A 56849-nucleotide genomic window follows, 5' to 3' on the forward strand; every position below is an offset into this window, starting at 1 on the left:
CGGCCCAGGCCCGACCCGCCTGCTGCGGGCGCCGGGACGGTCCCTATCCTCGCCTCATGACGGCCACCATCACCGCGCTCTCCGCCGCCGGACTCCGTGCCCACCGGGACGAACTCGCCGCCCTGCTGATCGCCGTGGTCGACGGCGGCTCGTCGCTCGGCTTCCTCGCCGGGCTCGACCACCGGGGCGCCGCCGCCTGGTGGGAGTCGCTGCTGCCCGCCGTCGAGGACGGCTCCCTCGCGCTGTGGGTCTCCCGCACCGGCGGCGACGGCCGGATCGACGGCACCGTCAGCTGGTACCGGGAGACCAAGGCGAACGGCCGCCACCGCGCCGAGCTGCGCAAACTCATGGTCCACCCGGCCGCCCGCGGCCGGGGCACCGCCCGCGCCCTGCTCGCCGAGGCCGAGTCGGCCGCCGCCCGTGCCGGGGTCGTGCTGCTGTTCCTGGACACCGAGACCGGCAGCGGAGCCGAGCGCGTCTACCGCTCGGCCGGCTGGACGCAAGCCGGCACCATCCCCGACTACGCCTCCGATCCGGCGGGCCGCCTCCACCCGACGACCCTCTTCTACAAGCAGCTCCAAGGCGCCCACGGGTGACCTCGCCCGCCGCGCGGCGTTAGACCCGTAGCCGCCGGCCACCGAGCGAGGGAGACCGTATGTCCGCAGCATCGCCCGCCGCACCACTGACCCGCCGCGCGGTTCTGCGTACGGCCTTCACCGCGGCCGTGCTCGCCGGCACGGCCGCGGCCCTGGCCCCCGTACTGCGCGCCCGGCGCCCCCGGCAGACCCTCACCCCGGCGCCGCTCGCCGAGGAGGAGACCTACCGCGGCCGGCACATCGCCGTCGACGTCGCCGGGGTCCGCATCGACGGCCGCCCCCTGCACGTCATGCGCCGCGCCGACGGCAGCTACCTCAGCGGGATCAACCACTTCCAGTCCTACACCACGCCACTGGAACTGGCCCGGGCCGCCGTCGACGAGCTGGGCACCGCCCAGCTCGCCTTCGCCGCCCCGCACCACGGCTGACAGACCCACGGGAACGGGAGGACCCCCGCGTTGCACGTCCGGCAGAACCAGAAGAACCTCACCAGCGCCCAGAAGAAGCGGTTCACCGCCGCGGTGCTGGAGCTCAAGCGCAGCGGCGCCTACGACGCGCTCGTGCGCACCCACGACAAGTACTTCGTGCCCGACCGCGACCGCAAGCTGCGCGTCGGACACATGTCCCCGTCCTTCTTCCCGTGGCACCGGCGCTATCTGCTGGAGTTCGAGCGGCAGTTGCAGGGGATCGACCCCGGCGTGAGCGTCCCCTACTGGGACTGGACCACCGACACCAGCCCGGTCTCCTCGCTCTGGGCGGACGACTTCCTCGGCGGCACCGGCCGGGCGAGCGACCGCAAGGTGATGACCGGGCCGTTCGCCTACGACAAGGGCAACTGGACGGTGACCGTGGGCATCACCGAGTCCGCCTTCCTCACCCGCAACCTCGGCCGGCCGCAGAACCCGATCACGCTGCCCACCGCGGCCGAACTCCAGTGGGCGATCGACGACCCGACCTACGACGTCCCGCCCTGGGACTCCACGGCCTCCGCGGGCGGATTCCGCAACAAGCTGGAGGGCTGGTCGGCCCCCAGGAGCGAGCGCTGGCGCAACCACAACAAGGTGCACCAGTGGATCGGCGGCCACATGACCGGCGGTACGGCGCCCAACGACCCGGCGTTCTGGCTGCACCACGCCTTCGTCGACCTGATCTGGGACCGCTGGCAGCAGAAACACCCCGGCTCCGGCTACCTGCCCGCCGCCCCGCTCGCCGTCGGCGACCTCCAGCGGGGCCGGGTGATCGCCCTCGACGAGCCGATGCCGCCGTGGAACATCACCCCGCGCGAGATGTCCGGCCACCAGGGCCTGTACCGCTACGAATGACGCGGCACGCGCCCCGTGCGCACGCACGCGCACGGGAAAGGGCCCCCGCCGGTCGGCGGGGGCCCTTCCGTCGATCAGCCGATCAGCAGATCAGGCGATCAGTGGCCGTAGTCGCCACCCTCGGTGTGGTGGTCGGCGCCACCGCCGGAGGCGTTGACGCAGGTGTTGCCGAACGCCGGGTTCAGCAGGGCGATCACGTTCACGGTGTTGCCGCAGACGTTGACCGGGACGTGCACCGGAACCTGGAGCAGGTTGCCCGACAGGACACCGGGGGAGCCGACCGCCGCACCGTGCGCTCCGGCATCGGCGACAGCCAGACCCGCACCGGCGACCACGGCGCTGCCGGTGACAGCGGTGATGGCGAATGCCTTCGCGATACGCGACATCAAGATCTCCTCATGAGATATGTGGGGCGCCACAGGACCTGTGGCATTTGACATGGCATACAACGCGGGGGAGGCCAAGGGGTCACGGCCCGTGCGCCTACCCGGTGACGGAAAACCGGACGGAGGCGAAGTACGGCCGCACCTGGCCGACCTCTCCGGGCCGCAGGACCCGCAGGGCGCGGCCGGAGCACCGGGGGCCCTCGTAGAGGGTCGCCGCGCTCCGGGTCCCGTTGGTGACCGCCCGGGCGCCGCCGCCCTCCGCCTCGACGCACCCCCTCGGCGCGGTGACGCCGTGGACCCGGTCGTCCTGGCCCACGTACTGGAAGTCCGGGCCGGCGGCCAGGGCCGGACCGGACAGGAAGGTGGCCCCCGCGAGCAGCACGACGACGGGCACGGCATGGTGGATAGGCACGAATCGCATGCCCGTCCAACCGGGCCGGGCCCGGACCCGGTCACGCCTTGTCACCCGTTGGACGGCTGTGCGACGGTGCGACGGCGACCGGCACCGTCATCGCAGGAGGACGAGATGAGCGCAGAGGACGCCGCCGACGGCCGCCGTCCGAGGGTCCGGACGGCGGCCGGGGTCGTCGAGGGCCGGACCGGTCCCGGGGGTACCGCCGTGTTCCTGGGCATCCCGTACGCGGCCCCGCCCGTCGGGGACCTGCGCTTCGCGGCGCCCGCGCCCCCGGACGCCTGGGACGGCGTACGGGATGCCGCCGCCTACGGGCCGACCGCGCCCAAGGTGCCCTACCCGGAGACCTTCGCCGCCCTGCTCCCCGACCCGGTGATCCCCGGGGACGACTGCCTGAACGTGAACGTGTGGACCCCCGACCCGGCCCCCGGGGCCGGGCTGCCCGTCATGGTCTGGATCCACGGCGGGGCCCACACCCGCGGCTCCTCGGCGGTCCCCGTGTACGACGGCTCCGCCTTCGCACGCGACGGCGTCGTGCTCGTCTCCTTCAACTTCCGCCTCGGCGTCCTCGGCTACGGACTCTTCCCCGACGCCCCCGCCAACCGCGGTCTGCTGGACCAGATCGCCGCCCTCACCTGGGTCCGCGACAACATCGGGGCCTTCGGCGGGGACCCCGGCCGGGTCACCGTCTTCGGCGAGTCCGCCGGGGCCATCAGCATCGGCGCCCTGCTCGCCGCCCCGCGCGCGGCCGGGCTCTTCACCCGGGCCGTCCTGCAGAGCGGTGCCCCCGAGGTCCTGCCGCGCACCAGGGTCCGCGCCATGGTCCGGCGGATGGCCTCGCTCCTCAAGGTCGACGCCACCGCCGCGGCCTTCACCGACACCGCGCTGCCCGACCTGCTGGCCGCCCAGGCGGCCGTCCTGCGCAGATCCGGCCCGCTCATCGCCGGACCCGCCTTCGGCCTCGTCACCGACCCCGGCACCGTCCCGGCCGACCCCCTCGACACCCTCTGCGCCGAGGCCGCCTCCGCGGACGTGCCGCTGCTCCTCGGCTGGACCCGTGACGAGTACCGGCTGTGGCTCGCCCCCACCGGCGGGATGCGGCTGCTGGACCGGCTCGGCCCGCTCGCCGTGGCCCTGGCCCGGGCCCGTTCCGGCAAGGACCGGGCGGCCGTACGGGCGCTGCGCGCCGAGCTGCCCGCGGCGGGCCCCGCCGAACTCGCCGGACAGCTGCTCACCGACCGGCTGCTGCGCGACCCGCTGCGCAGGCTCGCCGGGGCCCGGCGGGCGGCGCCGAGCTTCGTGTACGAGTTCGGCTGGTCCTCGGGCGTTCCGGGCCTGGGCTCCTGCCATGCCCTGGAACTGGGGTTCGTGTTCGACACGCTCTCGGTACCGGAGGCCGCCTGGCTGGCCGGACGGGACACCCCCCAGACACTCGCGGACGAGATGCACGCGGCCTGGGTCCGGTTCGCGGTGACCGGCGATCCGGGCTGGGCGGCCTGGAACGGCGACGGCCCGCCGAAGGTGTTCGGCGGGCCGGAGCTCGAAGGCGCGGGGGAGTCCGTGGTTACTCGACGGGCCCTTCCATGACCTTGCTGATGAACTGGACCGGTCCCTCGCCCATGTTCGGCACATAGGTCTTGGCGTTGTGCTGGCCGCCGGGGATGACCTTCAACTCGGCGTGGATGGGGCCCTTGTTGCCGTAGGTGGCGACGAACTTCTGCACGTCGGGCAGGGTCTTCTTGTTGCTCTCGTTGTCCCCGACCTGGAAGGCGAGGTAGACCTCGGGACCCTTCGTGTCGATGAGGTGCTTCGCCAGCAGTTCCGGGTTGTTCTCGGCCTTCTCCTTGTCGTGGCCCTTCCACAGGGAGGAGTCCGGGACGATGTCGGGGCCGGAGGCGATCACGGCCTTGAACTTGTCCGGGTGCTTCAGCACGGCCTTCAGACCCGCGAAACCGCCGGTGGAGGAACCCATGAAGGCCCAGCCGTCACGGGACTTGACGGTGCGGAAGTTCGCCTTCATCAGGTCCGGGACGTCCTCGGTCAGCCAGGTCCCCATCTTGGGCTGGCCGGGGATGTCGGAGCCGTCCCAGTAGACGCCCTTGTCGTCCGGCCCCGGGTTGAGGACCGGCATGGCCAGGATGAAGGGCTTGCTCTTGCCCTCCGCGTACCACTTGCTGATGCTCTTCTGGAGCCCGAGGTCGGTGCCCATCCAGTAGTTGCTGGGGTAGCCGGCGCCGCCCGGCAGGGCTATCAGGACCGGGAAGCCGCTCTTGGCGAACTTCGGGTCGTTGTACTCCTTGGGGGCCCAGACCCACACCTTGCCCTTGAAGCCGGACTTCTTGCCGTCCAGCGTGGTGACGGCCACGTGCGTGCCGTCGGGCAGGGTCATCGTGTTCTTGAACTCGGCGGCCGGCCCGGTCGGCATGAGCATCTTGGAGTTCGGCGGCGGAGCGTCGTCCTTCTTTCCCCCACCCGCGGGCGACTGCCCGAAGGACACCGCGGAGCCCTTGTCGGTGAACGGGGGTATCTCGTAGTGGTTCAGCACGAGCGCGGCTATGCCGGCGAGCGCGAGCACGGAGGCGCCGGCTATGAGCCATCGGCGTCCCTTGCGGCGGCGCGGAGGCTCCTCGGGGAGGAGGTCCTGCGGCCCGTAGCGCGCCGTCTGTTCGTACGGGTCCTGCGGTGCGTACTGCGCCTGCTGCCCCTGGGGCTGCCGGTGCGGCTGCTGTCCGTACGGCCGGCCGTACTGGTCGCCGTGGGGCGGCTGCGGTATCTGTCCTTCCGGCCGGTACGGCTGGTACTGCTGCCCGTCGGGTGCGTACGACATGTGCGGTGGCTCTCCGGCTGCTGCTGCCCCAGAGGGGCGGGGTGGTGACTGCTGGGTCCTTCCGTTCGAAGGATGAACACAAGCATGTCAGGGTTCCGCATTTTTCCTACTCTTGGGGTGCCCTGGGGAAGGCCATTGCCTGGCGTCCGTACGGCCCGTGGAGTTCACGAACCCGCCCCCGCCCGTGCCTGGCTCTCGTACGGGCCGCTGGGTATGGTGCGCCCGCGCCGCCCCCGGAAACCCACACCGCCCCGGAGTCATCCATGACGCTCCAGCGCCGGATCCTGATCCTGGCCACCGCCGTGGCCCTGCTCGCGGCCGTGGGCGTACTGGCCGTCGTGCGGGCCTCCTCCCGCGCCGCCGAGAAGGACCACGCCCGGGCGGGCGGCCCGCAGGTCACCCCGGGCGCGGTCTCGCTGGCGCCGGGCGACGGCGGACGGCGGATCGTGTTCCGCAACATGGCCTGGGGGCCGCACCGGGACGAGCTCGCCACGGTCGCCGCCGGCGCCCCGGAGGGGGTCCGTACCGCGTCCGGAGTGAGCTGCCTGCGCTTCCACGCGGCCCGGGGCACCGGGATCTGTCTGCAGGCCGACCGGAGCGGGGTCCAGGAGGGCTACCGGGCCGTCGTCCTGGACGCCCGGCTGAAGGAGGTGTCCGCGCACCCCCTGGGCGGCCTCCCCACCCGGGCCAGGGTCTCGCCGGGCGGGCACCTCGCCGCGTGGACCGTCTTCGTCGGCGGGGACTCGTACGCGGGTACGGATTTTTCGACACGGACCTCGGTGCTCGACCTGCGGACCGGCAGGCTCGACGCCTCACTGGAGGACTTCACGATCCTGAAGGACGGCAAGCCGTACCGCAGCGCCGACGTCAACTTCTGGGGGGTCACCTTCGCCGCCGACGAGCGGACCTTCTACGCGACCCTCGCCACGGGCGGCCACACCCACCTGGTCCGCGGTGACCTCGGCTCACGCACCGTGACCACCCTGCGCGAGAACGCCGAGTGTCCGTCGCTGTCACCGGACGGCACCCGGGTGGTCTTCAAGAAGCGCGTGCCGGGTCTGCCGGCCGAGGCGCCGTGGCGGCTGTACGCCCTGGACCTGGCCTCCGGAGCGGAGACCCCGCTCGCCGAGGAGCGCAGCGTGGACGACCAGGTGGTGTGGACCGACGACCGGACCGTCGTCTACGCCCTGCCGGGGGACTTCGGCGCCGATCTGTACGCCGTACCGGCCGACGGGAGCGGCGCCCCCGCCCGGCTCATGGACTCGGCCCTCGCCCCGGCCTTCCTCGGCTGAGGAGGGCAGGAGCGAGGTCCGCGACGAGGGCAGGTGGGGGCGGAGGCGAGGGCAGGACCGTTTTTCCGCTCTTCAGCCCGGCGGAACGGGTCAGGCGGGGATCAGGGTCTTGCGGCGCCGTTTGCGCTGCGCGCCCGCCGACAGCCTCAGCTCGATGATCGACCGCACGGCCGGCCACTCCTCGTCGAGGATCGAGTAGAAGGCCGTACTGCGGACGGCGCCGTCCAGCCCCCGGGAATGGGCCCGGCGGACCCCCTCGCAGGTGAAGCCCAGACGTTCCATGGCGGCCCGCGACCGACCGTTGCGCGCGTCCGCGCGCAGCGAGATACGCCGTACCCCCCAGGTCTCGAAGGCATGGCGGAGCATGAGCAGCTTCGCCTCGGTGTTGATACCGGTTCCCTGGGCGCCCGGGGACAGCCAGGTATTGCCGATCTCGGCGGCATCGGGGATCGCCGTCGCCGGATCGCCGAACGGGACTCCGGGCACGGCGGGCCAGACCAGCGGCCCCTGCCAGTAGTCGAGTTCCAGGAACCGGGTCGAACCGACGACCCGCCCGTCGGTGGCTCTGACCACCGCGAACGGGAGCGATCGACCCGCTGCCTGATCGGCGAGGGCACGTTCGATGTACTCGTGTGACGCCTGCACCCCGTGGGGTACGGGGGTGAAGGCGTAAGTCGTACGATCCTCGGCCCCGGCCACGGCCAGAGCCTCGGTGTGGTGGGGGGCGAGGGGCTCGAGCCGCACGGTGCGGCCCGCAAGGTGTACGGGTACGGGCACGGAGCCTTCGGTCCTTCTGGGCGGTGGGGTGGTTGCACAGTCTGCGTCCATGACGTCGCCCCCCGTGCAAAACACGAGTGAAAGGCAACCGGCTGTCAGGTGAACGCGAGTGGCTCAATGTAGCTCCTTAAAGTCCTCTCATGAACCCCCAATTTGGCAATGGCGCGACACCGTTTTCCGCGGACTTGGGTCCCCGTCCCGGAGCGCCCGTAATCACGATCCACGGACATCCCCACAACCGCACGACGTGGGGCCCCCAGACGGCCGCGCCGATGGCCGCCAATCGGGCCTGACCTGCGAAGACGCAGACGAAGCCGGGTGGCCCAGGGTGAGGCCGCGGACGCGGATCACGCGGACCGCCCCGCCGCTGCGCCACCCCGCCCGGGACATCGAACACATGGCCGTCGGTGGTGTGTCCGTGAGCGGCCGGTCCACGGGGGAGGCACGACTGCGCCACCCGGGTCCCGCACGGCTCCCGGGGGCCGTCGAGGGGAGGTCGGCGGGCACCCCGGACCCGGCCTGTCCCGGACCCCGGGCCGCTGAGATCATTTCGGGTATGGACGACGTACTGCGGCGACTGGCCGCCGTGGGGCCCTTCTTCGCCGTGCCCTGCGGGACCGAGCCGCCCGGCCCCGGCTTCCGGCCGCTCACCGCGCTGTACGGGGACCGGCTCGGGCCGTACGTGGCCGAGGTGGGCCGCCGGATCGGCACCGGACCGGGCCGGGTGGCCGCCTCGACCGCACAGTTCGGGATCGTCTCCCGGCTCTGGTCGCTGGGGCTCGGGTGCGCGGCCCTGGCAGGCCGGGTGCCGGACCTGGCCGCCGACCGGGTGTGGTGGCGGCTGCCGGACGCGGGATCGCTCCAGCTGTGGCTGCCCGAGCCCGGCCCCGGCCTGCCGGCCGAGCTGCTGGGGGAGAACGTCCTGGCGAACCTGGCCGTGCTCGACCAGGGCCTGCGCGAGCGGTACGGGGTCTCGCCGAAGGTCCTGCGGGGGAACGCGGCCTCCGGGCTCGTCGGAGCGCTGCGGGTACTGATCGACCGCGTGCCGGGCGGCGCGGCCGTGGAGCTGGCCGGCGCCCTGCTGGCCGAGGGCGGACCGCTGGCGGGCACCGGCACCTTCGTCCACGAGGAGGGGCTCGGGGTGGCGTTCGTACGGCGCAGCTGCTGCCTCTACTACCAGGTGCCCGGAGGCGGGCTCTGCGGCGACTGCGTCCTGCGGGCCGGGCGCCGCACGGGCTGACGGCCCCGTTCGGAGCAAGGGCGGTGCGCCGTGCCCGCCCGCCACCGGCCCGGCGTGCGGTCCGCAGCATGACCGCTCGTCCACCGCACCGGCCCGCCGTGCGGCCCTGACCGGGCTCGCCGCGGGGGCCGGCGCCCCCGGCGGCCGGCCGCCACGGACACGGGACCCCCTCGCAGACCCGCCGCTTCCGGTCCCTGCGCGCCGCCCAGTACCACGCGCAGGCGCTGTTCTACGTGCTCGGCACCGACCACCCCGGTGACGAGGAGGCGGTCTGCCTGGCCGGGCGGGGAGCCTGGGACACCTTCGCCGGGCTCTGCTCACCGGCCGCCGTCCGCACGAAGGTCCCGTACGGCACGACGCACCTGCCGGTCTGGTTCTTCCGCCCGGACGGCCCGGCCGAACCGCGTCCCACGGTGATCCTCACCAACGGCAGCGACGGCCAGAACTTCGACGTGTTCCACCCGGGCCGGCCGCAGCAGATGGACGACCTGCTGCGCACCCGCCGCGCGTACGTGAACATGACGGAGGCCACCGGGGCGCAGCTGCACTGCTCCCCGATGGCCCCGCAGCAGCACTGCGACGTCGTCTTCGACTGGCTCGCCGACGTGCTCCAGCGCTGACGGAACTCCTGACGGAACTCCTGAGAGACCTTCTAGAAGGTCAGGTTCCAGGCGTCGACCTTGCCGGTGTCGCCGCCGGCGTTGTCGTTGACCCGCAGCTTCCAGGTGCCGTTCGCGACCTCGGAGGAGGCGTTCACGGTGAAGACCTGGTTGATGTTGTCGGTGCTGCCGCCCGCGCGGTTGTGCACGGTGTAGACGGTGCCGTCCGGCGCGACCAGGTCGACCTTGAGGTCACCGATGTAGGTGTGCACGATGTTCACGCCGACCTTGAGGGTGGCCGGGGCGTTGCCGGTGACACCGCTGACGGTGATCGGGCTCTCCACCGTGGTGTTGTCGCCGATGGCGAAGTCACCGGTGTTCTCGAAGTACTTGCCGGGCGGCGGGGTGCTGCCGACGGCCTTCAGCGCGTCGACCTGGCCCTCGCCGAAGAAGCCGTTCTTCGCCGTGGTGCCCTTGCAGCGGCCGTCCGACGGGCAGGCGACGTCGTTCGCCTGGGTGGCCAGCTTGTCGCGCAGCTGCGCCGGGGTGATGCCGGGGTTGGTGCTGGCCAGCAGGGCCGCCACACCGGCGACGTGCGGGGACGCCATCGAGGTGCCGCTCATGGTGCCGTACTTGCCGCCGGGCTGGGTGCTGTAGATGCCGACCGTGTCGCCGCCGGGGGCGGTCACGTCGACCACGTTCAGGCCGTAGTTGGAGTACGAGGCCTTCGCGGTGGTGCCCATCGCCGAGACCGTGACCACGCCCGGGAGCTCGGTCGGGATGTCCAGGCAGGCGTTGGTGATGGTGCGGGTGACCGGCGTCGAGTCGTTGGGGCTCTCGCTGTCGGTCGTCTTGTTGGCCAGGTCGACGTTGGAGTTGCCGGCCGCCGCGACCTGCAGCGAGCCCTTGCCCTCCGCGTACTCCTGGGCGCGCTTGACGCCCTCGATGATCGCGGCCTGGTCGGCGTTGTCCGGGCAGTTGAACTGCCACGGGTCCGTGTAGTAGCTGTTGTTGGTGACCTTGAAGCCGTGGTCACCGGCCCACATGAAGCCGCAGACGGTGTTCTCGGCGAAGAACAGCGAGGTGCCCGGCTCGGCGATGCGCACCGAGGAGATCTTCACGCCGGGGGCCACGCCGATGACGCCCTTGCCGTTCTTGGCGGCCGCGACCGTACCGGCCACGTGCGTACCGTGGGTGCCGACGTCCCGCCAGGCGCCGGTACGGGTGTCCGGCTTGCCGTAGGCACAGGACGCGGAGTCCGCCGCGTTGAAGTTCGGGGCCAGGTCCTGGTGCTGGTCGTCCACACCGGTGTCCAGGATGCCGACCTTGACGGAGGCGGAACCGGTGGTGACGGCCCAGGCCTGGTCGGCCTTGATCTGGGTCATGTCGGCACGGACCGGCTCGCCCGAAGGCGTCGTGGCCTGCGTCGGGTTGGCGGGCAGCGCCGGGTTGTAGGCGTCCGCGGGGACGTCCGAGGTGCGCGTGGCGCCGACCTGCTGGACGCCGCTCACACCGCGCATGGTGGTGGCGAAGGTGCCGGACGCGGAGTGGGCGACGATCACGCCGATCGCGTCGTAGGACTGGAACACCGTGCCGCCGTTGGCGGTGACGGCGTTGCGTACCGCGGTGGTGTCACCGGGAGCGGTGATCACGAGGTAGGCGCGGGTACCGGCAACCCAGGTCGCACTCTGGGAAGCAGGGGCCGCAGCCTTGGGGGCCGCCGCGGGGGCGGGGGCCGGGGAACCGGAGGGAGAGACGGGGGCGGTGCCGGCGAGCGCGGCGGGGGCCCCGAAAGCGAGTGCCGCGCCGAGCGTGGCGGCCAGCACGAGGGTACGCCGAGGTCTGCTGGATATGTGGGGTATCAATGCGTCCTCCGAAGACCCGGTGGTCAGGCCGGGTCGAACGAAACAAGTGGTGGACGCAAGATGTCATGCACACAGCCTGTTACGGAAGTACCTTTCGCAGCCCGGGGGTTCGGATATCGGTAGCCGAATACCGACTATGGGCACAAGTGCGGAGAATGCGGCGGGCCGGCCGGGCTGGGCACCGTGGGGGCGAGCCCTGCCCGGCCGGCCCGCAGGGGGCGTACCGGCTAGACCGGTACGCCGTCCTTGGGGCTGCCCGAGGGCTGCGGCATGGAATTCGGGGCTCCGGAGGACCCGGTGGACGCGGACGACCCGGAAGTCTCAGGGGACCCGGAGGGCTCGGAGGACGGTGCGGACCCGTCCTGCTGCTGCGCGCCGTGTCCGTCGTCCACCAGCGTGCTCTCGTCGAACGGCAGCCGTCCCGCGAGGACTTCGCCGGCCCGCGCGTGGTCGAACTCCTTCGTCCACGTCCCGATGAGCACCGTGGCGACCGCGTTCCCGGCGAAGTTCGTCAGCGCGCGGGCCTCGCTCATGAACCGGTCGATGCCCACGATCAGGCCGACGCCGTCCACCAGCTCCGGCCGGTGCGACTGCAGTCCGCCGGCGAGGGTGGCCAGACCCGCGCCGGTCACCCCGGCCGCACCCTTCGAGGCGATGATCATGAACAGCAGGAGCGAGATCTGCTCGCCCAGCGCCAGTGGCTTGCCCATCGCCTCGGCGACGAACAGCGAGGACATCGTCAGATAGATGGCCGTCCCGTCCAGATTGAAGGAGTACCCGGTCGGCACGGTGATCCCGGTGACCGGCCGGGAGACCCCCAGGTGCTCCATCTTCGCGATCAGCCGCGGCAGCGCCGACTCCGAGGAGGAGGTCGAGAGGATCAGCAGGAACTCCCGGCCCAGATAGCGCAGCAGGGCGAAGACGCTGACCCCCGTGCAGACCCGGAGCAGCGTGCCGAGGACCACGAAGACGAACAGCAGACAGGTCGTGTAGAAGCCGATCATGATGACGGCCAGGGACTTCAGCGCGTCGATGCCGGTGGCCCCGACGACCGCCGCGATCGCCCCGAAGGCACCCACCGGAGCCGCCCACATGATCATCGCGAGTACCCGGAAGACCAGCTTCTGGATGTGCCCGATGCCCCGCAGCACCGGCTCGCCCGCCGCGCCCATGGCCTGCAGCGCGAACCCGCACAGCAGCGCCACCAGCAGCGTCTGCAGCACCTCGCCGCCGGTGAAGGCGGACACCAGTGTGGTCGGGATGATCCCGAGCAGGAACTCCGGTGTGCTCTCGGCGCCGCCCGCCTTGGCCTGTGCCTCTCCCGCGCTGCGCACGGCCTCGGTCAGGTGCAGCCCGCTGCCCGGTTCCAGCAGATTGCCGACCAGCAGGCCGATGGCCAGCGCCACCGTGGACATGACCATGAAATAGCCGAGGGCGAGCCCGCCCACGGCGCCCACCTTGGCGGCCTTGCGCACGGAACCGATGCCCAGCACGATCGTGCAGAAGATCACGGGCGAGATCATCATCTTGATGAGGTTGACGAAGCCGGTGCCCAGCGGTTTGAGCTCCACGGCCACGCCGGGGGCGGCGAAGCCGACGGCGATGCCGAGCAGCACCGCGCCGATCACCGCGATGTAGAGATAGTGCGTTCTGTCGCGCCTGGCGGCCACGATGCCTCCCGGTGGTGATTACGTTCGGGGAGACCATCGCCCAGGGCTGTGACCCCGGTCACCCTTGCGTTCATTGAGTTCACGACCCGGGGCACACTGAGCGCCATGTTCCGCTTCCCCCGCCCCCCGCGCAGCCTCGCCGGCCAGCTCTTCGCCATGCAGGTGCTGCTGGTCGCCCTGGTCGTCGCGGGCTGCGCCGTCTTCGCGTACGCCACGGCCAAGGGGCAGGCCGAGGAGGCGGCCCGCCGCCAGGCCGGGGCCGTGGCCCACGCGGTGGCCGACTCGCCTTCCGTACGCGAGGCCGTACGGGGAGCGGCGGGCGGGACCGAGCCGTCCGCCCTGCTCCAGCCCTACGCCGAGCGGGTCCGCGCGGACTCCGGAGTGGCCTTCGTGACGATCATGTCCCCCGAGGGGCGGCGCTGGACCCACCCCGACCCGCGCCGGATCGGCGAGCCCTTCATGGGCAACACCGCCCGCGCGCTGCGCGGCGAGACCTTCAGCGAGACCTACACCGGCACGCTCGGCCCCTCCATCCGTGTGGTCACCCCGCTCCGGGACGAGGGCCGGATCATCGGCCTGGTCAGTGCGGGGATCACCGTCCGCGCCATCAGCGACCGGCTCGCCGCGCAGCTCTCCGCCCTCGCCTGGGTCGCGGGCGGCGCGCTCGCCCTCGGGGGCATGGGCACGTACGTCGTCAACGCGAGGCTGCGCCGTCACACTCATGGCATGAACGCGGCAGAGCTCAGCCGGATGTACGACTACCACCAGGCGGCCCTGCACGGAGTCCGCGAGGGCCTGCTGATGCTCGACGGGCAGCGCCGGATCACCTTGATCAACGACGCCGGACGCGAACTGCTGGGCCTGCCCGGCGAGGTCACCGGCAGCGGGGTGGCCGACCTGGGTCTGCCGGCCCCGCTCACCGGTGCCCTGCTCGCGGACCGGCCCCGGGTGGACGAGGTGCACCTGACCGCGGACCGGGTGCTGGTGGTCAACAGCTCGCCGGTCGCGGGCGGCGGCCGCCGCGGCACCGTGGTCACCCTGCGCGACCACACGGAACTGCAGGCGCTGACCGGCGAGCTGGACCACGAGCGGGGCTTCACGCAGGCGCTGCGCTCCCAGGCCCACGAGGCGGCCAACCGGCTGCACACCGTGGTCTCGCTGATCGAACTCGGCCGCGCGGACGAGGCCGTCGACTTCGCCACCGCCGAGCTGGAACTCGCCCAGGCCCTCACCGACGAGGTGGTCACCGCGGTGGGGGAGCCGGTGCTGGTGGCGCTGCTGCTGGGCAAGGCGGCCCAGGCGCACGAGCGGGGCGTCGAGCTGGTCGTCACCGCCGACAGCCGCCGTCTCGCCGAAGGGGGCGGACTGCCGCCGGCCAGGGACCTGGTCACGGTGCTCGGCAATCTCATCGACAACGCCGTCGACGCGCTCACCGCCGTTCCGGGGGCCCGGATCGCGGTGACGCTGCGGCCCGAGCCGGACGAGCTGCTGCTGCGGGTCGCGGACAACGGACCCGGACTGCCCGAGGGAGTGGACGTGTTCCGCCGGGGCTGGTCGGGCAAGGGTGAGGGCCGCGGCCTCGGCCTCGCGCTGGTCCGGCAGGTGGCCGAGCGCTACGGCGGTGCGGTCGTCGCGGCCCAGGGCCCGGGCGGCGGAGCGGAGTTCACGGTCCGCCTGCCGATCGCGCCCGCGACCGCACCCGTACCGGCACCCGCGCCCGCCGAGGGCCCCGGCGGCGCGCGATGAGCGGGGGCGGGGTGCGCGTACTGATCGTCGAGGACGACCCGGTGGCCGCCGACGCGCACGCGCTCTACATCGGCCGGGTGCCCGGCTTCACCGCCGCAGGCGCCGTCCACTCGCTCGCCGAGGCCACCCGGTTCCTGGAACGCAACCGCGTCGACCTGCTGCTCCTGGACCTCGGCCTGCCCGACGGGCACGGCCTGCGCTTCGCACGCGGGCTGCGCGCCGCCGGACACCCCGTCGACGTGATCGTGGTGACCTCCGCGCGGGATCTGGCCGTGGTCCGCGAGAGCGTCTCCCTCGGCGTGGTCCAGTACGTACTGAAGCCGTTCGCGTTCCCCACCCTGCGCGAACGGCTCCTGCGCTACGCCGAGTTCCGCCAGGCCGCGGGCGAGGCGGCCGGCCAGGACGACGTCGACCGGGCGATGGCCGCCCTGCGGGCACCCCGCCCGGCCGAGCTCCCCAAGGGGCTGAGCGCGCCGACCCTGGACCGGGTCGCCGCCCTGCTGCGGTCGGCGCCCGAGGGGCTGACCGCAGCAGGGGCGGCCGAGGCGGCCGGGATCTCCCGGATCACCGCCCGCCGCTACCTGGAGCACCTGGTGGACACCGGCCGGGCGGACCGCACCCCCCGCTACGGTCAGGTCGGCCGCCCCGAACTGCACTACCGCTGGCTGGCGGCGGCCGGTTCGGTGTCGAAGGTGTAGAACTTCCGGTGGTCCAGCATGTCCGCCGGGGTCACGTTGTTCCAGGGCCGCATGGTGTCGTTCAGGTCGACGACGTTCTGCGTGCCCGCGCCCGGCAGGTAGGTGGACTGGGGGTGCCTGGCCTGCCAGTCGGCCCACAGCTTGTCGATGAAGGCGTGGTGCATCCAGAACACCGGGTCGTTGGGGGAGACCCCGGTGGACATCTGCCCGCCGACCCACACGTGCACGCGGTTGTGCAGGTTGGCGCCGCGCCACCCCTCCAGGTGGTTGCGGAAGCCGTTGGAGGAGCTGTTCCAGGGCGCCATGTCGTAGACCGGCATGGCGAGTACGGCGTCGACCTCGGCCTTGGTCGGCAGCTGGGCGACGGCCGTGCCGAGATCGCGGCGCAGGTAGGCGCGCCCGTCCACCCGGACGTTTATGTTCCACCGGCCCGTCGAGTACGCGAACGGTCCGTCCATGACCTGCCCGTCGCGGGCCCGCCCGGTGCCGCCGAGGAAGTCGGCGGCGAAGAGGGAGGCGCGGGAGGTCCGGTCCACGGTCCAGTCCCAGTACGGGAGCGCCACGCTCGCGTCCACTTTCTGCAGCGCCTCCTCGAACTCCAGGAGGAAGCGCCGGTGCCAGGGCAGGAAGGAGGGGGAGCGGTGGCCGACGCGGTCGCCCGAGTCGGTGTCGCTCATGATGAAGCCGTTGTGGGTGGTGACGAAGCGGTCGTAGCTGCCGTTGCGCTTGAGCTCCAGCAGCGCCGAGGTGAAGGCGCGCTTCTCCTCGGGGGTCAGCGTGGCCTGGTTCTTGCGGACGGTCATGCCGCACCTCCGAAGGGGACGAGGGCGGCGCCCTGGAGATCGCGGACGGCGGCGCGGGCGAGCAGCTTCGGGTCGGCGAAGGTCTCGTAGTGGTTGATGACGCTGATCCAGGTGCCGTCGGCGTTGCGCATGATGTGCAGTTCCCGGCCGTCTATTCGGACGGTGGGCTGGCCGGGGGAGTGGTGGCCGCCGTGGTGGCCGCCTCCGCCTGCGGTGATCTGGATGCGACGGCCCTGGTAGACCTCGTCGACCGTGCCCGGGGTGGTGGGCTCGGCAGGGGTCGCGGCGGCGCTCGTGGCGCCCGCGGCGGCAGCGGTCAGGCCAAGGGCGGTGAGAGCACCGGCAGTTGCCCCCAAGGCCTGACGGCGAGTGATCTTCTTCATGGCCGAAGAGGTATCAGGGCTCGGGAGGGTCGTGGCCTGTATCCGGACATGCGCGGACAAGTTTCCCGTAGAACAAGTTGGATGATCTTCCCGTTCGGCGCGACTTCGGGGGCTCGAACGGGAAGATCTTCAGAGAAGACCCTACTCGGCGGTAATTTCTTCGGAGTGAGGGGGTCCATATGTGCGGGATCACACTGCAGAGTCGGCCGGAAGCAGAGTGTCAGAACCGGTCCCGAGGCGGCGTGAGGTGGCTCCAGGGTGGCTCCGGGACGACTCCGGCCGGAACATCCGGAAGATCCACGGAGGCGCCAGGTCACCCTGCCCGGTAATGCACCCGCTTGTGCCTATAGTCCCGATATGGCTCTTCATGAGACGCAGGACGCACGCGCCCTGGACGGCGACACGGACGTGTTCGCGTCCACGCTGAGTGGCCAGATCCTCCCCAAGTACAGGATTCCCGAGGACCACTCACCCACCGAGGTCGTCTACGAACTGCTCCGCAACGAGCTGCTCCTGGACGGCAACGCGGCTCAGAACCTCGCCACCTTCTGCACCACCTGGTCCGACGAGGGCGTGCACCGCCTGATGAACGTCTGCCTCGACAAGAACATGATCGACAAGGACGAGTACCCGCAGACCGCCGAGATCGAGTCCCGCTGCGTCAACATCCTGGCCGACCTGTGGAACGCCCCCGCCGGCACCACCGCGGCCGGCTGCTCCACCACCGGCTCCAGCGAGGCCGCCATGCTGGGCGGCCTCGCCCTCAAATGGCGCTGGCGCGAGCGCCGCCGCGCCGCGGGCCTGCCCGCCGACCGCCCCAACCTGGTGTGCGGCCCGGTGCAGATCTGCTGGGAGAAGTTCGCCCGCTACTTCGACGTCGAACTGCGCCAGGTCCCCGTCGAGGAGGGCGCCACCGGCCTGCGGGCCCACCAGCTCTCCCGGTACGTCGACGAGAACACCATCGGCGTCGTCGCCATCCTCGGCGTCACCTACACCTGCGACTACGAGCCCGTCGCCGAGATCTCCGCCGAGCTCGACCGGATCCAGGCCGAGCACGGATGGGACGTCCCCATCCACGTGGACGGTGCGAGCGGCGGGTTCGTGGCGCCGTTCCTCCACCCCGACGTGGTGTGGGACTTCCGGCTCCCGCGCGTCGCCTCCGTCAACACCTCCGGCCACAAGTACGGGCTCGCGCCGCTGGGAGTCGGCTGGATCATCTGGCGGACCGCCGACCTGCTCCCCGCCGACCTCGTCTTCACGGTGGACTACCTGGGGGGCGACATGCCGACCTTCGCCCTGAACTTCTCCCGCCCCGGCGGTGAGGTCATCGCCCAGTACTACCTCTTCCTGCGCCTCGGCCGGGCCGGCTACCGCAGTGTGCAGCAGGCCTGCGCCGACACCGCGCAGTACCTGGCCGGCGAGATCGCCGCGATGGGACCCTTCACCCTCCTCTACGACGGCCAGGGCGCCCTGCCCGCCGTCTCCTACAAGCTCAGCGACCCCGACACCGCCGGCTTCACCCTCTACGACCTCTCCGACCGGCTGCGGATGCGCGGCTGGCAGGTGCCCTCGTACCCGCTGCCCGCCGACCGCGACGACACCGTCATCCAGCGCGTCCTCGTCCGGCACGGCGTGACCCGCGACCAGATGGCCCTGCTCGTCACCGACCTGCGCACGGCCGTAGAACACCTGTTGGCCACACCCCCGCCCGTACCGGCCGCCGCGCCGCGGTCCGGCTTCCACCACTGACCCTCCGCGTGTGACGCGGGTCGCACCCCGGACGTGTCACGTTCGCCGGGGGCGCCTTGTCCCATGGGCATGGACGACACCAAGAACGTACTGCTGGCCGGGGCGAGCGGAGTCCTGGGACGCCACATCACCGATGCGCTCACCCGGGCCGGCCACACCGTGATCGGCCTCGGCCGCGGAGCCGGGGCCGACGTGCGGGCCGACCTGATGGACCGCGACGGGCTGCTGCGCGCCGTCGACGGCCTGCGGGCCGACACGGTGGTGCACGCCGCCACCGCCCTGCGCGCCGCTCCCATGCGGCACAAGGACATGTTCGCCACCGACGACCTGCGGGTGACCGGCACCAGGAACCTCATGGAGGCCGCCCGCGTGCTCGGTGCCCGCCGCGTCGTCGCCGAGTCGATGGTCTTCGGCTACGGCTACCGCGACTTCGGCGACCACGTGATCACCGAGGGGACCGACCCGTTCGCCCCGGCCGGCGACCGCGCGGTGGAACGCCACCTCCAGGGCATGCGGGTCAAGGAGGAGCTGGTGCTGGGCACCGACGGGATCGAGGGCATCGCGCTGCGCTTCGGGCTCTTCTACGGCGCCGGAGGCACCGAGACGCTCGTGGAGATGCTGCGCGGGCGCAAGGTGCCCGCGGTGGCCGACCGCGGACGCGTACTGCCCTGGGTCGACCTGGCGGACGCCGGCCGCGCCGTGGCCCTCGCCGTCGAAGGCGGCCGCCCGGGCCGCGCGTACAACATCGTGGACGACACCCCGACGGGATTCGGCGCGCACGTACGCGCGGTCGCCGCGGCGTACGGCACACCGAAGCCGATGACCGTGCCCACCTGGATGATGCGCCCCTTCCCCTACCTCCACCGCATGGTCACGACCAGCATGCACGTGTCCAACGCCCGGGCCAGGGCCGAGCTGGGCTGGGCGCCGGGTCACGCGGGCTGCGCCGAGGGGCTGCGCGCACTCGCCGGAAGCCGGCCCGGCCGACGCCCTTGATCACCGGGGTCCGGGAATGACACCGTGGTGATCATGAGCGAGGATTTCGAGGAACACCGGCGACTGCTGTTCGGCACGGCCTACCGCATGCTGGGCAGCGTCGCCGACGCCGAGGACATCGTGCAGGACGCCTGGCTCGCCTGGCACCGGGCCGACCGCACGGCGGTCGGGAACCCCCGGGCCTACCTGGTGCGCACCGTCACCAACCTGAGCCTCAACCGGCTCAGGTCGGCCCAGGTCAAACGTGAGGCGTACGTCGGGCCCTGGCTCCCCGAACCCCTGCTCACCTCGCCCGACATCGCCGAGGAGGCCGAACTCGCCGACACCGTGTCCATGGCGGTCCTGGTCGTACTGGAGACCCTGACCCCGACCGAGCGGGCGGTCTTCATGCTCCGCGAAGTGTTCGGGTACTCCCACGCCGAGGTCGCGGAGGTCGTCGGCAAGTCGGAGGCGAGCGTGCGCCAGTCCGCGCACCGGGCCCGAGAACACGTCCGGGCGCGCCGCCCCCGCTTCACGGCCAAGGCGGCCGAGCAGCGCGAGATCGTCGAGAAGTTCCGGCAGGCCTGCCTCGGCGGGGACCTCGGCGAGGTGCTCACCGTCCTCGCCCCCGACGTCGTCTCCTGGGCCGACGGCGGCGGCATCGTCACCGCTGCCCGCCGCCCGGTGTACGGAGCCGCCCATGTCGCCCGCTGGTGGCTCGGCGTGCTGGCCAAGGCCGAGGGCGACGGCGCGATGCACCTCGCCGAGATCAACGGCGAGACCGGACTGCTGCTCGTCCACCAGGGCGCGACCATCGGCGCCATGACCTTCGAGGCCGCCGACGGCCGGATCACCGCCCTGCGCGTCACCGTCAACCCGGAGAAGCTGCGGGGCCTGCGGCCCTGAGGCCGAGGCCCCCGGGGGCCGCTTCCTACCGTGCGCCGAAGTTCTGGGTCCACCAGGGACCGCCCGCGCCCTGGTGGATGCCCACGCCGATGTCCTTGAAGGAGCAGTTGAGGATGTTGGCCTTGTGACCCGGGCTCTTCATCCAGGAGTCCATCACGGACTGGGCCGTCTGCTGGCCCCGCGCGATGTTCTCCCCGTACGTCGACCAGCGGTACCCGGCCGCCGTCGTCCGGTCGCCCGGGTCCCTGCCGTCCGGGCTGGTGTGATCGAAGTAGTCCCGGGCCGCCATGTCGTCGGAGTGCCCCTGAGCGGCCGCCCGCAGCTGCGGGTCCTCCTTGAGGGGGCCGCAGCCGGCCGCCGCCCGCTCGCTGTTGACCAGGGCCACGACCTGACCGGCCACCCCCGACGGCGGGGCGGGCGCCGGCTTGGCCGCAGAGGCCTTCGGGCTCGGCGACTTGCTCTTGGACGGCGTCGGGCTCGGGCTCGCCGACGCACTCGGCGAGGCGGAGGCCGACGGGGAGGGCGAGGCGGACGCGGAGGGGGAGGCCGGCTCCGACGGCGGACCGGCCGATTCGGTCGCCGAAAGCGCCGCCAGCGGGCTCGCGGCCGGAGCCGCGCCGTCCTTCGTGCCACCGGAACCGGGCAGCCCGCCGAGGTACACGAGCCCGCCGCCCGCGACGCAGGCGGCGAGCACCGCACCACCGACCACCCGGCGGCGGCCCTGCCGCCGCCTGCGCAGTGCGCCGCGGCCACCGCCGCCCGTGTCGGCCACCGGGGTGAGCTGCGTGGCCGCATCGTCGAAGCCATCGCCGAAGCCGCCGTCGAAACCTTCGGCGAAGGCGACGCTCGCGGGGGCGAAGCCCGCCGCCCCCGCCGACTTCATCCCCGCCAGCAGGGCCGCCGAGACCGGTACCAGGGCCAGACCGGCCAGCAGCCCTTCCGCCGGAACCAGTCCGCTCCACAGACCGGAGCAACGTACGCATTCACGGGCATGGCGGGCTATTCGCTTGCGCCACAGCGCCGAGGGCTGCCCGTCCCAGCCCGCCATCACGGTCCGCAGCTCCTCGCACGCCGGACGGGTGTCCAGCGCGCGCTCCACCACACGGGCCGACTCCAGCTGCGCCTTCATCCGCTGCACCCGGACCGCCGTGTGCTGCGGGGTCAGCTCCAGCGCACCGGCCACCTCGGACCGGGTCAGCTCCCCGGCGCACTCCAGCCACCACAGCGACAGCAGCGCACGGTCCTCGGGCTCCAGCCAGCGGGTGGCCCGGGCCGTCTCGCGGCGCTGCCCGGCGAGCTGGAGGCGGACGACGGTCAGGTCGACGAAGTCGGCGCCGGGGTCGGCGACATCGCTCGCGGCCTCCAGGGTGCTCTCGCCGTAACCACTCTGCCGGGCCTGCCAGTGCGCCCGTACGCGGTTCATCGCGATCGCCACCAGCCAGGACCGGAAGCTCTCCTCCACGCGCAGGCCGCCCAGCCCGTCGAGCGCCCGCAGCATCGTGTCCTGCACCACGTCGTCCACGTCGCAGGAGCCGTTCAGGGCCCGCCCGACGATGTTGTAGACGAGCGGGAGATGGGTGCTGACGAGCTCGTCCTGCGCGCGCAGGTCGCCCGCGCGGGCCGCTGCCACAAGCGCTGCGGTGTGCTCAGTAGTCATGTGATGTTCCCTGTCCGTACCGGCGGTCGATGATGCCCGATACATGGGAGACCGTCGACGGGGGCGTCGATAACAGTTATCCGGAAGAATTTTCCAGAAGAGTTTTCCGGGCCCCTCCACCGGGGTCGCAGCGACGGCGTGTGCGCGTGCCGCGGCATGCGGCCGTCCGGAAGGAGGACCGGTCCTCGCTCCCTCCAGCTTGCGGACGCGGATGACGGTCCGCCCGCTGTGCAGGGCCAGATGGACCGCCCGGCCCGTGGCTGCCCGGGGCGCGCGGACGGTGCGCCGGCTGCCGCCCCGTCCATTGACACGGGCGCTCCCGGCACGGGTAGGGTCTAGACCACGTGGTTCCGCCATGCGGTATGCCGTTCCACCACGTGGAACAGGCACGTGGAGCGAAGGGGAGGGGTCCGTTGCCCGACCACCCGTCAGGTCACCTGTCAGGCCATCCGTCAGAGCGTCCGGCGGGCCGTGCTCCGGAACACCTCTACGCGGTGCTGGCCGCCCAGCGGGTCCTGCCCGTGCTGCGCGACGCCGACGCCGACGAGGCCGTCCGTCACACCGCCGTCCTGCTCGCCGCCGGCTGCCGTGCGGTCGAGCTCACCACCTCCACCCCCGGCTGGGCCGCCGCCGTCACCCGCACCGCCGCGCTGAGCGACCGCCACGGCCGGCCGGCGCTCATCGGGATGGGCACGGTCACCACCACCGCGCAGGCGGAGACGGCCCTCGACGCGGGAGCCGCCTTCCTGGTCTCCCCCTACCCGGCCCCCGAGGTCCGCGCGGTGGCCGTACGCCGCGAAGCCGTCTTCATCGAGGGCGGGTTCACCCCCGGCGAGATCGCCGCCGCCGTCCGGGCCGCCGGGGTGGCCAAGGTGTTCCCGGCGCACGTGGGCGGCCCCGGGTTCGTCCGCTCCCTGCGGGCCGTCCTGCCCGGGGCGGTGATCGTCGCGACCGGCGGGATCCGGCCCGCCGAGGTCGCGGACTGGCTCGCCGCCGGCGCGACGGCCGTCGGGATCGGCGGCGGCCTGCCGTCCGACCCGGGCGAACTGGCCGCCGTGTTCGCCGGGGCCGCCGCGCCGTGCTGCGCACCCTGCGACGCCGCCGCGGGACACTGACCGTGGCCGCGGAGGCAGACACCCGCTACGACGTCCTCGTACTCGGCGAGGTCCTCGTCGAGATCCACGCGGGCACCGCCCTGCGTGAGGCCGCCGACGGAACCCCCGCCCGTATCTCCTACTCCGGGGACGCCCTCAACGCGGCGGCCGCCGCGGCCGCGGCAGGCGCCCGTACGGCCCTGCTCGCCGTCATCGGCGACGACGAACTCGGCGTCCCGCTGCTGAACCGGGCCGCCGGACTCGGCGTGGACGTCTCCCACGTCCGCCGCGCCCCGCACCCCAACGGTGCCTACCTGCTCTGCGCCGACACCGACGGCGACCGCGAGTTCGTCTACTGGCGCACCCGCAGCGCGGGTTCCACCCTCGGGCCCCGCCACATCGCGTCCTGGCACGAGCTGCTGACCCGCTGCGGAGCACTCGTGACCAGCGGCATCACCGGCGCCCTCTCACCGAGCAGCCGCGACGCCGTACTGGCCGCGGCCCGCCTCGTGCACGGGGCCGGCGGTCACCTGACCTACGACCCGAACTTCCGGTCGCGGCTGACCGGCCGGGACGAGGCGCGCGAGCTGCTCGCCCGGATCGCTCCGCTGACCGGGCTGCTCAAGACCTCCTGCCCGGCCGACGCGCAGGCCCTCGTGGGCACCGCCGACCCGCGCACCGCCGCGGCCCGCTGCCGCGCCCTGGGCGCCCGTACGGTCGCGGTCACCGCGGGCGCCGGACGGCTGCTGCTGGACGACGGCACACGGGCGGTGTACCACGCCGTGCCGGGCAATCCCGAGCCCGTGGACGCGACCGGGGCAGGGGACTGTTTCACCGGCACGACCACCGCCCGGCTCGTCCTCGGGGACACCCTCGCGGACGCCGTGGCCTACGGCGCGGCCGCCGCCTCCCTGTCCGTCTCCGGCCGTGGCGGCACCGGGCGCGTCCCCGCCTTCAGCGAGACCGCCGCACTGGCCGCCTCGCACCGGCGGGCCCCGTCGCGTGGAAGCGGGCCCTCGCGGACCGCCGGGGAGTGAGGGCAGGGTGCCGGCGACGGCGGCGACACCGGTCGCCGGCACCGCTCGGGAGGCCACCGCGCGATCCGGACGGGACGGCCTGGTGGCGGGGCAACCGCCGGGCCGGACGGTGTTCCGCGGCCCGGCGGCGCCGGTCTCGGGGGACCCCGGTCGCCGGTCCCGGTCGGCCTCCCCGGTCAGCGGCCGTGCAGGCCCCGGTCAGCGTCCGCGCAGGCCCCGGTCGACGGCCGTCATCAGCTCGCCGTCCGCGGTGTCCGCGTCGAGCGACCAGAACATCGCACCGCCGAGCCCGTGTTCGCGGATGTACCCGGTCTTGGCCCGCAGCACCTGGGGGTCGTCGTACGTCCACAGCGTCGTGCCGTCGAAGAGCCAGGCGTGGCCGCCGCGCCGGTCCCGGTGGAGCGTGTAGGTGCCCGAGTCGGCCAGCTTCTTCAGTGCCTTGTAGTCCTCGTACCCGGCGGCCCACGTGGCCGGTGCCGGGCCCGTGGCGGGCTGCCCCATGCCGTCCCCGCCGCCGCTGACACCGGTCCAGCCCTGGCCGTAGAACGGCATGCCCATCACGAGCTTGTCCGCGGGCGCGCCGCGCCGGAGCCAGGCGTCCACCGTGCCGTCGACGCTGAAGTCGCCCCGAGCGCGGAGCGCGGACTGCTGGGCGGTCCTCGGCTCGCCGGAGACGTGGAAGTCGTAGCCCTGGAGGGTCACGAAATCGAGGTCGCGCATGATCCGGCGGACGTCGAAGCCCGCGTCGATCTTGGCGGGGGCGGTCGGGACGAAGGCGCTCAGCTCGTACCGGGTCTTCTTCTTCTGGCTCCGCGCGTACGCGTCGAGCTGCGTGCGGAACTCCTTCACGAGCGCGGTGAAGTTCTGCTTGTCCTCGGGCCGGTACCTCGTGTCCGTGTCCCCCGCGGAGCCGGGCCACTCCCAGTCGAGGTCGATCCCGTCGAAGACGCCCGCGGCCGCCCCGGCGCCGCCGCGGGCGCCGTCCTGCGGGAGGTTGCCCTTGATGTACAGGTCGATGCAGGACTCGACGAAGGCCTTGCGGGAGGCCGGGGTGAGCGCGGCGTCCGAGAAGTGCGTGGACCAGCTCCAGCCGCCGAGCGAGATCAGCACCTTGAGGCCGGGGTGCCTGGCCTTGAGCTCGCGCAGCTGGTTGAAGTTGCCGGCGAGCGGCTGCTCGCCGGTGTCGGCCACCCCGTCGACGGAGTTCGCGGCGTCGAGCGGGCGCACGTAGTCGGCCCAGGCGTCGGCCTCGCCGGGCACGTTCCCGGTGAAGCACCTGCCCTGCGGACTGATGTTGCCGAAGGCGTAGTTGATGTGGGTGAGCTTGCCGGCGGAGCCGTTCGCCTCCAGGTCCTGGACCTGGAAGTCCCGTCCGTACACACCCCATTGGGTGAAGTAGCCGACCTTCTTGTACGGACGGTCGTGGCCACCGTCGGCCTGCGCGGCGGCGGCGGGCGCGAAGGCGGTCAGCAGGGAGAGGGAGCAGGCGGCGACGGCCAGCCTGCCGAGCATGCTGCGGCGCATGGGCTTCCTTTGCGGATGCGGGGAGCGGGGCGTGTGCGCGTGCGCGGTGCATGCCGGAAACTATTGGTCTGGACCAGGGTGGTCAAGGGGGGCGGCGGAAACCCGCCCCGGGGAGCGGCCGCACGGAGCCGTCGGCCCCGGCCGGGAACGCGCGCCCCGCCGAACCGGGAATTGATTGGATCTCCCGGCCCGTTCGTGCCATGGTTGGTCCCACCGAAGGGGTGTAGCTCAGCTGGTCAGAGCGCCGGTCTCCAAAACCGAAGGCCGCAGGTTCGAATCCTGCCGCCCCTGCAGCACCGACGGCACGCCCGTCGAGAACGCCCGGCCGCGAAGGACTTCTCGCGGCCGGGCGTTGCCGTTTCCCCGGGCGTTCCCGCATGCCCCGTCCGCGGGTGTCACAGGTCCGCCGGACATCGTCTACCGTCCTTCGGATGGGGACAGACGTACGAGGACGCGACGACCGATGGCCGGACCCGGACCGGGGGCCGCAGGCCGGACCGGGCCTGCGGCGGGCCTGGTTCCGGGGACTGAGCCTCAACGCGGCCGCACCGGACGCCATCCTGATCCGTCTGCTGGACCTGGACATGGCCCCGTACGTCCTGGTGCGACGAGACCCCTCACCCGCCGTCGTCGACGCCGCCGTCGACCACCCGGACCGGCGCGTCCGCGGCAGGCTCGCCGAGGTCCCCGCATCGCTGCGGCTCTCCGCCGCCCAGTGGTCGCGGCTGGTGCTCGGCGAAGCCGGCGGTGCCCGGCGCCGGCTGTTCCTGGAGGCCGCGGCCCTGTCCGGGCGGGGGCTGACGCGGGAGGCGTACGAGACGCTGGCGGCGGACCCCTTCGGCCCGGTCCGGGAGGAACTGGCCGGGATGCCGGCCCTGCCCCTCCCGCTGCGCCTCGCCCTGCTGGCGGACCCGCTCCCGCAGGTGCGGGCCGCGGCGTGCGGGGCCGCCTGGCGCGGCCTCGACGACGGGGCCCGGGCCCGGCTGGCGGCCGATCCCGCCCCCGCCGTACGGACCGCCGTCACGCTCGCCCGGCACGAGGAGGCCCCGCTGACGGCCGAGTTCTTCGAAGCCGTCGGGGACCGCCACCTCCTCGGAAGCCACCGGCTGGAGGCGGACCTCGCCCTGCGGCTCTGCACGGACCAGGACCCCCGGCTGCGCCGGATCCTGGCCGGCAACCCCTACCTCGGGCCCGAACCGGTCCGCGTCCTCGCCGCCGACCCGGACGGTGACGTACGGCTCGCCGTGTCCCTGCGGCCCGAACTGACGGAGGAGCGGCGGGCCGCCGTACCGGTGGACATCGACCCCCGGACGATGCGGCGGACGGTCGCGTGGGTGGAGGCACTGCACGAGGACGAGGAAGCCATGCGCCGGCTCGCGGCATCCGCGCACCTCCTGCTGCGCAGCAGCGTCGCGACGGCCCGACGGCTGCCGCCGGACGTCGTGGCGCTGCTGGCCCGGGACGAGGACCGGGTCGTACGGCTCTTCCTCGCCGAGCGGTGCGACGACGCGCCGGCGGACATGCTGCTGGAGGTGTGGCAGTGGTGGAACGGGAGCTACTCCACCCCCGACCGGCCCTACGGCCACCCGAACTTCCCGCGGCGCGACCTGCTCCGCTACGCCGGCGACCCGCATCCGCGGCTGCGGCAGCTCGCCCTGGACGACCCGGACTCCACGGCCGGCCTGGTGGAACGGTTCAGCGGGGACGAGGACGCCGAGGTACGGCTGCGCGCCGCCACCGACCCCCGGCTGTCGCCGGACGCGCTGGTCCGGATGCTCGACGACCCGGACAGCGGGGTGCGCGCGATGGCGGCGCGGCATCCGCGGATGCCCGTCTCCGTCCTCGTCGCACTGCTCGGTGACGAGCGGACGGCGCAGGACGCGGCACGGAACACGGCACTGCCGGTGGCCGTCATGGAGCGGATGACGGCCCCGGGGACATGAGGTAAGCCACCGGACGGGCCGGGGGGCGAGTGGACGTACTCGCCCCCTCCGCGCCGGGTGCCGCTCGGCCGAGGGCTACTCGGAGCCCGGCTCCTGGTAGCCGTACGGGCGGGTGATGATCTCCATCCCGTGGCCGCTCGGGTCCGTGAAGTACACCCCGCGGCCCCCGTCGTTGTGGTTGATCTCGCCGGGGTGCCGCCCGTGCGGGTCGGCGAAGTACGGGACCCCGGCCGACCGGATCTTCTCGAACGCCGCGTCGAACTCCTCCTCGGAGAGGAGGAACGCGTAGTGCTGCACGGTGATCGACTCGGCGGGGACGGTGGCGAAGTCCAGGGTGACGCCGTTCGCGGTCTCGACGGGGACGAAGGGTCCCCACTCGGTCCCGACCTCCAGGTCGAGGACGTGTGCCAGGAAGGTGGCGGACTCCCGGTTGTCACGGGAGTGGACGATCGTGTGGTTCAGCTGGACGGACATGGGTGGATGCCTCCGAAAGGCACTCACGGCGCCTCCATGCCTCACCCGGCCGGTGACCGGCACGCGATGCCGTGATCACGATCCTAGACACGCCCTTCGGGTGAAGTCCACCGTTCGGCACCTGCCCGCACCCGGCCCGGTACCTCAGGAACTCCCGTACACCGCCTTGACGTTGTCCTGCGCCGGGTGGGTCCGGCCGGCCGGACCCGCCGCGAACGCCCGCAGGAGGTTCTCCGTCACCCGGGTGGTCAGCGCCCCCGAACGGGCGTCGAGCCCGTGGTTGCGTCCGCTGCGGCCGTCGCCGGTCGCGTCCAGGGCCTCCACCCAGCGCATCGTGCCGGTCGCGAACACCCCCGCCCCGCTCGCCGCCGTGTAGTAGGCCGTGTCCTGGTGGCTCGGCCGGCCCTCGCACACGACGGGGGAGTGGGCCAGGATCTCGATCGGCCGGGGCGTCGGGAATCCGGTGTCGACCTTGTCGTACTCGACGCCGACCAGGTGCTCGAAGCGGTCGCCCGCCTTCGCGCCGGTGCCCTCGAAGAGCCAGTGCTCCGGGTGGGTGACCACGTACGGGGCGTCCACCGGATAGCCGTCGTAGATCACGCCGAGCAGCGAGCTCTCCGGGTCCGCGCCGGGCGCGGAGCGGAAGTCCACCGTCGCGGGATGGCCGCGCCTGAACCCGGGGTCCTGCTCGTAGGACGACTTGTAGCAGACCAGCGTGCGGTCCGGCCCGAGGTCGGAGGGCTCCAGCCGGATCCGGCGGTAGCAGCAGTTCGCTCCGAGGACCGCGAGGTTGGTACCGGCGTCGCGGGCGGCCGTGACATGGGCCCGCTGCTCCGGCGACCAGTACTCGTCGTGCCCCAGGGAGAGCACCGCCGCCGCCCCCTCCAGCAGCCGCTTCTCCCGTGCCACGTCGGTGGTGGTCGCATAGGCGAGGGGTATGCCCAGCCGCTCGGCCAGCGCGATCAGCGGAGCCTCGTACACCAGGAACAGGCCCGCGCCGTCGTCGTAGTCGTACGGCCGGTCGAAGCTCACGGCGAGGGAGCGGGAGGCGAAGCCGCCGCTCGGGCCGTCGTAGGTGCTGTGGCCGCCCCACCGGTTGTACGCCTGCCAGGTGGCCACCGCGTTGACCACGACGGTGCGGCCGGCGGTCGTCGCGGACCGGACGGTGACCGGAACGAACCGCCGGCCCTCGCCGCCCTGTGCGTCCAGCCGCAGCAGGTAGCTGCCCTCCGGCCAGTCCTTCGTCTCGACCGTGGTGGTACGGGTCCACCGCGTGCGGACCATCCTGGTCCCGGCGTCCACCGTGGGCTCCGGCTGCCGGGCCCCGGGCAGGGCCTCGGAGCGCCACACCAGCCGCGCCCGGGCCCCGCCGTACCAGCCCATCCGGTAGGCGGAGACGGTGAACCGGGGTGCGGTCGTCGACACGTACAGCCCGAAGGACTCGCCGGGCAGGACGCTCACCTTGTCCGCGAACCCCTCGACGGCCCGCGCCGGACCGGCCTTGCCCACCGGCCAGTCCGCATGGCCCGGGCGGGCGTTCTCGGCCTTGACGTCGAGCCCCGGCGCCGCCGCCGGCGGCTTCCCGTCCGGAGCGGGGGACTCCGACGCCGCCGCGGACCGGGGCCCCGAAGCGGATCCGCCCGCGCCGTCGCCGTTCCCGCAGCCGGCCAGGGCGCCGAGCCCCGCGGCGGTGGCCGCCCCCGTCGCGATCGCGAGGAACCGCCGCCTGCCCGCGTCTTCGCCGTCCGCGGGCCCGGCCGAGTACATCTGATGCATGGAAGGCACGTTATGTGATGCTCGGGCCCACGCTTTCACCGGCTGCCGCCCGGAACCGGCCGCGCGCGACGAGGCCCCCGCCGACGGCCCCCGGCGCCGCCCCACGGCCCCTGTAGGGTCGGCAGTCAACCGACCGCGGGGGGATACGAGATGACGTACGCCAGCACACACCGACCGTGCACCGTACGGCAGTTGTGGCAACTGCTCGAACCCGTGCACGCCGTCGTCTACTTCGCCCCCGAGGCCTACGAGGAGGCAGGCGCGCTCGGCTACGCCACCGACGACCGGTGGCCGATGTACTTCGCCTACCGCGCCGCACCGCTGGGCCCGGCCCCGGCGGGGCTCGTCACCTCCCTCTTCTACAGCCTCAGCCCCCGCATGGTGGACCACTACCTCGCCGGGTCCTGGCGCACCGCGGAGCCGGCCCGGGTCCTCGCGGCGCGCGCCGTCGCCGCCGACCGCTCCCTGCACGCCGTGCTCGGCGAGCGCGCCGCCTCCCCGGACCTCGCCGAGGCCGCCCGCCTCGCCCGGCGCGCCGCCGAGGCCGCCGGCACCGGCGGGCGCCCGCTGGCCGCCGCCAACGCCGCCCTGCCCTGGCCGACCGCACCGCACGCCGTGCTCTGGCACGCGGCGACGATCCTGCGCGAGCACCGCGGGGACGGCCACATCGCCGCCCTCCAGGCCCACCACCTCGACCCGGTCGAGTCCCTGGTCCTGCAGTCAGGTGTCGGAGCCGCCCCGGCGGAGTGGTTCGAGAGCCGCCGCTGGTCCGCCGGCGAGTGGGACGCCGCGCGCGAGCGGCTCGCCTCCCGGGGCCTGCTGGCCGAGGACGGCGCGGCCACCGAAGCCGGCTGGGCGCTGCGCACCGCCGTCGAGAAGCTCACCGACGAACTCGCCTCGGAGCCGTGGTCGGCGCTGACCCCGCAGGACGTGGCACGCCTCGCGGACCTGCTCCTCCCGCCGGTCCTCGACATCGTCGGCGCCGGGATCCTGCCGGCCCAGAGCACCCTGGGCATCGGCGTGAAGTACGACTACGAGGACTGATCCGCGCCCGGGGAGCACCTCGGGCACGTGGCGGCGGACGAGAACGCGATCATTGTTCCCGAAACCGGAGCGCACCGGCACCACACCACCGGTGCGCTCCCGGCCCGCCCCCGGCCGCACCACGGTCGTCACCGCCCAGTGAGAGAGTTCCTCCCGTGAAGCGCACGAGCACCCGCCTCGCCGACGGCCGCGAGATCATCTACTACGACACCGGCGACGGCGCCGTCCGCGCCTTCCCCGACACGCGTCCGCTCGACGCGACCGCCACCGCGAGCGGCTCCGAGGTACGGCGCGATCCGCTGCTCGGCGACCGGGTCGTCATCGCCTCCCACCGGCAGGGCCGCACCTATCATCCGCCCGCCGACGCCTGCCCGCTGTGCCCCTCCACGAAGGGACGCGCGAGCGAGATCCCGGCCCCCGACTACGAGGTGGCCGTCTTCGAGAACCGCTTCCCCTCCCTCGCCGGCGACACCGGCCGCTGCGAGGTCATCTGCTTCACCCCCGACCATCGGACCTCCTTCGCCGAGCTGGACGAGGAGCGCGCCGCGCTGGTCCTCGCCGCCTGGAGCGACCGCACCGCCGAACTCTCCGCCCACGAGGGCGTGCGGCAGGTCTACTGCTTCGAGAACCGCGGCACCGAGATCGGCGTCACCCTCGCGCATCCGCACGGCCAGATCTACGCCTTCCCCTTCGTCACCCCGCGCACCACGCGGATGCTCGCCGCGGTCGCGGCCCACCGCGAGCGCACCGGCGGGAACCTCTTCGAGGAGGTCCTGGCCGCCGAGCGCGCCGAAGGCACCCGCGTCGTCCTGGAGACGGAGCACTGGACCGCATTCGTGCCCTACGCGGCGCGCTGGCCGTACGAGGTCCACCTCTACCCGCGCCACCGCGTCCCCGACCTGCCCGCGCTCGGCGCCGCGGCCCGCGCCGAGTTCCCCGGGGTCTACCTGGAGCTGCTGCGCCGGTTCGACCGGCTCTTCGACCGGCCCGGGCCGACCCCGTACATCTCCGCCTGGCACCAGGCCCCGGCGGGCGAGGGCCGGGCCGACTTCGCGCTCCACCTGGAGCTCTTCACGGTCCGCCGGACCGCCGACAAGCTGAAGTACCTGGCCGGGACCGAGTCCGGCATGGAGGCCTACATGAACGACGTCCGGCCCGAGGAAGCGGCCGCGCGGCTGCGGGAGGTGGCGAGCGCGTGAGCGGGTCGGCACAGGACCGTTTCCACCGGCTGTACGGATATCCGCCCGAGGGGGTCTGGGCGGCCCCGGGCCGGGTCAACCTGATCGGCGAACACACCGACTACAACGACGGCTTCGTCCTGCCGTTCGCGCTCCCGCAGCGCACCGAGGTCGCCGCGGCCCGGCGTACCGACCGCACCCTGCGGGTCCATTCGGACGCCGCCCCCTCCGGCGTGGTCACACTCGACCTCTCCGGTCTCGATCCGGCGCGCCCTCCGCAGGGCGCCGCGAGCTGGGCCGCCTACCCCGCCGGGGTCGCCTGGGCCCTGCTGGACGCCGGGCTCCCGGTCGGCGGCGCCGACCTGCACGTACGGTCCGACGTACCGGCCGGCGCCGGCCTGTCCTCCTCCGCCGCCCTGGAGGTGGCCACCGCGCTGGCCCTCACCGACCTGTACGGGATCCCGCTCACCCGCACCGAACTGGCCGCGCTGGCCCGGCGCGCCGAGAACGCGTACGTCGGCGTCCCCTGCGGGATCATGGACCAGACGGCCTCGGCCTGCGCGACCGCGGGACACGCCCTCCACCTGGACACCCGCAGCCTCCGGCAGCGCCACATCCCCTTCGACTGCGCGGCGGCCGGCCTGCGCCTACTGGTCATCGACACCCGGGTCAAACACGCCCTCGCCGACGGGGCCTACAGCCGGCGCCGCGCCTCCTGCCACCGCGCCGCCGGGGCACTGGGCCTGCCGGCCCTGCGCGACCTCCCGTACGAGGAGCTGGAGCAGGCCCTGGACCGCCTGGAGGACCCGGTGGCGCGCAAGCGCGTCCGGCACGTCGTCACCGAGGACCAAAGGGTCCTGCACGTCGGGGAACTGCTGCTCGCGGGACGGCTGCGCGAGACGGGCCCGCTGCTGACGGAAAGCCACCGCTCGCTGCGCGACGACTACGAGGTGTCCTGCCCGGAGCTGGACCTGGCGGTCGCCACGGCGGACGCGGCGGGTGCGTACGGCTCGCGCATGACGGGCGGCGGCTTCGGCGGTTCGGCACTGTCCCTGATCGACGCGGACGCCGAGCGGTCGGTGACGCGGGCGGTGACGGACGCCTTCCGCCGCGCGGACCTCACGCCACCGCGCATCATGACGGCATCCCCCTCACCGGGCGCCACCCGCCTCGTCTAGGCCGTCCCTTCCGGATCCTGCCGGGCCCGCGACGGCCGAGCGCGCACCGGACGCCGCGGGCCCGGCCGGCACGATCCGGAAGGGACGCCTAGACTGCGACCTCCGTTGATCTTGTACGCGTCGAGTCGGAGGACAGAACCGCATGCGCTATCTCCCCCTGGGCAGTTCCGGACTGCAGGTCTCCGCCGTGGGTCTCGGCTGCAACAACTTCGGCGGCCGGCTGGACGCCCAGGCGACCCGTGCCGTCGTCGACGCCGCCCTGGACGCGGGCATCACCCTCCTGGACACCGCCGACATCTACGGCGGCGCCGGCGGCTCCGAGGTCCACCTCGGGCAGGCCCTCAAGGGCCGCCGCGACCAGGTCGTCCTCGCCACCAAGTTCGGCTACGACGGCGTGGACATGAAGTACGGGCCCGCCGCCGGATCGCGCGGCGGCCGCGCCTACGTCCGGCGGGCCGTGGAGGAGTCCCTGCGCCGCCTCGACACCGACCACATCGACCTCTTCCAGCTGCACAGCCCCGACCCGGCCACCCCGATGGCCGAGACCCTGGCCGCGCTCACCGAGCTCGTGGCCGAGGGCAAGGTCCGCTACATCGGCCACTCCAACCTCTCCGGCTGGCAGCTCGCGGAAGCCGCCCACCTCGCCCGCGAGACCGGCTCGGTCCCCTTCGTGTCGGCGCAGAACGAGTGGTCACTGCTGGAGCGTTCGGCCGAGCGCGAGCTGGTCCCGGCCGCCCTCCACTACGGCGTCGGCGTGCTCCCGTACTTCCCGCTCGCCAACGGCCTGCTGACCGGCAAGATCCGCAGGGGTGCGCCCGTACCGGCCGGTTCCCGGCTCGAAGGCCGCGACGCGTACCTGACCGAGGAACGCCTCGACGTCGTCGAAGCGCTGGCCGTGCTCGCCGGGCAGCACGACCGGACCGTCCTCGAACTCGCCATCGGCTGGCTCTCCGCGCAGCCCGGCTGCGCCTCCGTCATCGCGGGAGCCACCTCCGCCGAGCAGGTACGCGCCAACGCGGCCGTCGCCGACCGTCCGCTGGACGCCGAGCTGCTCGCCGCGATCGACGCGATCCCGGGGGCGCGGGGGCCCGAGTGACCGTGCGGACGGGCCCTCCCGTCCGCACCCCCACCGGCGGGTGAACGCGGCCTTCGGCGTGCCGGGCCGCGGCTCGGATACGGCCCACGGCCCACGGCCCGCCGGTCGGGGGACCGGCGGGCCGTGGACCGTCCGTACGGGCTCAGGACACGATGTCCTTGCGGGAGAACCCGCGGAAGGCGAGCGCGAACAGCACCAGCGCGTACGACACCGACACCACCGCCCCCTTGGCCATCCCGCCCCACTCCAGCTGCGGCTGCAGGGCGTCCGCCCATGCGAACTGCCAGTGCGCCGGAAGGAACTCCCGCCACGAGCCGAGCGCCGTCACCGCGTCCAGCACGTTGCCGACGATGGTCAGCCCGACCGCCCCGCCGACCGCGCCCAGCGGCGCGTCCGTCCGCGTCGAAAGCCAGAACGCCAGCCCGGCCGTCACCAGCTGCGACACGAAGACGAAGGCCACCGCCAGCGCCAGCCGCGGCACCGTGTCCCCGGCAGCCAGCGCCCCGCCCGCCGGGAGCTTCAACGGCCCCCACCCGTACGCGGCCGTGCCCACCGCCAGGGCCACCGCCGGCAGCAGCACCATCGCCGCCAGGCTGAACCCCAGCGCCACCACCAGCTTGCTCCACAGCAGCCGTGCCCGGGGCACCGGCGAGGCCAGCAGGTAGCGCAGCGAGGACCAGCTCGCCTCCGAGGCCACGGTGTCCCCGCAGAACAGGGCCACCGGCACCACCAGCAGGAAGCCGGCCGAGACGAACAGGCAGGTCGCCGCGAAGTTCGCGCCCGAGGCGGTGGCCGTGTCGATCAGGGTGATCCGGCCGTTGCCGCCGCCCCGGCTGCCCGGCCCGCCGCCCACCGCGAACGCGATCATCAGGATGAACGGCAGGGCCGCCAGCACCCCGCCCATCACCAGCGTCCGCCGCCGGCGCCACTGCCGCAGCGCCTCCACGCGCAGCGGCAGGGTGTGGCCCGCCCGGTAACCCGGTGCCGTCTCCGGCGCCACCTCCCGCGCCGTCGTCGCCGTACTCACGCCGCACCTCCGATCAGGGTGAGGAACGCGTCCTCCAGTCGCCGGTGCGGTCCCACCGCGCTCACCGGCACCTCCAGCCGTACCAGTTCGGCGATCAGCCCCGCGGCCGTCGCGCCTTCGAGCCGTACGAGGAGCCCGTCATCGGCGGCCACCACGGAACCCACTCCCTCCAGCGCCGCCACCTTCTCGACGCTCACCTCGTCCACCGGCTCCGCCAGCGTCACCAGCAGCGTGTCCCCGCCACCCGTGATCTCGGCGACCTCGCCCGCCGCGACCCGCTGTCCGCGGTCCATGACGACCAGGTGCGTACAGGACTGTTCCACCTCCGACAGCAGGTGACTGGAGACGATGACCGTCCGGCCGCCCGCGGCGTAGCGGATCATCACGTCCCGCATCTCCCGGATCTGCGGCGGGTCCAGACCGTTCGTCGGCTCGTCGAGAATCAGCAGGTCGGGCATGCCGAGCATGGCCTGCGCGATCGCGAGGCGCTGGCGCATGCCCTGCGAGTACGTGCGCACCGCGCGCTCCAGCGCGTCGCCGAGCCCCGCGATCTCCAGGGCCTCGGCCATGTGGGAGTCCTCGGCGGGGCGGCCGGTGGCCTGCCAGTACAGCTCCAGATTGGCGCGACCCGTCAGGTGCGGGAGGAAGCCGGCGCCCTCGACGAACGCGCCGACCCGCGACAGCACCGGCGCCCCGGGCCGTACCGCGTGCCCGAACACCCTGATCTCCCCGGCGTCCGGAGAGATCAGCCCCATCAGCATCCGCAGCGTGGTGGTCTTCCCGGCGCCGTTGGGCCCGAGGAGTCCCAGGACCTGCCCCTTCTCGACGCGGAAGGACAGGTCCTTCACCGCGTACCGGTCCTGAGCCTTCGCATAGCGCTTCGTCAGTCCGGTGATCTCCAGGGGTACGTCGGCCAGTGCCGCGTCCGGCTGCGACGGCCCGGACCGCGGACCTGCGGTCCCCCGGCCGGTCCGCCTCACGCCCAGCAGGGCCGCGGCCAGGGCCGCCGCTCCCAGTGGGAGCCACCAGGTCCAGGCCGGCATGCCGGCCGAGGCGGTCCGTACCCCCGCGGCGACGGGCACGGTCAGCGGACCCTCCACGGCGACGGTGTAGGCGGCCGGCGCCGCCGGGGTCGCGTAGCCGAGGTCCGTCGCGGCGACCACCAGCCGCAGACGGTGCCCGGCCGCCACGGCGTGGTCGACCGCGGGCAGCCGCAGCCGCACCGTCGCACCCTGCTGGGCGTTCTCCACCCGCACCGGGGCGACCAGCTGGCTCGGCAGCACCTGCTGACGGCCGTCGGGTCCCACGTCGTACACCTTGCCGAACAGGACGGCCGAGCCGTCCGCGGCTGTCGACCTCACCTTCAGGGTGAGGGTCGGTGTGCCGGTGACCGTCACGTCCTCGGTCAGCGGGGCCGAATCGAACCGGGCGTTCTGGCCGGGGAAGTCCAGGGAGAGGCCCGCCCCGAAGGCGGCGAGCTGCCCGCCGATGCCCGGCAGCGAGGAGAGGGCGGGAGGCGCGCCGCCCGCCGGATTGGCGAACGTCTGCTCCGGACCCGTCAGGGCGAACTCCCGCGGACCGGATTCCAGCCCGGGGTACCGGTCGCCGGCCGCGCCGCGCAGCGTGACCTCGCCGTCGGTGGAGTCGATCCCCCCGGAGCGGGTGACCCGGAACGCCGGGCCGGTGCCGGCGCCCTCGTCGCCCTTGAGGTAACGGTCGAACCAGGCGGCCACCCGGGCCTCGACCCGGTCGGCTTCGCGCATCCCGCCGTCGTGCCCGCCGGCCGCCCAGTCCACGGAGACGGGCGCCCCGTTCGCCGCGATGGCCTTGGCCATGGCATCGGCCTGGTCCAGCGGGAAGAGGGAGTCGTCCTGGCCCTGGACGATCAGGGTCGGCACCTTGATCCGGTCGCCGACGGCCGACGGACTGCGCTGCTCCAGCAGGGCGCGGGCCTCGGGATCGGGTGTGCCCGCCACCGCGACACGTTCGTACATCGCGCAGAGCTCGGGCTGGAAACGTCCGCAGCCGGGCGCGGCCGAGGCATCCGGCCGCCGCCCCGGCGGGGTCTGCCGCATCCCGTCGGCCGAGCCGCTGGTGAAGAAGATGCCGGACCAGAGCTTCTTGAAGACGCCGTTCGGGAAGAGGGAGTCCGCCAGGTTCCAGTAGGTGATCTGCGGGGCGATGGCGTCCACCCGTGGGTCGTGACCGGCCGCGAGCAGCGAGATCGCGCCGCCGTACGAGGCCCCGGAGACGCCGACGCGCGGATCGCCGTCCGCGTCGAGCCGTACCTCGGGCCGGGCGGCGAGCCAGTCGATGAGCCGGGAGACGTCCTTGACCTCGTACGCGGGGTCGTTCAGGCCGATCCGGCCCTCGGAGCGGCCGAAGCCGCGCGCCGACCAGGTCAGGACCGCGTACCCGTCCCGGGCGAGGCGCTCGGCCTGCTCGCGGACATCGTCCTTGCTGCCGCCGAAACCGTGCCCGAGGAGTACGGCGGGACGTTTGCGGTCACCGTCGCCCGCCGTGAAGTAGGAGGTGTCGATCCCGGCGCCCGGCATGGACAGGACCTGGTCCTCGCGGTGTACCGCGGGCGCGTCGCCGGCCGCGGACGCGGCCGTCCACGTACCGGCACCCGCCACGACGGCGAGCGCGGCGGCCCCGGCCAGCAGGCGGTCGCGTCGGCGCCGGAACATTCGCAGCTTCATACGGGAACCCTAAAGGGCCGCCGGTCGGGCGCCGAGCACCCGCAGGGGGAGCCGTGCCCCTTCTCAAGGACCACGCCGGGCCCCGGGCGTACCGCACCTGCGGTACGCCCGGGGCCCGGCGGGCTGCCGGCGCCGTCACCGGCAGGGTCCACCGGGGCGGTTCGGCACTGGACGCGGGGCTCTAGACGTTCGGCTCTAGACGTTCGGCACGCGGTCCGGATTGTCCTTCTCCGCCTTGGCCGGGTCGGGCTTCGGGGCGGGGGCGGGGGCGGGAACGGGGTTCGGCTGGTGCTCGCAGTAGACCTTGCCCTGGTAGAACTTGCATCCCGGCATGTTCTCCACGTCCCGGACCTTGCCGTTCCGGCCGTGCTGGTTCTTCTCGCCGTGCTGGCCCTTCTGCTCGCCACGGTGGTCCTTGCGGCCCTTGTCCTGATGACCGCCCTTCTCGTGTCCGGCCCGGTGGACGGTGGTCGAGACCGTCTCGGGGACCTGCGGAGCGGCGAAGGCCGTCCCGGGCAGCAGTACGCCTCCGGCGACAAAAGCGCCCGACACGGCGATCATCGCGAAACGCTGCTTGCGGGAGGTGCGGATCATGGGAGTTCTCCAGGGAGTGGCGTGGGGGTCGGGGCGAGAGAAGCGATAGGTCGATATGTCGCTTTTGCCGCTACACACGAGACTGGCGGCCGGTCCTCACGAGAGCGTCCGCCGATTGTCACGGGCGCGTGACAGCGTCCTGCCCCCGACCGGCCCGGGCGTCCGGCGGCCACCGACCTGCGCCGGGCCTGCGGTGGCGGCAGGATGGGCGCATGCTGCTGGCCGAAGTCGCGCGCGTGTCCAAGGAGGTCGCCGAGGCCTCCGCCCGGTCCCGCAAGACCGCCCTGCTCGCCGGGCTCTTCGCCGACGCACCCCCGCAGGAGGCCGCTCTGGTCATCACCTACCTCTCCGGGCGCCTTCCGCAGGGCCGCCCCGGCATCGGCTGGCGCACCCTGGGCCAGGAGACCGAACCGGCGGGCGCGCCCACGCTGACCGTCGTCGACGTCGACACGGCGGTGGGCGAACTGGCCGCCACCCGGGGCGCCGGGTCGGTGGAACGGCGCGGCCGCATCCTCTCCGCCCTGCTGGGCCGGGCCACCGCGGCCGAGCAGGCGTTCCTGCGCAGCCTGCTGTCGGGCGAGGTGCGCCAGGGCGCGCTGGACGCGGTGGCCCTGGAGGCGGTGGCCGCGGCCGCCGGAGTACCGGCCGCCGACCTGCGGCGGGCGGTGATGCTGGACGGCTCGCTGCCCCGGGTGGCGGCGGCCGTGCTGGCCGAGGGCGCCCAGGCACTGCGCACGGTCACGCTGCGCGTGGGGCAGCCCGTCCAGCCGATGCTGGCCGGCACGGCGAAGTCGGTGGCCGAGGCGCTGGCGGCGCTCGGGCCGTGCGCGGTCGAGGAGAAGCTCGACGGGATCCGGGTCCAGGTCCACCGCGAGGGCGACGACGTACGCGTGTACACGCGCTCCCTCGACGAGATCACCGAGCGGCTCCCCGAGGTGGCCGCACTGGCCCGGTCACTGCCCGGGGAGCGTTTCATCCTCGACGGCGAGGTCATCGGACGTGCGCCGGACGGACGGCCGGTCGCCTTCCAGGAGATCGCGAGCCGCGTCGGCTCCCGGGCCGACGTCGAGGCGGCCCGGCGGACGCTCCCGGTCGTCCCCTTCTTCTTCGACCTCCTCGCCGTCGGCGAGGAGGTCCTCCTCGACCTGCCGGTGCGGGAGCGGTACGCGGCCCTCGCCGCGCTCGTCCCCGAGACCGCCCGGGTGCGCCGCCTCGCCGTCGAGGACCCGGAGGAGCAGGGGGCGGAAGCCGAGGAGTTCTGGGCCGAGACCCTGCGCCGCGGCCACGAGGGGGTCATGGTCAAGAAGCTGGACTCGGCCTACGCGGCCGGCCGGCGCGGCAGGAACTGGCTCAAGGTGAAGCCGGTGCACACGCTGGACCTGGTGGTCCTCGCGGCCGAATGGGGGCACGGGCGGCGCACCGGACTGCTGTCGAACCTGCACCTGGGGGCGCGCACCGCGGACGGGACGTACGCCATGCTCGGCAAGACCTTCAAGGGGCTCACCGACGAGATGCTGCGCTGGCAGACCGAGGCCCTGCGCGCGCTCGCCACCTCGGACGACGGCTTCACCGTACGGGTGCGGCCCGAACTGGTGGTGGAGATCGCCTACGACGGCCTGCAGCGCTCCTCGCGCTACCCGGCGGGGGTGGCCCTGCGCTTCGCCCGAGTGCTGCGCCACCGCCCGGACAAGGACGCGGCCGGGGCGGACACCGTGGACACGGTCCTGGCGGCACACGCGGCGTAGGCCGTCTGTGCGTCGTCGGGGTCGCTTATACGTCGTCGGGGTCGCTGTCGTCCTCGCGCAGCATCCGCCAGAGGCGGGTGCGGTGGAGCACGTAGAGGGCCGCGAGCAGGAAGAGCACCTGCAGGCCCACGGCGAGCAGCCAGAAGATGGCACGGCTCTCCAGCTCGTCCGTCAGGTAGGCGAAGTTCATGCCGAAGAAACCCGTCAGGAAGGTCAGCGGCAGGAAGATCGTCGACACCACGGCCAGCCGGTTGATCACGCCGTTCTGGTCGCCCGACACCAGGGAGGAGTAGCTGCCGAAGGCCCGCCGGGCGGTCTCCTGCAGGGACTCGATGTCCGTGAGCACCAGGTTCGCGGTGCGCCGGTACTCGCGGACGAGCTGCCGGCGCTCCTGCTGGAAGCCCCGGTTCATCACCCGGCGCGTGACGGTCTCCTCCGCCACCCGGTGGTAGGGGAGGAGGGTGTGGTGCAGGAGGGCCGCCGTGCGCCGCAGCCGGGCCAGGCGGTAGAGCTGCTCGGGATCGCGCCGGCGGAACATGGCGTCCTCCAGGTCCTCCACCTCCAGCAGGGCCTGGACGGCGGCCCGGCGGTAGGTCTCCATGGCCTCGTCCAGCAGCAGGAACAGCATGGCCACGGAGTCCGTCGGGCTCTCCAGCGGGAACCGCGCGGTGACGTCCCCGATCAGGGGGGCCGGCCCCCGGTGCACCGTGAGGAGGTACCGCTCGGTGACCAGGGCGTGGACGTGGACGACCCGGTCCGCGTCGACCGCGGGCACGACGAACGCGCCGCTGTCCCCGAAGATCTCCGCCCGTGCGGCCTCCTCCTTCCGGCCGAGCCACGCGACGTCCTCGGCCTCCAGGCCGAGCAGCCGGGCCAGCGGGGGCTCGCCGGGGGCGTCCTCCTCGGGCAGTTCCACGTCCACGAACAGGAACCGGGACGTGGCCAGACGCTCGCGCGCCTCCGACACCCGGCCGCGGGCCAGGATGCCCTCCGGCATGGACATCATCGAAACGATCATCGTCCCTCGCCGTGGGTCGGCCGGTGCGGTGCTTCCCAGCCTGTAGCGCCGGGGACCGCGCGCAAGCGCGGTGGCGCATTCGCCCGGCAACGCGCCCCGAACAGGTGAGAGAGGTGCGACACGCGCGGTGTTTTTGCCTCAGAGGTAAGGAGGTTTGCCAGACAGGCAAGATTCTGGCTCAATCGGGGACATGAACCCCGGTACTGCACCCGGTACTGCACCCGACGCCGGTCCCGACGTCGCAGCCGACGAGCTGCCCGCCGTGGCGCCGCAGCTGCGCGAACTGCGCCGCCGTGCCGGACTCACCCTGGAGGCCGCCGCCGCGCGGGCCCGGCTCTCGCCCGCGCACCTGTCCCGCCTGGAGACCGGCCGGCGCCAGCCCTCGCTGCCGCTCCTGCTCGGACTCGCCCGCACCTACGGTACGACCGTCTCCGAGCTGCTCGGGGAGACCCCCGCCGCCGCGGATCCCATCGTACGGGCCGGCGGTCCGGGCGCCCGCGAGGCCGACGGCTGGACGTACTGGCAGGCGGGCGGTTCCGGACGGGGGATGCAGGCGCTGCGCGTGCACGTGCCGCACGGCCGCAGCCAGGGCGAGCTGGTCCGCGTACACCCCGGTGAGGAATGGCTCCACGTCCTGCAGGGACGGCTGCGGCTGCACCTGGGCGAGGCCGAGTACCTGCTGGAGCCGGGGGACAGCGCGCACTTCGACTCGCTCACCCCGCACCGGATCGGCGCGGCCTCCGCGGGCGGGGCCGACCTGCTGTTCGTCCACACCCTGCTGCAGAGCAGCCTGGCCGGACTGTGCCTCGGCGGCGCCGCCGCGACCGGGTCCACGCCCGCCATGCCCTCGACCACGCCCACGCACCACCAGTAAGCGGAGGAGCCGTACCCATGTCCCAGGCCGAGAAGCCCGCCACCGCCACCGCCGACGCCACCACGCCGGCGACCGCGCCCCCGTCGATACGGACCCGCTTCGAGTCCAAGTTCCCGCGGGGCCTCATCATCCGGCTGATCGCCTACCTGTTCGTCGGCCACCTCTTCGCCTTCTTCGTCTACCTCCTGTTCGTCCTGGGAGGCCAGAACCAGTAACCCCTCCCGGAGAAGGACGAGTTCCGGCCGCGCGACTCTGGCAAGGTGAGGGACCTGTGGCTACCCTCCGCGCATGATTTCCACGGTTGTCTGGGGTACCGGCAACGTGGGCCGTCTGGCGATCCGTGCCGTCGAGGCCCATCCCGCGCTCCAACTCTGCGCAGTCATCGTCCACGATCCAGCCAAGACCGGCCGCGACGCGGGTGAACTCGGCCGACTCGACCGCCTGCTCGGGGTCGAGGCCACCGACGACGTCGAAGCCGTGCTCGCCGCCCGCCCCCGGGCCGTGGTGTACGCCGCGTCCGGAGACGTCCGGCCCGACGAGGCGCTCGCCGACATCACCCGGGCCGTCCGGTCCGGCGCGGTCGTCGTCAGCCCCGCCCTCTACCCGCTCTACGACCACCGCAACGCCCCGCCCGAGTTCCGCGACCCGGTGCTCGCCGCGGTCGCGGAGGGCGGCGGCTCGCTCTTCGCCTCGGGTGTCGACCCCGGTTGGGGCAACGACGTCCTCCCGCTCCTGCTCAGCGGACTCGGCACCACCATCGACGTCATCCGCTGCCAGGAGATCTTCGACTACTCCACCTACGACCAGCCGGACTCCGTACGTCACCTCGTGGGCATGGGGCAGCCCATGGACCACGAGCCGATGATGCTCATGCCCTCGATCCCCACCATGGTGTGGGGCGGGCAGATACGGATGATGGCCCGGGCGCTCGGGGTCGAACTCGACGAGATCCGCGAGACGTCGGAGCGCCGCGCCCTCGACACGACGGTGACCACCAGGACCATGGGCGAGTTCGAGGCCGGCACCCAGGGTGCGATCCGCTTCGAGGTGCAGGGCATCGTCGAGGGCGAGCCCCGCATCGTCATCGAGCACGTCACCCGCATCCACGCCTCGTGCGCACCGGACTGGCCCGTGCCGCCCGACGGCGGCGACGGCGCCCACCGGGTGGTCATCGAGGGCCGCCCGCGCATCGAGGTCACCATCGAGGCCACGGACGAGGGCGAGAACCGCTCGGCGGGCGGCAACGCCACCGCCGTGGGCCGTCTCGTCAGCGCCATCGACTGGCTCGTCGAGGCGGAACCGGGCCTCTACGACGCCCTCGACGTCCCGCTGCGCCCCGCCATCGGCAGACTCGGAAGGAAACAGTCATGAGGATCGACATTCCCGAAGGCCAGCACCCGATCGAGTACGTGTGGGGCGACATGGTCCCCGGCATCGGCATGGCCGCCGCGAACTTCTCCCTGTCCGTGTACGCCCACACCACCCTCGGCCTGCGCGAGTTCGAGGCGGCCCGGCTGCGCGTCGCGCAGATCAACGGGTGCGTCTTCTGCCTGGACTGGCGCACCGAGCGGGACGGGGAGAAGGTCGAGGAGGAGTTCTCCGAGGCGGTCACCGCGTGGCGTACGACCGACGCGTTCGACGAGCGGACCCGGCTGGCGGCGGAGTACGCGGAGCGGTACACCCTCGACCACCACGGGCTCGACGAGGAGTTCTGGGACCGGATGACCGCGCACTACAGCCAGCTGGAGATCGTGGAGCTGACGATGAGCATCGGGTCCTGGCTCGCCTTCGGCCGGCTCAACCACGTACTGGGCCTGGACAGCGTCTGCGTGCTGCCGGGGCACTGAGCGGCGGCGCGGGGCACACAGGCAAAAGGGGCCGTTCGGGAGATCCGAACGGCCCCGGCCGCTGGGGGGAGGACGCGGCCCTACGGAAGGTCGGTGGCGATGATCTTCTCTATGTTGCGTTCGGCGAGCGCCGTGATGGTGACGAAGGGATTCACGCTCGTGTTGCCGGGGATGAGCGCGCCGTCGATCACGTACAGGCCGGTGTAGCCGTGCAGGCGCCCGTAGTTGTCGGTCGCCTTGTTCAGGACCGCGCCGCCGAGCGGGTGATAGGTGAGGGTGTCGTTCCAGATCTTGTAGGCGCCGAACAGGTCGGTCCGGTAGATCGTGCCCTCCTTCGAGTTGATCTTGTCGAAGATGGTCTTGGCCATGGTGATGGACGGCTGCTTCCAGGCCGTCTGCCAGCTCAGCTCCGCCCTGCCCGTCGCGGCGTTCCAGGTGAACTCGGCCCGGTTGGGGTTCTTCGTGATCGAGAGGTAGAAGGAGGCGTAGGTCTCGATCCCCGTGGGCAGTGGTGCGACCTCGGCGAAGGCGCCGCCCGCGTCCCAGTTGTCGATGCCGGAGCAGGGGATGGTCGACTGGAGCTTGCCGGTCGGGTCCCACATGTGGTTGGCGCGGCCGCACATGACGTTCCCGTTCTCGCCCCAGCCCTTGCCCACCTCGCCGTTGAGGTTCGGCAGTGCCCCGGTGGCCTTCAGCTTGACCAGGAGCTTGCTGGTGCCGACGCTGCCGGCCGCGAAGAAGACCCGGTCGGCGGTGACGGTCTTGGTGGCCACGGTGTCGCCGGTGGTGCCCAGCTGGTCGATGGCGACCGTGTAGCCGCCGCCCGCCGCGGGGGAGACCGAAGTGACCTTGTGCAGGGACGAGATGGCGACCCGGCCCGTGGCTCTGGCCTGGGCGAGGTAGGTCTGGACGAGCGACTTCTTGCCGGCGTTGTTGCCGTAGAGGATCTCGCCGGCCAGGGCCGACTTGGTGGCGGTGCCCGCGGCCTCCCGTTTCATGTAGTCCCAGTCGTACACGTCGGGCACGAAGGTCCAGGCGAAGCCGGAGCGCTGGGCGTGCTTGCGGCCGACGCGGGAGAACTGGTAGCAGTCGGCGGTGTCGAACCAGGCCGGGTCGATCATGCCGACCCCGAGGCCGGCGTTGGCCCTCGGGTAGTAGGTGTCGTACATCTCGTCGGCGTCGACCGAGGGGAGGACGGCGGCGAAGTTCGCGCGCTTGGGCGTGACCGCCATGCCGCCGTTGACCAGCGAGCCGCCGCCGACCCCGCGGCCCTGGTAGACCGTGATTCCGGCGAAGTCCTCGGCGTCCAGGATCCCCGTGTACTTCGGGACGTCCTTGTCGATGGGGAAGCCGAGGAAGTTGCTGAGCGGGGCCTTGGTCCGCGTACGGAGCCAGAACGAGCGGTAGTCCGGACTGGTCACCGTCGGGAAGATCTTTCCGTCCGGGCCCGGGGTGTTCCAGTCCATCCCCATCTCGATCATCTGCACGTCCACGCCGGCCTGCGCCAGCCGCAGGGCCGCCACCGATCCGCCGTAGCCGGTGCCGATGACCAGAGCCGGTACGCGGGCGCCGTCGGAGACCGGCCCGGGTGGGGCGGCCGCCTGCGCCGGGGTGATGTGACCCGCCAGGGCCATGGCCCCGATAATAGAACCTGTTCTACCGAGGAATCCGCGCCGGGAGATTCCGTTGGAGGTGTTTCTGGGCAGGGGTTTATCGCTCATGTGACGTTCCTCACTCGCCGATAGAATGGGAACGAGTTCTACTGCTGCCCGCGTGTGAAGTCACTACATACGTCTAGGTAACTTCCGGTCGGTCACGCGACAGGAGGAGCCGTGTCCGGGCGCCGGACCCAGCCCCAGACCAGCAGCGACGCGACCGCCGCGAACGCGCACCAGGTGGAGGCGAATTCCAGCCGCCACAGCGCTGAGCAGGCCAGCGCCCCCGCCGCCAGCACCACGCCGAGGGTGCGCAACCGCCGGTCGCCCCCGAGCAGCAGGGAGCCCAGCGTGGCGAACAGGTAGCCCGTCAGCACCAGCGGCATCCACGGAACATTCACGCCGTAGCCGATGGTGTGGCCGCGGATCTCCGCGGTGACCGGCCGGAGCGCCAGGCAGTACGAGAGCACCGCGGCGGTGGCCAGACCCGCGGCCATCGGCCCCCACAGGCGGCGCCGGGCCCCGGGAGCGGCCGCCAGCAGGACCCCGGCCGGCACCCACACCGCGAGCAGCGGCAGGGCGATCACCGCCCAGGCCGTGGCCGCCGGGGAGCAGCCGCCCCCCGTACCCCAGACCGCGGCCTCCACCAGCTGGTGCGCGCCGAGCAGCAGCGGCAGCGCGGCGACGGGCAGGTCGCGGGCCCGCCGCACCCGTACCAGGCACACGACCCCGGCGGCGGAGATCACCGCGCCCGCCGCCAGATCGGCCGTCGCACTCCAGCACACGGGATCAGCCGTTCTCCTCCCGGGGTTCCAGCGGCGGGGCCGACACCGCGCAGTACGTATGGCACTGGGGGTGGCACACCTCGGGCGCGGGGGAGCGTACGGTCGCCCAGGCCAGGGCCGCGCCGGCCGCGAACGCCCCGGTGCACCAGAGCATGGCCCGCCCGAAAGCGGCGTCGAACTGGGTCGCCGAGCGGTACGACTCCGGCCCCATCCCGGACAGCAGCGGCAGGGCGGCCACCGCGAGCAGTCCGGCGACGCGCGCCGCCGCGTTGTTGATCCCGCTGGCCAGGCCCGCCCGGCCGGGATCCACCGAGGCGAGCACGGTCGACGTCAGCGGGGCCACCAGGGCCACGAGTCCCATGCCCATGACGACCATCGCGGGCAGCACGTCCCGTACGTACGAGGCGCCGGGCCCCACCCGAAGCATCAACAGCGTCCCGCCCGCGCACAGCAGCGGCCCCACCGTGAGCGGGATCCGCGGCCCGATCCGCTCCCCGAGCTCACCCGAGCGCGCCGACAGCAGGAGCATGAGCAGGGTCGTCGGCAGCATCGCGGCCCCGGCGGCCAGTGCCGAGTAGCCGGACACCACCTGGAGCTGGAGCACGACGAGGAAGAAGAAGCCGCCGATGGCCGCGTACACGCACAGGGTGACGAGGTTGACGGCGGTGAACAGCCGGGAGGCGAAGATGGCCGGCGGCACCATCGGATCGGGCCGCCGCCGCTCCACCTGGACGAAGGCGATGCCCAGCAGGACGCCGAGCACCGCCGCGGCGATCACCGCCGGCGCTCCCGACCGTGCTTCGATCAGCGCGTAGGTGACCAGCCCCAGCGCGGTCGCGCCGAGGGCCGCCCCGGCCACGTCGAACCGTCCGTGCGCCTGCGGGTCCCGTGATTCGGGTACGTGCCGCAGCGCGACCGGCACGCACACCGCGGCGAGCGGCACGTTCAGCAGGAACACCCACCGCCAGCCCGGCCCGTCCACCAGCCAGCCGCCGAGGAACGGTCCCACCGCCGCGCCCACCCCGCCGAGCCCCGACCACAGGCCGATCGCCCGCCCCCGGTCGTCGGCGCGGATCGACGCCTGGATCAGGGCCAGGGAGCCGGGCGCCAGCAGCGCCCCGCCGATGCCCTGCAGGGCCCGGGCGGCGATCAGCACCCCGGCGTTCGGGGCGAGGCCGCACAGCAGTGAGCCGGCCGCGAACCACACCACGCCGAGCACGAAGATCCGGCGCCGCCCGAAGCGGTCACTGAGCGAGCCGCCGACCAGGATCAGCCCGGCCAGAGTCAGCAGATAGGCGTTCACCGTCCACTGGAGCACCGCCAGATCCGCGTCGAGGTCCTCCCCGATGCGCGGCAGCGCCACGTTCACCACGGTCCCGTCCAGCATGGCCATGGTCGATCCGAGCACGGTGGTCAGCAGGATCCACCGGCCGCGCGCGGACGCGATCGGGACACCGGCTCCGGACGGCTCGGCTGGCGCAGTCATGTCTTCAGGCTGGCCCGCCCGGGCGGTACGGGCCACCGGGGCGGGCGCGGTACGGCCGAAAAGCCACCCTTGTAATGAGCATGACGCCTCGTTCACCATGACCCGCGCACGTCACGCACACCCTTCCCGCACAACCCGCACACGGCGTACGAGGAGACAACACGTGGCCCAACGCGACAACCGGTCCTCACGAGCCCTACGGCCCGCAAGGCCCACCCGGCCGGCCAGGCCCGCACGGTCCTTACGCACGGCTCTGGCCGCCCTCACCGCGGTCCTGCTGCTGCCGGTCGGGGCGGGCGTCGCCGCGGCCGCGCCGGACCCCGGCCCCGCCGCCCCGACCGCGGCCGAGCGCAAGATCGAACCCAAGCTCCGCGCCCAGCTCGACGAATCCGCCAAGGCCGCCTTCTGGGTCTACCTCGACAGCGCCGCCGACCTCACCGCCGCGGGGAAGCAGCAGACCCGCGCCGCGAAGGGCGAAACGGTTCTGCGGATCAAGAAGGAACATGCCGCGCGCAGCCAGGCCGAGGTCGTCAAGGCCCTGCAGGGCGCCGGCGCCGAGTACACCTCGTACTGGATCGTGAACGCCGTGCGCGTCGTCGGCAGCCAGAAGCTCGCCGGGACCCTCGCGCAGCGCCCCGAGGTCGCCCGGATCGACGCCGACGACAAGGTCGCCCTTCCCAAGCCCGCCGACGGCAAGCGGGAGAAGGCCGTCGCCGACGCCATCGAGTGGAACATCGACCGGATCAAGGCCCCGCAGGTCTGGGACCAGGCCGGGGTGCGCGGCGAGGGCATCGTCGTCGCCAACATCGACAGCGGCGTGGACTACACCCACCCGGCCGTGAACAACCAGTACCGCGGCAAGAAGGCGGACGGCACCTACGACCACGCCTACAACTGGTTCGACCCGGCGGGTGTCTGCACCACCGCGGCCCCCTGCGACAACAACGACCACGGCACCCACACCATGGGCACGATGGTCGGCGACGACGGCGGCGCCAACAAGATCGGCGTGGCCCCCGGCGCCAAGTGGATCGCGGCCAAGGGCTGCGAGTCGAACTCCTGCTCCGAGGCCTCCCTCCTCGCCTCGGGCCAGTGGATCGTCGCACCGACCGACCTGAGCGGCCAGAACCCCCGGCCCGACCTCGCCCCGCACATCGTCAACAACTCCTGGGGCGGCGGCGGAGGCGACACCTGGTACCAGCAGATCGTCGACACCTGGCGGGCCGCCGGCATCTTCCCGGCCTTCTCCAACGGGAACTCCGGCCCGAGCTGCAACACCGCCGGCTCGCCCGGCGACTACGCCAGCTCCTACAGCTCCGGCGCCTTCGACATCAACAACGCGATCGCGTCCTTCTCCTCGCGCGGCGCGGGCCCCGGCGGCATCGTCAAGCCGAACATCGCCGCCCCCGGCGTGAACGTCCGCTCCTCCGTTCCCGGCGGCGGGTACGAGGCCTTCTCCGGCACCTCGATGGCCTCCCCGCACACCGCGGCCGCCGTCGCCCTGCTCTGGTCCGCCGCGCCCGCACTGGAAGGCGACGTCGCACAGACCGAGTCGCTGCTGGACGGCACCGCCCTGGACACCGACAGCAGCCAGTGCGGCGGCAACGCCGCCGACAACAACGTCTTCGGTGAGGGCCGCCTCGACGTCCTCGCCGCCGTGAACGCCGCCCCGCGCGGCGCCATCGGCTCGCTCGGCGGCACCGTACGCGCAGGCGACCAGCCCGTCGCCGGCGTGAAGATCACCGCTGACGGCCCGATCGACCGCACCACCACCACCGCGGCCGACGGCACCTACCGCTTCACCTCCCTCTCCGTCGGCGACTACACCCTGACCGCCGCCAAGTTCGGCTACGGACAGCAGACCGCGACGGCCACGGTCACCGAGAACGCCACCGCCACCGGCGACTTCACCCTCACCCAGGCGGCCTCCGGCAAGCTCACCGGCACCGTCTCCTCGGCCGCCGGCCCCGTCGCCGGCGCCTCCGTCACCATCGCGGACACCCCGGTGACCGCGACAGCCGACGCCCAGGGCCGCTTCGAGGTCACCCTGCCGCACGGCACCTACGACGTGAACGCCACCCACACCTCCCGCTGCCTCACCGGCGGCACGGCCAAGGTCACCGTCGCCGGCGACACCACGGTCGCGGTGAACCTGCCCGAACGCACCGACGGCTACGGCTACGCCTGCGCCGCCGCCGGCGACCGCCCGTACGCCCAGGGCACCCGCCAGCTCGCGCTCACCGGAGACAACACCACCGAGCGCGTCGACCTGCCCTTCCCGCTGCCCCTGTACGGCAAGACGTACGGCCAGGCCTGGATCGGCACCAACGGCACCGTCAGCTTCGGCGGCAACAACACCGGCGACATCAACGGCGACATCCCGAGCACGGCCACGCCCAACGCGGCGCTGTACCCGTTCTGGGACGACCTCGTCGTCGGCGCTCCCGGCGGCGGATCCGGCGTCTTCACCGCCGTCACCGGCACCGCCCCGCACCGGAGCTACGTGATCGAGTGGCGCCAGGTCTCCCACTGGTCGGCGCAGGCCGACACGTTCTCCTTCTCGGCCGCGATCGGCGAGGACGGCACCGTCTCCTACTCCTACAAGGGGACCGGCGGCACCGGCATCAAGGGCGGCTCCACGGCCACGGTCGGCGTGGAGAACGCGGCGGGCACCGACGCCTTCAAGTACTCCTTCAACACCGCGGTCATCACGGACGGCCTCTCCATCGCCTTCCGGACCACCAAGAGCGGTGTGGTGGCGGGCCGCGTGCTCGACGCCAACGACGGCAACGGCGTCGCGGGCGCCACGGTGACCGTCGGCACCGGTGACACGGCGGTCTCCGCCACCACGGCCGCAGACGGCGGATACGTCGTCCAGAGCCCGTCCGGCTCGCTCCCCGTCTCGCTCGCGGCTCCCCAGTACGAGTCCGCCACGGCGACGGTGAACGTCAAGGCCGCCGACGTCACGGCCGTCACCCAGTCCCTGCGCACCGCGAAGGTGACGGCCTCACAGCCGTCGGTCGAGGTCGTCCTCCCCGCGAACCAGCAGCGGACCCGGACCCTGGACCTCACCAACCCGGGCCTCGGCACGGCGTTCACGGTGTCCGAGGACGCGACCTGGCTGACCGCCACCCCGGCGACCGGCGACCTCGCGACCGGCGCGAAGGTCCCGCTCACCCTTTCGGCGGACACCACCGGACTGACCCCGGGCGCGGTCCTGACCGCCGACCTGAAGATCACCTCGGCGAGCGGCCGTACCCCGGTGCTCACCGTCCCGGTCAAGGTCGTCGTCCCGCGCTACCAGGTCGGCCTGGACGCGGGATCCGGCTACACCTCCACGGACGGCCTGGGCGACGCCTGGTCCCCGGACCGCAAGTACACCCCCGGCTCCTACGGCTACCAGGGCAGCAGCACCGTGCAGGCCACCGGCCGCACCATCGCCGGCACGGACGAGCAGAGGCTGTTCCGCAACGCCCGTGAAGGCATGTACGAGTACCGCTTCGACAACGTGCCGAACGGTACCTACACGGTGGAGCTCGGCTTCGCGGAGCTCTCCTCCACCAAGCCGAACAAGCGCGTCTTCGACGTCCTGGCCGAAGGCACGCAGGTCCTGCCCTCCCTGGACATCTCCCTGGAGGCGGGCACCTACACGGCCCTGACCCGGACGTACACGGTCACGGTCACGGACGGCGTCCTCAACGTCCGCTTCGTCACGCACAGCGGATTCGGCAAGCCCCTGCTGAACACCCTGCGGGTGACCGACCGCCCGGACAAGAGCCAGTCCGGCCGGTGAACCACGGGGCGGGGTGCCCGCGGGCGCCCCGCCCCTGGCTCCGCGGGGTCATTCGGGTGGCGGGGGCCCGGACTCCGCGGCAGCCTGCCGGGAGGCCGCCGCCCGCCTCGTTAACGTGGGCGACCATGATCCCCCTGTGCGACCAGGCCACCGCAGTCCGGGCCCTCGTGGACTCCGCCGACCCCGGGGCCGTGTGGGCCGTCGGGGGGCCCGAGGGACCCCAGGCGGGTTCGGACGGCGGGCATCCCGCCGACGCCGCCTTGGACGTGACCGGCCTCGCCGGTGTCCTCGCGCTCTGGCCGGTCATCGGCGCCCTCGTCGACGAGGGCGCACTGCGGCTGCACACACCGCTCGCCGCCTACGGGGGCACCGCCGCCGAAGGCACCCCCGCCGGGACCACCGCCCATCACCTCCTCACCCATCCGGGCGGGACCGCCGCCCTCACCCACCTCACCCGCCTCGCCGAACAGCTCTCCGGCAGCCCGCTCGCCGACCTCGCGGCCACCCGGGTCTGGCACCCCCTGGGCATGACCGGCACCCGCTTCGCCGACGGCGGCCTGCGCGCACCCCTCGCCGACCTCGGCCGCTTCCTGTGCCACCTCCTGGGTCCCGGTGATCCCGTGGGCGCGGCGGGCATCAGCCGGGCCTGGACCACCGAGTCCCTCCGGATCCGTACGGGCGAACTCGTCCCCGCCCGGGGCCTGCTCTGGGACCCGGCCCCGCACGGGGTCTGGACCCACCACGCCCCGCAGGACGGCGGCCCCACCCTGTGGGTCTCCCCCCGCCACCACCGCTGGGCGGTCCTGCTGCCGACCGCCGGGCGAGGTACGCCCCGTACCGCCTTCCGCGAGGCCGTCTTCGCCCCAACCGCCCCTGAATGAAGGATGGTTGTGTGAGATCCTGAAGGCCGTAACCAGGAGGTCGCGGCCCGGATGAAGAAGACCCGCAGGCGCGACCGGGGCGTACCCGGGCCGCCTTCCCCGTGGGACGAGATCACACCGGGCCTGTGGATGGGCGGCCACTACTGGACCGACCCGGCCGGTGAGCCGCGGCCCGTCGTCGTGGCGGACGAGTTCGACGTCGTCATCAGCTTGTTCACCCGGACCGGCCACGGCCCGGGACCCCGCGCCGAGCACGTCGTGGGGGAGATACCGGACGCCGCGCTCACCGCCGGCCAGCTCCACACCGTCCAGCGCCTCGCCCGCACCGCGGCACTCGCCCTCGACTCGGGCCTCACCACGCTCGTCCGCTGCCACTCGGGCTACAACCGGTCCGGCCTCGTCGTCGCCCAGTGTCTCGTCGACCGGGGTCTGACCCCCGCCGAAGCCGTCGCCCGGGTGCGCCGCGGCCGCTCGCCACTGGCCCTGAACAACGAGCTCTTCACCTCCTACCTCACCGCCGGACTCGACGTCGCAGCACTGCTGGCCGGACTGGACCCCTGACGTGGTCCTCGGGGCGCGGAGTGCGCAGGTGGGACGTACGGTGATGCCGTTGTCGCCGAGCGTTGTCGCACCCGCCGCGGAGGTACACGGATGCGTACGGTCCAAGGGGCCGCCCTCGACGGGCTCCGAGCCCGGGTACGGGCCCTCGCCGCCCGGCGCCGCCCCGAGCGGGCCGGCCGGCCACCTCGCGCCGAGGCACCGTGCGCGGGCGGCGGACCCGCCCTGCGGGGACCGGGCGCGGGAACTCCCGGCCGGCGGACGCCCGGAACGCAATTCTCGCGGTACGCGGCTGCCGCCCCGGTCCCGCGATCCACCGCCCGGGCCGCTCTCGCCGGTGTCGGCGTCCTGCTGCGCGGCCTGACCGGGCCCCGCCCCGGTGAGGTACGCACCTCCGCCGCCGCGCTGCGGGCCCTGCGCGCCCGCGACGGCGACGCGCCCGCCCTGGTCCGCACCCGCTCCGGGCGGACCGTGCTCGTCCTCCTCGACCCGCAGGACGTGCGCCGCTTCTACGCCGAACCCGTCAGCGTCCTCGCGGCGGCCCCGCCGGACAAGTGCCGGGGCCTGAGCCCCGAGGAGCCCGCCGACTCCGGCTGTTCCCGGGGCGAGCTCCGGGCGGAGCGACGCGAGATCAGCGCCGAGGCGCTGGCCCCGGACCGGCCCGTGCACCCCTCCTGCGGGCCGTTCCTCACCGCCCTCGCCGAGGAGGCCCGGCACCTGACCGGCCCCGCCCCCGCGACCGGCACCCGCACCGCCGCCGTCGTCCTCGACCTCACCCGTGCGCGGTACGCCGTACACCGCGCCGCCCGGCGGATCGTGCTCGGCGACGCCGCGGCCGGGGACGAGGAGCTGGGCGGCTGGCTCACCCAGCTGCGCGCCGAGGGCGGGAGCCCGCGCGGCGGCCGGGTACGCGCCGCCCGTTCCGTGCAGGACAAGGCCCGCGCCCGCATCGGGCAGTACGCCGCCCGGGCCGGCGCCGACACCCTCGTGGGACGGGCCGCCGGCCACGCCGATCCGGCCGGGACACTCGACCTCGCCGGCCAGGCCCAGCACTGGCTGCTGGCCATGGACGCCGTCCCGGACACGCTGCTGCGCACCCTGCTCCTGCTCGGGGCGCACCCCGCCGAGCAGGACCTGGCCGCCGTGGAGGCAGCCGCCGAAGCCGCCGCCGGTGGGGACCGGGGCGCACTGCCCCGGCTGCGGGCCTGCGTCCGGGAATCCCTGCGGCTGTACCCGGTGGTGCCCGACCTGATGCGCGTCACCCGGGCCGAGACCGAATGGCGGGGCGTGCGCTACCCGGCGGGCACCGCGGTGCTGGTGCCCGCAGCGTTCCACCAGCGCGACCCCGAACGGGTACCGGCCGCGCACGTGTTCGTGCCCGGCCGGTGGAAGAACCCGGGCGCGGACCAGGACATCCGGATGGCGCCCTTCAGCCATGGCGGCGGCCGCTGCCCGGGCGACCAGCTCGGCCTGATGGCCACCGCAGCGCTCTGCGCCGAGGTGTTGCGCGGCCACCGGGTCACCGGCACCCGGCCGGTGCTGGACCCGGTGGGACCGCTGCCCGTGGCGCTCGACGCCCGGCGCGTCCGGCTCATGCTCACCCGCCGCTGAGGCCGACCCGGACCCGTAACCGTCCCGACCCCGTGCCTGCCCGACGCCGCCCCGGATCCCATACCCGCCCGACCCTGCCCGACCCCGTCCGACCCCGCCCGACCCCGTCCGTCTCCGAGCCCGTGCCGAACCCCACGAGGATCACATGCCCGACGCCGCGACCTCCGCGTCCACCGCCCCGGACATCGACCTGCTCGACGCCCCGTGCCGCGCCCTCGCCGAGGCCGCCGACGCGGTCGGTGAGGCCGCCCGCCACGCCTCCGGCCTGGCGTTCGGGGCCCGGCTGCCGGCCGCCGCCCTCACCCGGGGCGGCCGTACCCGGCTGGGCTGGCGCACCCTGCTGCGTACGCTCACCGACCCGTCGGGCCTCGGCTGGGCCCCGCGCGGCCGGGGCGTGGCCCGGGCCGGGCGGCTCGCCGGAATCCTGGCGGGCCGGGAGAGCCTCGCGATCAGCATCGCCGTCTGCGGGCTCAAGGCCCGGATCCGGGCGGCGAGTACGAGCCGCCCCGAACTGTTCGACGATCCCGGTGCGGCCGCGGTCCTGGGCGCCGTCGGAGCGGGCCGCCAGGGTGACGCCGTCCGGTTGTTCCGCGCCATCGTGCGCGAGCGCGGCGCCGAGCACGCCTTCGCACTGCTCGCCCCGTCCTTCGCCGACATCCTCGCCTGGCACGCGCTGACGGACGCGAACCCCTTCAACGACCACGCCGGCTGGCAGGTCGCCACCGGCCGGGCCGAGACCGCCGAACCGGTCCTCGGGCTCGGCGCCGCCTTCTGGGCCTTCTGCGACCGGGGTCCGGGGCTGCCCGAAGGGCCGGCCCCGACGGGATCCGCCGCACCGCGCGGCCCGGCCCGCCGACGGGTCACGGACCGGGCGCCCCGCCCGGCGCCGCTGCCGCCGGGCGGCGGCCTCAGCGGCCATGCCGCCGCGCTGCGCACGCACGCGTTCCGCCTGCACGGGCTGGCCGCGGCGCCGGAGTGGCACGGCCCGGAGACCGAGGCACTGCGGGCCGAGGTCACCAGGCTCGCGGCGCGCTGCGCCACGGCGGCGGGCGGGCTCGCGCTGGCCGCCGCCCAGCTGAAACCGCTACAGGACCAGTGACAGCAGCAGCACGAGGCCCAGGCCGACCACCGAGATGACGGTCTCCATCACCGACCAGGTCTTCAGGGTCTGACCGACGGTCATTCCGAAGTACTCCTTGACGAGCCAGAAGCCGGCGTCGTTGACATGGCTGAAGAACAGCGAGCCGGCCCCGATGGCCAGGACCAGCAGCGCGGTCCCGGTGGTGGACATGTCCGCCGCGAGCGGGGCCACCAGCCCCGCCGCGGAGATGGTGGCCACCGTCGCCGAGCCGGTGGCCAGGCGGATGGCCACGGCGATCAGCCAGGCCAGCAGCAGGGTCGGCACCGCCCAGTGCTCGGACACGTCCAGGATCATCTGCCCCACGCCGACGTCGATCAGCGTCTGCTTGAAGCCGCCGCCCGCGCCCACGATCAGCAGGATGCCCGCGATCGGGGCCAGGGACCGGTCCACCGTCTCCGAGATCCGCGCCCGGGTGAAACCGGCCGCCCGTCCGAGCGTGACCATGCCCACCAGGACGGCCGTGAGCAGCGCGATCATCGGAGAGCCCGCGACATCGGCCACGCGCTGCACCGGGGCGGTGGGATCGTCGACAACGATGTCCACGAGGGCTTTCACGAGCATCAGCGCCACCGGCAGCAGCACGGTGAACACCGTGGCCCCGAACCGGGGGCGGTGCGCCGACTCGGCCGACGGGCGCTCCGTGATCATGTGCTCCGGCGCCGGGATGTCGACCCACCGGGCCGCGTACCGGGAGAACAGCGGCCCGGCGATGATCACCGTCGGGATCGCGACGAGCACCCCGAGCCCGAGGGTGACCCCGAGGTTCGCGTGGAGCGCGTCCACGGCGACGAGAGGTCCGGGATGCGGCGGGACCAGCCCGTGCATCACCGAGAGCCCCGCCAGCGCCGGGATGCCGATCCGCATCAGGGAGTGGTTCCCCCGCTT

Annotated in this window: 49 protein-coding genes and 1 tRNA gene (1 of these 50 running past the window's edge); 30 read left to right on the forward strand and 20 right to left on the reverse strand. The window is 73.3% G+C overall.

Going from position 1 to position 56849, the window contains the following annotated elements; all coding sequences use genetic code 11:
- The first annotated feature begins 56 nt into the window (after window positions 1-56).
- The 3 genes from DEJ51_RS32740 to DEJ51_RS32750 are packed head-to-tail and all read left to right on the forward strand — an operon-like array spanning window position 57 to window position 1918.
- Window positions 57-596: a GNAT family N-acetyltransferase gene (locus DEJ51_RS32740; RefSeq protein ID WP_150261236.1), complete on the forward strand. Its 540-nt coding sequence runs from the start codon at window positions 57-59 to the stop codon at window positions 594-596.
- A gap of 59 nt (window positions 597-655) precedes the next feature.
- Window positions 656-1024: a tyrosinase family oxidase copper chaperone gene (locus DEJ51_RS32745; RefSeq protein ID WP_150261237.1), complete on the forward strand. Its 369-nt coding sequence runs from the start codon at window positions 656-658 to the stop codon at window positions 1022-1024.
- A gap of 30 nt (window positions 1025-1054) precedes the next feature.
- Complete coding sequence (locus DEJ51_RS32750) at window positions 1055-1918, forward strand: tyrosinase family protein (RefSeq protein WP_150261238.1); 864 nt, start codon at window positions 1055-1057, stop codon at window positions 1916-1918.
- Window positions 1919-2016: 98 nt separating this feature from the next.
- On the opposite strand, the gene DEJ51_RS32755 is transcribed toward DEJ51_RS32750, so the two are convergent.
- Window positions 2017-2304 (reverse strand): chaplin, encoded by a 288-nt coding sequence (locus DEJ51_RS32755; RefSeq protein WP_030761160.1) that lies wholly within the window; start codon window positions 2302-2304, stop codon window positions 2017-2019.
- A 97-nt stretch (window positions 2305-2401) separates the two neighbouring features.
- Window positions 2402-2725 (reverse strand): hypothetical protein, encoded by a 324-nt coding sequence (locus tag DEJ51_RS32760; protein ID WP_150261239.1) that lies wholly within the window; start codon window positions 2723-2725, stop codon window positions 2402-2404.
- Window positions 2726-2830: 105 nt separating this feature from the next.
- Here DEJ51_RS32760 and DEJ51_RS32765 point away from each other — a divergent pair, with 105 nt between their 5' ends.
- Window positions 2831-4303 (forward strand): carboxylesterase/lipase family protein, encoded by a 1473-nt coding sequence (locus DEJ51_RS32765; protein WP_150261240.1) that lies wholly within the window; start codon window positions 2831-2833, stop codon window positions 4301-4303.
- Here the strand turns inward: DEJ51_RS32765 and DEJ51_RS32770 are convergent.
- On the reverse strand, window positions 4281-5543 hold the full coding sequence (locus tag DEJ51_RS32770) for an alpha/beta hydrolase (RefSeq protein ID WP_150261241.1): 1263 nt from the start codon (window positions 5541-5543) through the stop codon (window positions 4281-4283). The genes DEJ51_RS32765 and DEJ51_RS32770 overlap by 23 nt on opposite strands.
- A gap of 263 nt (window positions 5544-5806) precedes the next feature.
- Between DEJ51_RS32770 and DEJ51_RS32775 the strand changes: the two genes are divergently transcribed.
- Window positions 5807-6835: a TolB family protein gene (locus DEJ51_RS32775; RefSeq protein WP_150261242.1), complete on the forward strand. Its 1029-nt coding sequence runs from the start codon at window positions 5807-5809 to the stop codon at window positions 6833-6835.
- 90 nt (window positions 6836-6925) lie between these two features.
- On the opposite strand, the gene DEJ51_RS32780 is transcribed toward DEJ51_RS32775, so the two are convergent.
- Window positions 6926-7612, reverse strand: a complete 687-nt coding sequence (locus tag DEJ51_RS32780) for a GNAT family N-acetyltransferase (protein ID WP_150261243.1) — start codon at window positions 7610-7612, stop codon at window positions 6926-6928.
- Between the two features lie 556 nt (window positions 7613-8168).
- On the opposite strand from DEJ51_RS32780, the gene DEJ51_RS32785 reads away from it, so the two are divergent.
- A complete protein-coding gene (locus tag DEJ51_RS32785) occupies window positions 8169-8852 on the forward strand; it encodes a (2Fe-2S)-binding protein (RefSeq protein ID WP_150261244.1) in 684 nt (227 codons plus the stop codon).
- A gap of 233 nt (window positions 8853-9085) precedes the next feature.
- The gene (locus DEJ51_RS32790) at window positions 9086-9472 is read left to right on the forward strand and encodes a hypothetical protein (protein WP_150261245.1); all 387 of its coding nucleotides are present in this window, start codon (window positions 9086-9088) and stop codon (window positions 9470-9472) included.
- 32 nt (window positions 9473-9504) lie between these two features.
- Here the strand turns inward: DEJ51_RS32790 and DEJ51_RS32795 are convergent, their stop codons facing one another.
- Together DEJ51_RS32795 and DEJ51_RS32800 are read right to left on the reverse strand one after the other, a co-directional pair.
- Window positions 9505-11277 carry a S8 family peptidase gene (locus DEJ51_RS32795; protein ID WP_150261246.1) on the reverse strand — a complete coding sequence of 591 codons (1773 nt, stop codon included), beginning with the start codon at window positions 11275-11277 and terminating at the stop codon, window positions 9505-9507.
- Window positions 11278-11543: 266 nt separating this feature from the next.
- Complete coding sequence (locus tag DEJ51_RS32800; protein WP_150261247.1) at window positions 11544-12986, reverse strand: cation:dicarboxylate symporter family transporter; 1443 nt, start codon at window positions 12984-12986, stop codon at window positions 11544-11546.
- 105 nt (window positions 12987-13091) lie between these two features.
- Here DEJ51_RS32800 and DEJ51_RS32805 point away from each other — a divergent pair, with 105 nt between their 5' ends.
- Together DEJ51_RS32805 and DEJ51_RS32810 are read left to right on the forward strand one after the other, a co-directional pair.
- Window positions 13092-14732 (forward strand): sensor histidine kinase, encoded by a 1641-nt coding sequence (locus DEJ51_RS32805; protein ID WP_150261248.1) that lies wholly within the window; start codon window positions 13092-13094, stop codon window positions 14730-14732.
- On the forward strand, window positions 14729-15430 hold the full coding sequence (locus tag DEJ51_RS32810) for a response regulator (protein WP_150261249.1): 702 nt from the start codon (window positions 14729-14731) through the stop codon (window positions 15428-15430). The genes DEJ51_RS32805 and DEJ51_RS32810 overlap by 4 nt, the downstream gene beginning before the upstream one ends.
- Here DEJ51_RS32810 and melC2 read toward each other — a convergent pair.
- Both melC2 and melC1 read right to left on the reverse strand, forming a co-directional pair.
- Window positions 15388-16233 carry a tyrosinase MelC2 gene (gene melC2 / locus DEJ51_RS32815; protein WP_150261250.1) on the reverse strand — a complete coding sequence of 282 codons (846 nt, stop codon included), beginning with the start codon at window positions 16231-16233 and terminating at the stop codon, window positions 15388-15390. The two genes, DEJ51_RS32810 and melC2, sit on opposite strands and share 43 nt — an antisense overlap.
- On the reverse strand, window positions 16230-16616 hold the full coding sequence (gene melC1, locus DEJ51_RS32820) for an apotyrosinase chaperone MelC1 (RefSeq protein WP_150261251.1): 387 nt from the start codon (window positions 16614-16616) through the stop codon (window positions 16230-16232). Before melC1 ends, melC2 begins: the two co-directional genes overlap by 4 nt.
- A 357-nt stretch (window positions 16617-16973) precedes the next feature.
- Here melC1 and DEJ51_RS32825 point away from each other — a divergent pair, with 357 nt between their 5' ends.
- From DEJ51_RS32825 to DEJ51_RS32835, 3 genes are all read left to right on the forward strand, one after another.
- Window positions 16974-18365: a glutamate decarboxylase gene (locus DEJ51_RS32825; RefSeq protein WP_150261252.1), complete on the forward strand. Its 1392-nt coding sequence runs from the start codon at window positions 16974-16976 to the stop codon at window positions 18363-18365.
- A gap of 69 nt (window positions 18366-18434) precedes the next feature.
- Window positions 18435-19361: an NAD-dependent epimerase/dehydratase family protein gene (locus DEJ51_RS32830; RefSeq protein ID WP_223836081.1), complete on the forward strand. Its 927-nt coding sequence runs from the start codon at window positions 18435-18437 to the stop codon at window positions 19359-19361.
- 33 nt (window positions 19362-19394) lie between these two features.
- Window positions 19395-20246 carry an RNA polymerase sigma-70 factor gene (locus DEJ51_RS32835; protein ID WP_150261254.1) on the forward strand — a complete coding sequence of 284 codons (852 nt, stop codon included), beginning with the start codon at window positions 19395-19397 and terminating at the stop codon, window positions 20244-20246.
- Window positions 20247-20271: 25 nt separating this feature from the next.
- Here DEJ51_RS32835 and DEJ51_RS32840 read toward each other — a convergent pair whose 3' ends face one another.
- Window positions 20272-21903 (reverse strand): sigma-70 family RNA polymerase sigma factor, encoded by a 1632-nt coding sequence (locus DEJ51_RS32840; RefSeq protein WP_150261255.1) that lies wholly within the window; start codon window positions 21901-21903, stop codon window positions 20272-20274.
- 494 nt (window positions 21904-22397) lie between these two features.
- Here DEJ51_RS32840 and DEJ51_RS32845 point away from each other — a divergent pair, with 494 nt between their 5' ends.
- On the forward strand, window positions 22398-23018 hold the full coding sequence (locus DEJ51_RS32845; protein WP_223836082.1) for a bifunctional 4-hydroxy-2-oxoglutarate aldolase/2-dehydro-3-deoxy-phosphogluconate aldolase: 621 nt from the start codon (window positions 22398-22400) through the stop codon (window positions 23016-23018).
- 2 nt (window positions 23019-23020) lie between these two features.
- The gene (locus tag DEJ51_RS32850) at window positions 23021-24034 is read left to right on the forward strand and encodes a PfkB family carbohydrate kinase (protein WP_150261256.1); all 1014 of its coding nucleotides are present in this window, start codon (window positions 23021-23023) and stop codon (window positions 24032-24034) included.
- Window positions 24035-24232: 198 nt separating this feature from the next.
- On the opposite strand, the gene DEJ51_RS32855 is transcribed toward DEJ51_RS32850, so the two are convergent.
- Window positions 24233-25558: a glycoside hydrolase family 18 protein gene (locus DEJ51_RS32855; RefSeq protein ID WP_150261257.1), complete on the reverse strand. Its 1326-nt coding sequence runs from the start codon at window positions 25556-25558 to the stop codon at window positions 24233-24235.
- A 217-nt stretch (window positions 25559-25775) separates the two neighbouring features.
- Here DEJ51_RS32855 and DEJ51_RS32860 point away from each other — a divergent pair.
- Both DEJ51_RS32860 and DEJ51_RS32865 read left to right on the forward strand, forming a co-directional pair.
- Window positions 25776-25849, forward strand: a tRNA-Trp gene (locus tag DEJ51_RS32860).
- Between the two features lie 140 nt (window positions 25850-25989).
- Window positions 25990-27501 carry a PE-PGRS family protein gene (locus DEJ51_RS32865; RefSeq protein WP_150261258.1) on the forward strand — a complete coding sequence of 504 codons (1512 nt, stop codon included), beginning with the start codon at window positions 25990-25992 and terminating at the stop codon, window positions 27499-27501.
- Between the two features lie 75 nt (window positions 27502-27576).
- Here DEJ51_RS32865 and DEJ51_RS32870 read toward each other — a convergent pair whose 3' ends face one another.
- Both DEJ51_RS32870 and DEJ51_RS32875 read right to left on the reverse strand, forming a co-directional pair.
- Window positions 27577-27975 carry a VOC family protein gene (locus tag DEJ51_RS32870; RefSeq protein WP_150261259.1) on the reverse strand — a complete coding sequence of 133 codons (399 nt, stop codon included), beginning with the start codon at window positions 27973-27975 and terminating at the stop codon, window positions 27577-27579.
- 144 nt (window positions 27976-28119) lie between these two features.
- The gene (locus DEJ51_RS32875) at window positions 28120-29751 is read right to left on the reverse strand and encodes a N,N-dimethylformamidase beta subunit family domain-containing protein (RefSeq protein WP_223836083.1); all 1632 of its coding nucleotides are present in this window, start codon (window positions 29749-29751) and stop codon (window positions 28120-28122) included.
- Window positions 29752-29901: 150 nt separating this feature from the next.
- Here DEJ51_RS32875 and DEJ51_RS32880 point away from each other — a divergent pair, with 150 nt between their 5' ends.
- From DEJ51_RS32880 to DEJ51_RS32895, 4 genes are all read left to right on the forward strand, one after another.
- Window positions 29902-30795, forward strand: coding sequence for an SCO6745 family protein (locus DEJ51_RS32880; protein ID WP_150261260.1), 894 nt, complete (start codon window positions 29902-29904; stop codon window positions 30793-30795).
- A gap of 155 nt (window positions 30796-30950) precedes the next feature.
- Window positions 30951-31994: a galactose-1-phosphate uridylyltransferase gene (gene galT, locus DEJ51_RS32885; RefSeq protein WP_150261261.1), complete on the forward strand. Its 1044-nt coding sequence runs from the start codon at window positions 30951-30953 to the stop codon at window positions 31992-31994.
- Window positions 31991-33151, forward strand: a complete 1161-nt coding sequence (gene galK / locus DEJ51_RS32890; RefSeq protein ID WP_150261262.1) for a galactokinase — start codon at window positions 31991-31993, stop codon at window positions 33149-33151. The genes galT and galK overlap by 4 nt, the downstream gene beginning before the upstream one ends.
- Before the next feature lie 142 nt (window positions 33152-33293).
- Entirely contained in the window at window positions 33294-34247 is a 954-nt protein-coding gene (locus DEJ51_RS32895; protein ID WP_150261263.1) for an aldo/keto reductase, read from the forward strand.
- Window positions 34248-34389: 142 nt separating this feature from the next.
- On the opposite strand, the gene DEJ51_RS32900 is transcribed toward DEJ51_RS32895, so the two are convergent.
- The 3 genes from DEJ51_RS32900 to DEJ51_RS32910 all read right to left on the reverse strand — a co-directional run bounded on the left by DEJ51_RS32900 (window position 34390) and on the right by DEJ51_RS32910 (window position 38570).
- On the reverse strand, window positions 34390-35274 hold the full coding sequence (locus DEJ51_RS32900) for an ABC transporter permease (protein WP_150261264.1): 885 nt from the start codon (window positions 35272-35274) through the stop codon (window positions 34390-34392).
- Window positions 35271-37976, reverse strand: a complete 2706-nt coding sequence (locus DEJ51_RS32905; RefSeq protein WP_150261265.1) for an alpha/beta fold hydrolase — start codon at window positions 37974-37976, stop codon at window positions 35271-35273. The genes DEJ51_RS32900 and DEJ51_RS32905 overlap by 4 nt, the downstream gene beginning before the upstream one ends.
- Before the next feature lie 195 nt (window positions 37977-38171).
- A complete protein-coding gene (locus tag DEJ51_RS32910; RefSeq protein ID WP_150261266.1) occupies window positions 38172-38570 on the reverse strand; it encodes a hypothetical protein in 399 nt (132 codons plus the stop codon).
- A gap of 212 nt (window positions 38571-38782) precedes the next feature.
- Between DEJ51_RS32910 and DEJ51_RS32915 the strand changes: the two genes are divergently transcribed.
- Complete coding sequence (locus DEJ51_RS32915) at window positions 38783-40315, forward strand: ATP-dependent DNA ligase (protein ID WP_150261267.1); 1533 nt, start codon at window positions 38783-38785, stop codon at window positions 40313-40315.
- A 25-nt stretch (window positions 40316-40340) separates the two neighbouring features.
- Here the strand turns inward: DEJ51_RS32915 and DEJ51_RS32920 are convergent, their stop codons facing one another.
- On the reverse strand, window positions 40341-41321 hold the full coding sequence (locus DEJ51_RS32920; RefSeq protein WP_223836084.1) for a CorA family divalent cation transporter: 981 nt from the start codon (window positions 41319-41321) through the stop codon (window positions 40341-40343).
- Window positions 41322-41523: 202 nt separating this feature from the next.
- On the opposite strand from DEJ51_RS32920, the gene DEJ51_RS32925 reads away from it, so the two are divergent.
- From DEJ51_RS32925 to DEJ51_RS32940, 4 genes are all read left to right on the forward strand, one after another.
- Window positions 41524-42207: a helix-turn-helix domain-containing protein gene (locus DEJ51_RS32925; protein ID WP_150261268.1), complete on the forward strand. Its 684-nt coding sequence runs from the start codon at window positions 41524-41526 to the stop codon at window positions 42205-42207.
- Window positions 42208-42224: 17 nt separating this feature from the next.
- Window positions 42225-42422, forward strand: coding sequence for a DUF6126 family protein (locus DEJ51_RS32930; RefSeq protein ID WP_223836085.1), 198 nt, complete (start codon window positions 42225-42227; stop codon window positions 42420-42422).
- Between the two features lie 73 nt (window positions 42423-42495).
- The gene (locus DEJ51_RS32935) at window positions 42496-43578 is read left to right on the forward strand and encodes a dihydrodipicolinate reductase (RefSeq protein ID WP_150261269.1); all 1083 of its coding nucleotides are present in this window, start codon (window positions 42496-42498) and stop codon (window positions 43576-43578) included.
- Window positions 43575-44054: a carboxymuconolactone decarboxylase family protein gene (locus DEJ51_RS32940; RefSeq protein WP_150261270.1), complete on the forward strand. Its 480-nt coding sequence runs from the start codon at window positions 43575-43577 to the stop codon at window positions 44052-44054. Before DEJ51_RS32935 ends, DEJ51_RS32940 begins: the two co-directional genes overlap by 4 nt.
- An 80-nt stretch (window positions 44055-44134) precedes the next feature.
- Here DEJ51_RS32940 and DEJ51_RS32945 read toward each other — a convergent pair whose 3' ends face one another.
- From DEJ51_RS32945 to DEJ51_RS32955, 3 genes are all read right to left on the reverse strand, one after another.
- The gene (locus DEJ51_RS32945; protein ID WP_150261271.1) at window positions 44135-45775 is read right to left on the reverse strand and encodes a GMC oxidoreductase; all 1641 of its coding nucleotides are present in this window, start codon (window positions 45773-45775) and stop codon (window positions 44135-44137) included.
- A gap of 92 nt (window positions 45776-45867) precedes the next feature.
- The gene (locus DEJ51_RS32950; RefSeq protein WP_150261272.1) at window positions 45868-46494 is read right to left on the reverse strand and encodes a DUF6629 family protein; all 627 of its coding nucleotides are present in this window, start codon (window positions 46492-46494) and stop codon (window positions 45868-45870) included.
- Window positions 46495-46498: 4 nt separating this feature from the next.
- On the reverse strand, window positions 46499-47980 hold the full coding sequence (locus tag DEJ51_RS32955; protein ID WP_150261273.1) for an MFS transporter: 1482 nt from the start codon (window positions 47978-47980) through the stop codon (window positions 46499-46501).
- Between the two features lie 163 nt (window positions 47981-48143).
- On the opposite strand from DEJ51_RS32955, the gene DEJ51_RS35675 reads away from it, so the two are divergent.
- The 5 genes from DEJ51_RS35675 (at window position 48144) to DEJ51_RS32980 (ending at window position 55922) form a co-directional block, all read left to right on the forward strand.
- Entirely contained in the window at window positions 48144-51773 is a 3630-nt protein-coding gene (locus tag DEJ51_RS35675) for a S8 family serine peptidase (RefSeq protein ID WP_263411724.1), read from the forward strand.
- A 125-nt stretch (window positions 51774-51898) separates the two neighbouring features.
- Window positions 51899-52654 carry a serine hydrolase gene (locus tag DEJ51_RS32965; protein WP_150261275.1) on the forward strand — a complete coding sequence of 252 codons (756 nt, stop codon included), beginning with the start codon at window positions 51899-51901 and terminating at the stop codon, window positions 52652-52654.
- A gap of 51 nt (window positions 52655-52705) precedes the next feature.
- The gene (locus tag DEJ51_RS32970; protein WP_150261276.1) at window positions 52706-53215 is read left to right on the forward strand and encodes a protein phosphatase; all 510 of its coding nucleotides are present in this window, start codon (window positions 52706-52708) and stop codon (window positions 53213-53215) included.
- Window positions 53216-53305: 90 nt separating this feature from the next.
- The gene (locus DEJ51_RS34795; RefSeq protein WP_190620822.1) at window positions 53306-54823 is read left to right on the forward strand and encodes a cytochrome P450; all 1518 of its coding nucleotides are present in this window, start codon (window positions 53306-53308) and stop codon (window positions 54821-54823) included.
- Window positions 54824-54968: 145 nt separating this feature from the next.
- Window positions 54969-55922 (forward strand): hypothetical protein, encoded by a 954-nt coding sequence (locus DEJ51_RS32980; RefSeq protein WP_150261277.1) that lies wholly within the window; start codon window positions 54969-54971, stop codon window positions 55920-55922.
- On the opposite strand, the gene DEJ51_RS32985 is transcribed toward DEJ51_RS32980, so the two are convergent.
- Window positions 55908-56849, reverse strand: partial view of a gluconate:H+ symporter gene (locus tag DEJ51_RS32985; protein ID WP_150261278.1) — the 3' portion only. The gene runs 456 nt beyond the window's last position; only the last 942 of its 1398 coding nucleotides appear in the window; its start codon lies beyond the right edge, outside the window; the stop codon is at window positions 55908-55910. The two genes, DEJ51_RS32980 and DEJ51_RS32985, sit on opposite strands and share 15 nt — an antisense overlap.

The organism is Streptomyces venezuelae (assembly GCF_008642275.1).
GTDB lineage: Bacteria > Actinomycetota > Actinomycetes > Streptomycetales > Streptomycetaceae > Streptomyces > Streptomyces venezuelae_E.

Coding starts and splice junctions, on each gene's coding strand:
- DEJ51_RS32740 (WP_150261236.1), top strand. CDS start 57: ATGACGGCCACCATCACCGCGCTCTCCGCCGCCGGACTCCGTGCCCAC.
- DEJ51_RS32745 (WP_150261237.1), top strand. CDS start 656: ATGTCCGCAGCATCGCCCGCCGCACCACTGACCCGCCGCGCGGTTCTG.
- DEJ51_RS32755 (WP_030761160.1), bottom strand. CDS start 2,304: ATGTCGCGTATCGCGAAGGCATTCGCCATCACCGCTGTCACCGGCAGC.
- DEJ51_RS32760 (WP_150261239.1), bottom strand. CDS start 2,725: ATGCGATTCGTGCCTATCCACCATGCCGTGCCCGTCGTCGTGCTGCTC.
- DEJ51_RS32765 (WP_150261240.1), top strand. CDS start 2,831: ATGAGCGCAGAGGACGCCGCCGACGGCCGCCGTCCGAGGGTCCGGACG.
- DEJ51_RS32770 (WP_150261241.1), bottom strand. CDS start 5,543: ATGTCGTACGCACCCGACGGGCAGCAGTACCAGCCGTACCGGCCGGAA.
- DEJ51_RS32775 (WP_150261242.1), top strand. CDS start 5,807: ATGACGCTCCAGCGCCGGATCCTGATCCTGGCCACCGCCGTGGCCCTG.
- DEJ51_RS32785 (WP_150261244.1), top strand. CDS start 8,169: ATGGACGACGTACTGCGGCGACTGGCCGCCGTGGGGCCCTTCTTCGCC.
- DEJ51_RS32805 (WP_150261248.1), top strand. CDS start 13,092: ATGTTCCGCTTCCCCCGCCCCCCGCGCAGCCTCGCCGGCCAGCTCTTC.
- DEJ51_RS32810 (WP_150261249.1), top strand. CDS start 14,729: ATGAGCGGGGGCGGGGTGCGCGTACTGATCGTCGAGGACGACCCGGTG.
- melC2 (WP_150261250.1), bottom strand. CDS start 16,233: ATGACCGTCCGCAAGAACCAGGCCACGCTGACCCCCGAGGAGAAGCGC.
- melC1 (WP_150261251.1), bottom strand. CDS start 16,616: ATGAAGAAGATCACTCGCCGTCAGGCCTTGGGGGCAACTGCCGGTGCT.
- DEJ51_RS32825 (WP_150261252.1), top strand. CDS start 16,974: ATGGCTCTTCATGAGACGCAGGACGCACGCGCCCTGGACGGCGACACG.
- DEJ51_RS32830 (WP_223836081.1), top strand. CDS start 18,435: ATGGACGACACCAAGAACGTACTGCTGGCCGGGGCGAGCGGAGTCCTG.
- DEJ51_RS32835 (WP_150261254.1), top strand. CDS start 19,395: ATGAGCGAGGATTTCGAGGAACACCGGCGACTGCTGTTCGGCACGGCC.
- DEJ51_RS32840 (WP_150261255.1), bottom strand. CDS start 21,903: ATGACTACTGAGCACACCGCAGCGCTTGTGGCAGCGGCCCGCGCGGGC.
- DEJ51_RS32855 (WP_150261257.1), bottom strand. CDS start 25,558: ATGCGCCGCAGCATGCTCGGCAGGCTGGCCGTCGCCGCCTGCTCCCTC.
- DEJ51_RS32865 (WP_150261258.1), top strand. CDS start 25,990: ATGGGGACAGACGTACGAGGACGCGACGACCGATGGCCGGACCCGGAC.
- DEJ51_RS32870 (WP_150261259.1), bottom strand. CDS start 27,975: ATGTCCGTCCAGCTGAACCACACGATCGTCCACTCCCGTGACAACCGG.
- DEJ51_RS32875 (WP_223836083.1), bottom strand. CDS start 29,751: ATGCATCAGATGTACTCGGCCGGGCCCGCGGACGGCGAAGACGCGGGC.
- DEJ51_RS32880 (WP_150261260.1), top strand. CDS start 29,902: ATGACGTACGCCAGCACACACCGACCGTGCACCGTACGGCAGTTGTGG.
- DEJ51_RS32895 (WP_150261263.1), top strand. CDS start 33,294: ATGCGCTATCTCCCCCTGGGCAGTTCCGGACTGCAGGTCTCCGCCGTG.
- DEJ51_RS32905 (WP_150261265.1), bottom strand. CDS start 37,976: ATGAAGCTGCGAATGTTCCGGCGCCGACGCGACCGCCTGCTGGCCGGG.
- DEJ51_RS32910 (WP_150261266.1), bottom strand. CDS start 38,570: ATGATCCGCACCTCCCGCAAGCAGCGTTTCGCGATGATCGCCGTGTCG.
- DEJ51_RS32915 (WP_150261267.1), top strand. CDS start 38,783: ATGCTGCTGGCCGAAGTCGCGCGCGTGTCCAAGGAGGTCGCCGAGGCC.
- DEJ51_RS32920 (WP_223836084.1), bottom strand. CDS start 41,321: ATGATGTCCATGCCGGAGGGCATCCTGGCCCGCGGCCGGGTGTCGGAG.
- DEJ51_RS32925 (WP_150261268.1), top strand. CDS start 41,524: ATGAACCCCGGTACTGCACCCGGTACTGCACCCGACGCCGGTCCCGAC.
- DEJ51_RS32930 (WP_223836085.1), top strand. CDS start 42,225: ATGTCCCAGGCCGAGAAGCCCGCCACCGCCACCGCCGACGCCACCACG.
- DEJ51_RS32935 (WP_150261269.1), top strand. CDS start 42,496: ATGATTTCCACGGTTGTCTGGGGTACCGGCAACGTGGGCCGTCTGGCG.
- DEJ51_RS32940 (WP_150261270.1), top strand. CDS start 43,575: ATGAGGATCGACATTCCCGAAGGCCAGCACCCGATCGAGTACGTGTGG.
- DEJ51_RS32945 (WP_150261271.1), bottom strand. CDS start 45,775: ATGAGCGATAAACCCCTGCCCAGAAACACCTCCAACGGAATCTCCCGG.
- DEJ51_RS32955 (WP_150261273.1), bottom strand. CDS start 47,980: ATGACTGCGCCAGCCGAGCCGTCCGGAGCCGGTGTCCCGATCGCGTCC.
- DEJ51_RS32965 (WP_150261275.1), top strand. CDS start 51,899: ATGATCCCCCTGTGCGACCAGGCCACCGCAGTCCGGGCCCTCGTGGAC.
- DEJ51_RS32970 (WP_150261276.1), top strand. CDS start 52,706: ATGAAGAAGACCCGCAGGCGCGACCGGGGCGTACCCGGGCCGCCTTCC.
- DEJ51_RS34795 (WP_190620822.1), top strand. CDS start 53,306: ATGCGTACGGTCCAAGGGGCCGCCCTCGACGGGCTCCGAGCCCGGGTA.
- DEJ51_RS32980 (WP_150261277.1), top strand. CDS start 54,969: ATGCCCGACGCCGCGACCTCCGCGTCCACCGCCCCGGACATCGACCTG.